The organism is Companilactobacillus versmoldensis DSM 14857 = KCTC 3814, from assembly GCF_001434295.1.
GTDB classification, from domain to species: domain Bacteria; phylum Bacillota; class Bacilli; order Lactobacillales; family Lactobacillaceae; genus Companilactobacillus; species Companilactobacillus versmoldensis.
Genome location: NZ_AZFA01000010.1, coordinates 1 through 57671, shown reverse-complemented (window position 1 = coordinate 57671; position 57671 = coordinate 1). Strand labels below are relative to the sequence as shown.

The 57671-nt window shown below is 38.9% G+C and carries 57 protein-coding genes and 4 pseudogenes; 46 read left to right on the top strand and 15 right to left on the bottom strand.

Annotated features, from left to right (window positions below; translation table 11 throughout):
• Positions 1 to 95 precede the first annotated feature (95 nt).
• The 4 genes from FC27_RS06665 (at position 96) to FC27_RS06650 (ending at position 5325) form a co-directional block, all read left to right on the top strand.
• The gene (locus tag FC27_RS06665) at positions 96 to 1634 is read left to right on the top strand and encodes a multicopper oxidase family protein (protein ID WP_010624588.1); all 1539 of its coding nucleotides are present in this window, start codon (positions 96 to 98) and stop codon (positions 1632 to 1634) included.
• Positions 1635 to 1845: 211 nt separating this feature from the next.
• Positions 1846 to 2772 (top strand): ATP-binding cassette domain-containing protein, encoded by a 927-nt coding sequence (locus FC27_RS06660; RefSeq protein WP_010624587.1) that lies wholly within the window; start codon positions 1846 to 1848, stop codon positions 2770 to 2772.
• 3 nt (positions 2773 to 2775) lie between these two features.
• Positions 2776 to 4302, top strand: a complete 1527-nt coding sequence (locus FC27_RS06655) for an ABC transporter permease/substrate-binding protein (protein ID WP_010624586.1) — start codon at positions 2776 to 2778, stop codon at positions 4300 to 4302.
• Positions 4303 to 4464: 162 nt separating this feature from the next.
• Entirely contained in the window at positions 4465 to 5325 is an 861-nt protein-coding gene (locus tag FC27_RS06650) for an aldo/keto reductase (RefSeq protein ID WP_029508180.1), read from the top strand.
• Positions 5326 to 5357: 32 nt separating this feature from the next.
• Here the strand turns inward: FC27_RS06650 and FC27_RS06645 are convergent, their stop codons facing one another.
• A complete protein-coding gene (locus tag FC27_RS06645; protein WP_010624584.1) occupies positions 5358 to 6248 on the bottom strand; it encodes a LysR family transcriptional regulator in 891 nt (296 codons plus the stop codon).
• Positions 6249 to 6368: 120 nt separating this feature from the next.
• Here FC27_RS06645 and FC27_RS06640 point away from each other — a divergent pair, with 120 nt between their 5' ends.
• From FC27_RS06640 to FC27_RS06630, 3 genes are read left to right on the top strand one after another with little or no spacing between them, the layout of a single operon-like run.
• Positions 6369 to 6905, top strand: coding sequence for a DapH/DapD/GlmU-related protein (locus FC27_RS06640; RefSeq protein ID WP_010624583.1), 537 nt, complete (start codon positions 6369 to 6371; stop codon positions 6903 to 6905).
• Between the two features lie 11 nt (positions 6906 to 6916).
• Positions 6917 to 7666, top strand: a complete 750-nt coding sequence (locus FC27_RS06635; RefSeq protein WP_010624582.1) for an SDR family oxidoreductase — start codon at positions 6917 to 6919, stop codon at positions 7664 to 7666.
• A 55-nt stretch (positions 7667 to 7721) separates the two neighbouring features.
• A complete protein-coding gene (locus FC27_RS06630) occupies positions 7722 to 8588 on the top strand; it encodes an aldo/keto reductase (RefSeq protein ID WP_010624581.1) in 867 nt (288 codons plus the stop codon).
• 579 nt (positions 8589 to 9167) lie between these two features.
• Here FC27_RS06630 and FC27_RS06625 read toward each other — a convergent pair.
• Positions 9168 to 9548, bottom strand: coding sequence for a DUF2255 family protein (locus FC27_RS06625; protein ID WP_010624580.1), 381 nt, complete (start codon positions 9546 to 9548; stop codon positions 9168 to 9170).
• Positions 9549 to 9765: 217 nt separating this feature from the next.
• Between FC27_RS06625 and FC27_RS06620 the strand changes: the two genes are divergently transcribed.
• Positions 9766 to 10929: an MFS transporter gene (locus FC27_RS06620; protein WP_010624579.1), complete on the top strand. Its 1164-nt coding sequence runs from the start codon at positions 9766 to 9768 to the stop codon at positions 10927 to 10929.
• Positions 10930 to 11013: 84 nt separating this feature from the next.
• Positions 11014 to 11766: an alpha/beta hydrolase gene (locus tag FC27_RS06615; RefSeq protein WP_010624578.1), complete on the top strand. Its 753-nt coding sequence runs from the start codon at positions 11014 to 11016 to the stop codon at positions 11764 to 11766.
• 35 nt (positions 11767 to 11801) lie between these two features.
• On the opposite strand, the gene FC27_RS06610 is transcribed toward FC27_RS06615, so the two are convergent.
• Entirely contained in the window at positions 11802 to 12647 is an 846-nt protein-coding gene (locus FC27_RS06610; RefSeq protein ID WP_010624577.1) for an NAD(P)H-binding protein, read from the bottom strand.
• A gap of 124 nt (positions 12648 to 12771) precedes the next feature.
• On the opposite strand from FC27_RS06610, the gene FC27_RS06605 reads away from it, so the two are divergent.
• Positions 12772 to 13347: a TetR/AcrR family transcriptional regulator C-terminal domain-containing protein gene (locus FC27_RS06605; protein WP_235699641.1), complete on the top strand. Its 576-nt coding sequence runs from the start codon at positions 12772 to 12774 to the stop codon at positions 13345 to 13347.
• A gap of 49 nt (positions 13348 to 13396) precedes the next feature.
• Here FC27_RS06605 and FC27_RS06600 read toward each other — a convergent pair whose 3' ends face one another.
• Together FC27_RS06600 and FC27_RS06595 are read right to left on the bottom strand one after the other, a co-directional pair.
• On the bottom strand, positions 13397 to 13945 hold the full coding sequence (locus FC27_RS06600) for a TMEM175 family protein (RefSeq protein ID WP_010624575.1): 549 nt from the start codon (positions 13943 to 13945) through the stop codon (positions 13397 to 13399).
• Between the two features lie 35 nt (positions 13946 to 13980).
• Positions 13981 to 14856, bottom strand: a complete 876-nt coding sequence (locus FC27_RS06595; protein ID WP_010624574.1) for a LysR family transcriptional regulator — start codon at positions 14854 to 14856, stop codon at positions 13981 to 13983.
• A gap of 114 nt (positions 14857 to 14970) precedes the next feature.
• On the opposite strand from FC27_RS06595, the gene FC27_RS06590 reads away from it, so the two are divergent.
• The 12 genes from FC27_RS06590 to FC27_RS06535 all read left to right on the top strand — a co-directional run bounded on the left by FC27_RS06590 (position 14971) and on the right by FC27_RS06535 (position 26958).
• Positions 14971 to 15828: an aldo/keto reductase gene (locus tag FC27_RS06590; RefSeq protein WP_010624573.1), complete on the top strand. Its 858-nt coding sequence runs from the start codon at positions 14971 to 14973 to the stop codon at positions 15826 to 15828.
• Between the two features lie 22 nt (positions 15829 to 15850).
• Positions 15851 to 16498: an NAD(P)H-binding protein gene (locus tag FC27_RS06585; RefSeq protein WP_010624572.1), complete on the top strand. Its 648-nt coding sequence runs from the start codon at positions 15851 to 15853 to the stop codon at positions 16496 to 16498.
• Between the two features lie 37 nt (positions 16499 to 16535).
• Positions 16536 to 17279: an SDR family oxidoreductase gene (locus FC27_RS06580; RefSeq protein WP_010624571.1), complete on the top strand. Its 744-nt coding sequence runs from the start codon at positions 16536 to 16538 to the stop codon at positions 17277 to 17279.
• 147 nt (positions 17280 to 17426) lie between these two features.
• Positions 17427 to 18278, top strand: a complete 852-nt coding sequence (locus FC27_RS06575; RefSeq protein ID WP_010624570.1) for an aldo/keto reductase — start codon at positions 17427 to 17429, stop codon at positions 18276 to 18278.
• Positions 18279 to 18484: 206 nt separating this feature from the next.
• Entirely contained in the window at positions 18485 to 21280 is a 2796-nt protein-coding gene (locus FC27_RS06570) for a cation-translocating P-type ATPase (protein ID WP_050901061.1), read from the top strand.
• 121 nt (positions 21281 to 21401) lie between these two features.
• A complete protein-coding gene (relB, locus tag FC27_RS06565; protein ID WP_029508177.1) occupies positions 21402 to 21629 on the top strand; it encodes a type II toxin-antitoxin system RelB family antitoxin in 228 nt (75 codons plus the stop codon).
• The gene (locus FC27_RS06560) at positions 21610 to 21885 is read left to right on the top strand and encodes a type II toxin-antitoxin system RelE family toxin (RefSeq protein WP_010624567.1); all 276 of its coding nucleotides are present in this window, start codon (positions 21610 to 21612) and stop codon (positions 21883 to 21885) included. The genes relB and FC27_RS06560 overlap by 20 nt, the downstream gene beginning before the upstream one ends.
• Positions 21886 to 22088: 203 nt before the next feature.
• Positions 22089 to 22754 (top strand): flavodoxin family protein, encoded by a 666-nt coding sequence (locus FC27_RS06555; protein WP_010624566.1) that lies wholly within the window; start codon positions 22089 to 22091, stop codon positions 22752 to 22754.
• A 146-nt stretch (positions 22755 to 22900) separates the two neighbouring features.
• Positions 22901 to 23944, top strand: coding sequence for a zinc-dependent alcohol dehydrogenase family protein (locus FC27_RS06550; RefSeq protein ID WP_010624565.1), 1044 nt, complete (start codon positions 22901 to 22903; stop codon positions 23942 to 23944).
• Between the two features lie 125 nt (positions 23945 to 24069).
• Positions 24070 to 25371, top strand: a complete 1302-nt coding sequence (locus FC27_RS06545; RefSeq protein WP_010624564.1) for an MFS transporter — start codon at positions 24070 to 24072, stop codon at positions 25369 to 25371.
• A 49-nt stretch (positions 25372 to 25420) separates the two neighbouring features.
• The gene (locus FC27_RS06540) at positions 25421 to 26275 is read left to right on the top strand and encodes an alpha/beta hydrolase (protein ID WP_010624563.1); all 855 of its coding nucleotides are present in this window, start codon (positions 25421 to 25423) and stop codon (positions 26273 to 26275) included.
• A 176-nt stretch (positions 26276 to 26451) separates the two neighbouring features.
• Entirely contained in the window at positions 26452 to 26958 is a 507-nt protein-coding gene (locus FC27_RS06535) for a DUF2798 domain-containing protein (protein WP_010624562.1), read from the top strand.
• 48 nt (positions 26959 to 27006) lie between these two features.
• Here the strand turns inward: FC27_RS06535 and FC27_RS06530 are convergent, their stop codons facing one another.
• The 4 genes from FC27_RS06530 to FC27_RS06515 all read right to left on the bottom strand — a co-directional run bounded on the left by FC27_RS06530 (position 27007) and on the right by FC27_RS06515 (position 30204).
• A complete protein-coding gene (locus FC27_RS06530) occupies positions 27007 to 27456 on the bottom strand; it encodes a MarR family winged helix-turn-helix transcriptional regulator (RefSeq protein ID WP_010624561.1) in 450 nt (149 codons plus the stop codon).
• Positions 27457 to 27466: 10 nt separating this feature from the next.
• Positions 27467 to 28114, bottom strand: a complete 648-nt coding sequence (locus tag FC27_RS06525) for a nitroreductase (RefSeq protein WP_010624560.1) — start codon at positions 28112 to 28114, stop codon at positions 27467 to 27469.
• A 103-nt stretch (positions 28115 to 28217) separates the two neighbouring features.
• Entirely contained in the window at positions 28218 to 29054 is an 837-nt protein-coding gene (locus tag FC27_RS06520) for a mechanosensitive ion channel family protein (RefSeq protein WP_010624559.1), read from the bottom strand.
• A 127-nt stretch (positions 29055 to 29181) separates the two neighbouring features.
• Positions 29182 to 30204 carry a YeiH family protein gene (locus FC27_RS06515; protein ID WP_010624558.1) on the bottom strand — a complete coding sequence of 341 codons (1023 nt, stop codon included), beginning with the start codon at positions 30202 to 30204 and terminating at the stop codon, positions 29182 to 29184.
• Positions 30205 to 30307: 103 nt separating this feature from the next.
• On the opposite strand from FC27_RS06515, the gene FC27_RS06510 reads away from it, so the two are divergent.
• Positions 30308 to 31174, top strand: a complete 867-nt coding sequence (locus FC27_RS06510; protein ID WP_010624557.1) for a LysR family transcriptional regulator — start codon at positions 30308 to 30310, stop codon at positions 31172 to 31174.
• Here FC27_RS06510 and FC27_RS06505 read toward each other — a convergent pair whose 3' ends face one another.
• Both FC27_RS06505 and FC27_RS06500 read right to left on the bottom strand, forming a co-directional pair.
• Complete coding sequence (locus FC27_RS06505; RefSeq protein WP_010624556.1) at positions 31175 to 31564, bottom strand: tautomerase family protein; 390 nt, start codon at positions 31562 to 31564, stop codon at positions 31175 to 31177. It abuts the gene before it with no gap.
• Between the two features lie 27 nt (positions 31565 to 31591).
• Positions 31592 to 32050: a nitroreductase family protein gene (locus FC27_RS06500; RefSeq protein ID WP_010624555.1), complete on the bottom strand. Its 459-nt coding sequence runs from the start codon at positions 32048 to 32050 to the stop codon at positions 31592 to 31594.
• A 150-nt stretch (positions 32051 to 32200) separates the two neighbouring features.
• Here FC27_RS06500 and FC27_RS06495 point away from each other — a divergent pair, with 150 nt between their 5' ends.
• The 3 genes from FC27_RS06495 (at position 32201) to FC27_RS06485 (ending at position 33803) form a co-directional block, all read left to right on the top strand.
• On the top strand, positions 32201 to 32902 hold the full coding sequence (locus tag FC27_RS06495) for a type 1 glutamine amidotransferase (RefSeq protein WP_010624554.1): 702 nt from the start codon (positions 32201 to 32203) through the stop codon (positions 32900 to 32902).
• 78 nt (positions 32903 to 32980) lie between these two features.
• Entirely contained in the window at positions 32981 to 33466 is a 486-nt protein-coding gene (locus tag FC27_RS06490; protein WP_010624553.1) for a GNAT family N-acetyltransferase, read from the top strand.
• A 100-nt stretch (positions 33467 to 33566) separates the two neighbouring features.
• Positions 33567 to 33803: a cytochrome b5 domain-containing protein gene (locus tag FC27_RS06485; protein WP_010624552.1), complete on the top strand. Its 237-nt coding sequence runs from the start codon at positions 33567 to 33569 to the stop codon at positions 33801 to 33803.
• Between the two features lie 15 nt (positions 33804 to 33818).
• Here FC27_RS06485 and FC27_RS06480 read toward each other — a convergent pair whose 3' ends face one another.
• Entirely contained in the window at positions 33819 to 34472 is a 654-nt protein-coding gene (locus tag FC27_RS06480) for an NUDIX hydrolase (protein WP_010624551.1), read from the bottom strand.
• 121 nt (positions 34473 to 34593) lie between these two features.
• On the opposite strand from FC27_RS06480, the gene FC27_RS06475 reads away from it, so the two are divergent.
• Both FC27_RS06475 and FC27_RS06470 read left to right on the top strand, forming a co-directional pair.
• Positions 34594 to 37125: a M1 family metallopeptidase gene (locus FC27_RS06475; RefSeq protein ID WP_010624550.1), complete on the top strand. Its 2532-nt coding sequence runs from the start codon at positions 34594 to 34596 to the stop codon at positions 37123 to 37125.
• Between the two features lie 140 nt (positions 37126 to 37265).
• Positions 37266 to 38045, top strand: a complete 780-nt coding sequence (locus FC27_RS06470; RefSeq protein ID WP_010624549.1) for a zinc ribbon domain-containing protein — start codon at positions 37266 to 37268, stop codon at positions 38043 to 38045.
• A gap of 65 nt (positions 38046 to 38110) precedes the next feature.
• On the opposite strand, the gene FC27_RS06465 is transcribed toward FC27_RS06470, so the two are convergent.
• Positions 38111 to 39439 carry a hypothetical protein gene (locus tag FC27_RS06465; RefSeq protein WP_010624548.1) on the bottom strand — a complete coding sequence of 443 codons (1329 nt, stop codon included), beginning with the start codon at positions 39437 to 39439 and terminating at the stop codon, positions 38111 to 38113.
• Positions 39440 to 39612: 173 nt separating this feature from the next.
• On the opposite strand from FC27_RS06465, the gene FC27_RS06460 reads away from it, so the two are divergent.
• The 13 genes and pseudogenes from FC27_RS06460 to FC27_RS06400 all read left to right on the top strand — a co-directional run bounded on the left by FC27_RS06460 (position 39613) and on the right by FC27_RS06400 (position 51282).
• Positions 39613 to 40842, top strand: coding sequence for a zinc ribbon domain-containing protein (locus FC27_RS06460; protein WP_010624547.1), 1230 nt, complete (start codon positions 39613 to 39615; stop codon positions 40840 to 40842).
• Between the two features lie 294 nt (positions 40843 to 41136).
• Positions 41137 to 41874 (top strand): annotated as a pseudogene (locus tag FC27_RS06455) (metal ABC transporter ATP-binding protein).
• 3 nt (positions 41875 to 41877) lie between these two features.
• A pseudogene (locus FC27_RS06450) lies at positions 41878 to 42729 on the top strand (metal ABC transporter permease).
• A pseudogene (locus FC27_RS06445) lies at positions 42726 to 43664 on the top strand (metal ABC transporter solute-binding protein, Zn/Mn family). Before FC27_RS06450 ends, FC27_RS06445 begins: the two co-directional pseudogenes overlap by 4 nt.
• Positions 43665 to 43781: 117 nt before the next feature.
• Positions 43782 to 44093 carry a thioredoxin family protein gene (locus FC27_RS06440; protein WP_010624546.1) on the top strand — a complete coding sequence of 104 codons (312 nt, stop codon included), beginning with the start codon at positions 43782 to 43784 and terminating at the stop codon, positions 44091 to 44093.
• A gap of 150 nt (positions 44094 to 44243) precedes the next feature.
• On the top strand, positions 44244 to 44555 hold the full coding sequence (locus FC27_RS06435) for a PTS sugar transporter subunit IIB (protein ID WP_010624545.1): 312 nt from the start codon (positions 44244 to 44246) through the stop codon (positions 44553 to 44555).
• Positions 44555 to 44899, top strand: a complete 345-nt coding sequence (locus FC27_RS06430) for a PTS lactose/cellobiose transporter subunit IIA (protein ID WP_010624544.1) — start codon at positions 44555 to 44557, stop codon at positions 44897 to 44899. Before FC27_RS06435 ends, FC27_RS06430 begins: the two co-directional genes overlap by 1 nt.
• A gap of 22 nt (positions 44900 to 44921) precedes the next feature.
• Positions 44922 to 46148 (top strand): annotated as a pseudogene (locus tag FC27_RS06425) (PTS sugar transporter subunit IIC).
• 1 nt (position 46149) lies between these two features.
• Positions 46150 to 47604, top strand: a complete 1455-nt coding sequence (locus FC27_RS06420; RefSeq protein WP_010624543.1) for a glycoside hydrolase family 1 protein — start codon at positions 46150 to 46152, stop codon at positions 47602 to 47604.
• A 53-nt stretch (positions 47605 to 47657) separates the two neighbouring features.
• Positions 47658 to 48200, top strand: a complete 543-nt coding sequence (locus FC27_RS06415) for a dihydrofolate reductase family protein (RefSeq protein ID WP_010624542.1) — start codon at positions 47658 to 47660, stop codon at positions 48198 to 48200.
• A gap of 190 nt (positions 48201 to 48390) precedes the next feature.
• On the top strand, positions 48391 to 49281 hold the full coding sequence (locus tag FC27_RS06410; protein WP_010624541.1) for a zinc ribbon domain-containing protein: 891 nt from the start codon (positions 48391 to 48393) through the stop codon (positions 49279 to 49281).
• Positions 49282 to 49283: 2 nt separating this feature from the next.
• Positions 49284 to 50072 carry an SGNH/GDSL hydrolase family protein gene (locus FC27_RS06405; RefSeq protein ID WP_029508173.1) on the top strand — a complete coding sequence of 263 codons (789 nt, stop codon included), beginning with the start codon at positions 49284 to 49286 and terminating at the stop codon, positions 50070 to 50072.
• Positions 50073 to 50082: 10 nt separating this feature from the next.
• Positions 50083 to 51282 (top strand): zinc-ribbon domain-containing protein, encoded by a 1200-nt coding sequence (locus FC27_RS06400; RefSeq protein ID WP_010624539.1) that lies wholly within the window; start codon positions 50083 to 50085, stop codon positions 51280 to 51282.
• 64 nt (positions 51283 to 51346) lie between these two features.
• Here FC27_RS06400 and FC27_RS06395 read toward each other — a convergent pair whose 3' ends face one another.
• Entirely contained in the window at positions 51347 to 52045 is a 699-nt protein-coding gene (locus FC27_RS06395; RefSeq protein ID WP_010624538.1) for a Bax inhibitor-1/YccA family protein, read from the bottom strand.
• An 887-nt stretch (positions 52046 to 52932) separates the two neighbouring features.
• Here FC27_RS06395 and FC27_RS06390 point away from each other — a divergent pair.
• The 5 genes from FC27_RS06390 to FC27_RS06370 all read left to right on the top strand — a co-directional run bounded on the left by FC27_RS06390 (position 52933) and on the right by FC27_RS06370 (position 56739).
• Complete coding sequence (locus FC27_RS06390) at positions 52933 to 53907, top strand: zinc-binding dehydrogenase (protein ID WP_010624537.1); 975 nt, start codon at positions 52933 to 52935, stop codon at positions 53905 to 53907.
• 126 nt (positions 53908 to 54033) lie between these two features.
• On the top strand, positions 54034 to 54531 hold the full coding sequence (locus tag FC27_RS06385; protein ID WP_010624536.1) for a hypothetical protein: 498 nt from the start codon (positions 54034 to 54036) through the stop codon (positions 54529 to 54531).
• Between the two features lie 171 nt (positions 54532 to 54702).
• A complete protein-coding gene (locus FC27_RS06380; protein ID WP_010624535.1) occupies positions 54703 to 55422 on the top strand; it encodes a DNA adenine methylase in 720 nt (239 codons plus the stop codon).
• A 12-nt stretch (positions 55423 to 55434) separates the two neighbouring features.
• Positions 55435 to 56415, top strand: a complete 981-nt coding sequence (locus FC27_RS06375) for a type II restriction enzyme (protein WP_010624534.1) — start codon at positions 55435 to 55437, stop codon at positions 56413 to 56415.
• Between the two features lie 9 nt (positions 56416 to 56424).
• The gene (locus FC27_RS06370; RefSeq protein ID WP_010624533.1) at positions 56425 to 56739 is read left to right on the top strand and encodes a DUF7226 domain-containing protein; all 315 of its coding nucleotides are present in this window, start codon (positions 56425 to 56427) and stop codon (positions 56737 to 56739) included.
• 35 nt (positions 56740 to 56774) lie between these two features.
• On the opposite strand, the gene FC27_RS06365 is transcribed toward FC27_RS06370, so the two are convergent.
• A complete protein-coding gene (locus tag FC27_RS06365) occupies positions 56775 to 57533 on the bottom strand; it encodes a DNA-methyltransferase (protein WP_040521240.1) in 759 nt (252 codons plus the stop codon).
• Positions 57534 to 57671 lie beyond the last annotated feature (138 nt).

Genomic DNA, 57671 nt, shown 5'->3' with positions numbered 1-57671 from the left:
ATTTTTTCATAGCAACATTAAACTAAAATGCCATATAAAAAATATTAAAATATTAATGTTAAACTGGACTCAATTGGTGAAGAGGAGGAATCCGAATGACTGAGACAGTTACGACAGATTATTTTTTTGATGAGAAGGCTTTTGACAAGCAAGATGGAGCATATATTCCTTTGCGGGTCGCAGATGCACCCGAAAAACCGTTAAACGTTCCGCCATTGTTGAAACCTGATAAAGAAACAAAGGACGATGTTTATTACACCGTCACAGCCCAAGCAGGCGAGACCCAGATCTTGCCTGGAGCTAAAACAAAGACTTGGGGATACAATAATAGTATCCTCGGGAAAACGATTGTTTATCCGGCAGGCAAGCATATCCACGTTACTCTACAGAACCACCTGCCAGAGCTTACGACCTTTCATTGGCATGGCTTATTAGTTACTGGCCCATACGTTGATGGAGGTTGCCACGCTCCAGTTTATCCTGGAGAAGCAAAGCAGATCGACTTTACTTTAAATCAGCCAGCAGCAACGACTTGGTTGCATGCGCACCCATGTCCTTCGACTGCTGAGCAGGTCTGGCATGGCTTAGCCACCATGGTCTTAGTGACCGATAAACATAGCAGTGAATTAAATATACCAAACAACTATGGCGTCGATGATATCCCAGTAGTTTTACAGGATCGGATATTCCATGAAAACAACCAACTGGATTATCACGCTGATTACAATCCCGATGGAGTCACTGGTCCGACTGCAATGATCAATGGCACTGTTAATCCTTACTTCGATGTTACGACACAAAAATTGCGCTTGAGATTGCTTGATGGAGCCAACCGTCGTGAATGGCGCCTGCATTTGAGCGATGATTTGCAATTCACCCAAATAGCTGGAGACGAAAGCTTATTGCCGCATCCCATCAAAATGACACATTTGATGATCACCTGCGCTGAGCGCCAAGAAATCGTCATCGATTTCGAAGGATACCACGAAGGCGATGAAGTGACATTATTCAGTGATGACACCCCATTGCTGAAATTTAGGATCCACAAATTTGCTAAAGATGATTCAGTCATCCCTGAAGACTTGTTCACAGTGAAAGCACCAACAGTCGACCCACAGACTCCAGTTAGAAAAGTAGTCATGAGTGGTATGGATGAGGGCGTTGAAATTGATGGCAAGAAGTTTCAGATCCAGCGGATCGATGCGACTCAGCCAGTCGGCAAAGCTCAGTACTGGGATATCGTCAACAGCAATGATCCCAAGCAAGGGATGGTCCATCCTTTCCACATGCATGGGACGGAATTTCTAGTCATCAGCCGCAATGGCCATGAACCTTATCCTAACGAGCATGGTTTCAAGGACACGGTCGGGGTCAATCCTGGCGAGACGGTGCGGATCTTAGTCCGTTTCGATCTACCAGGTCTTTATATGTATCACTGCCACATTCTGGAACACGAAGATGGCGGTATGATGGCCCAGATCCAGGCCTACGAACCAGACAAGCCAATGCCAAAATACAAGTTGATGGATATGGAAACTTTGATGAACGCTTTTGCGAAAGAACGGGGCATCAAGCCGGAAGATCTCTGGATGGCCGGCATGGATTCCTATAAGAAATTAGGTATGAAAATGTAGAAATAGATTAAGCCACAAACTGATTGTGGCTTTTTTTGTTGCTAAAAATAATTAATTTATATTTTAATATTTTGATTTAAAATAAGTAAATCAAAACTTGAAAGGGTACACTGGTTATGTAATACGTAATTTAGGAATAAGCAGTTCATTGGCAATTAGGAATAAAGAAATTTATTCTTATAATAAATGTACTTTTTTAGGGGGGAGCATTTTGATCGAATACAAAAACGTTGGTATGCGATTCGAGGACAACGTCGTGCTCAAAGACGTTAATTTGACTATCAACGATAATGAAATATTTGTACTGGTCGGTCCTAGTGGTAGTGGGAAAACCACCTTGCTACGGATGCTGAATCAATTGACCGTTCCAACTGACGGGGATGTTTATTTCGATAATAAGAAGATCAAGGAATACGACATGCAAAAACTACGCTTGAGCATGGGCTATGTTTTACAGGACAGCAGTCTTTTCCCAAATCTGAATGTCGAAGACAACATCGCCATTCAATTAGAGCAACAAGGCGTCAACAAGAAAAAACGTCGTCAACGGGCTGCTGAACTAATGCAGGCAGTTGAGCTTGATCCAAAAAAGTACGCTAAAAGAAAGCCTAGCGAGTTATCTGGTGGTCAACAGCAACGTGTTTCGATCATCCGTGCTTTAGCTACTGAGCCAAAGATCGTTTTGATGGATGAGTCTTTCAGTGCTTTGGATCCGGTCCTGCGGAAAAAATCGCAAGATCTAGTTTTGAAGTTGCAAAAGCAATTCAAGACGACGATCGTCTTTGTGACTCATGATATGCAAGAGGCCCTTAAAATGGGGCAACAAATAGCTGTTTTGAATCACGGGACAGTTCAGCAGGTGGGTACACCGCACGAGATCATGCATCAGCCAGCTAATAAATTTGTCAAAAGTTTCTTTGGCGCTGGTACTCCGCATTGGTGGGATCTCGACTTTTTCATCGAGTCTGACAATATTAAGAGTATTCCTTATCGCGACGACCTTGAACCGATCGATAAGTTTGGTCAGGTCGTCGAAAAGCTCCAGACTGAGCCTATTTTGAAATTTCAGTATCACGACAAAGGTTATTCGACGACTAACCGGCAATTGCTGAAATATTTTGAAATCGAGGGGGAGTAGCTGATGAACACGTTAATGCAAACTATCTCGGCCCAACATGGAGAGATATTGAACTCGTTATATGAACATATTGGTATTTCGTTTATTTCTATCATTATCGCCATCGTGATCGCTGTTCCATTGGCGATCCTATTGAGAAACCACCGTCGCTGGGGTGAGGCGATGCTACAAGTGACTGGTATCATTCAGACCATTCCAAGTTTAGCCTTACTGGGTCTGTTGATCCCACTTGTTGGTATCGGGACGGTTCCAGCAGTTATTACTTTGACCCTTTACGGGATCATGCCGCTTTATCAAAATACTTACTCGGGATTGACCAACATCGATCCCAACCTTGAAGAAGCTGCAGAGGCCTTTGGTCTGTCGCGTTGGAAGCAGCTGCAAAGATTGGAATTTCCGTTGGCCTTGCCGATGATCATCTCCGGTATTCGGATTGCTTTAGTCATGATCATTGGTACCGCCACTTTAGCTGCCTTTATCGGTGCTGGTGGTCTAGGTAATTACATCATGTTAGGTATTCAACAGAACAACAATTCCTACTTAGTCATTGGTGGTGTCTTGTCAGCTGTTCTAGCCTTCTTGTTTAGTGCCTTATTGAAATATATCGGTGGTACTTCCAAACGGATCTATGTCAGTGGGATCATCGTTTTATTGATCATGCTAGGATTCGGTGGCACCAAAGCCTATCAAGCTATGCAACCGGAAAAAGTTTCTTTGACGATTGCCGGGAAACTTGGTAGTGAACCAGAAATTTTGATGAACATGTATAAAGACCTGATCCAAGAGGATAATCCGCAAACGGATGTCACATTAAAGCCTAACTTTGGTGGGACGACTTTCTTATTCAAGGCTTTGCAGCGTAACCAGATCGATATCTACCCTGAATTTACTGGGACGATCTTGGAATCGTTAGTTAAGTACAAGGGCAATACCCCCAAAGATCCGAATAAGATCTATCAAGTCGCCAGTGAACAGATTCAAGAACAGCATCAGATGAAGTTCTTGAAACCAATGGAATATGAAAATGGCTACGACTTGGCTGTCACCAAAGAATTCTCCAAGAAGTATGGCGTAACCAAGTTGAGTGACCTTGAACGGGTCAATGATAAAGTTCACGCAGCGTTTGATCCCGACTTCTCTAATTTAGCTGACGGATACGTCGGTCTGAAAAAGAAGTACAACCTCGATTTCGCCAAGGTTTCTACCATGGAGCCAACACTGAGATATAAAGCTATCGCTGACCGCAGAGTCAACTTAGTCGATGGCTACACGACTGATCCGCAAGTACGCCAGTATCATTTAGTCGTGTTAAAAGATGACAAGCACTTCTTCCCACCATATCAAGGTGCGCCAATGATGAAACAAAGCTTTGCCAAGAAGCATCCTCAGATTGTCAAAAGCTTGAACAAGCTTTCAGGCAAGATCTCGACCGAGGATATGCAGAAGATGAATTATCAAGTTACGGTCAAGCATAAGAAAGCTAGCGTCGTAGCTCATAATTATCTGAAATCACATAATTTGATTGAATAAATAGAAACGACCGCAGATAAATGCGGTCGTTTTTTGCTATGCATGAAACGTATACTGCTATAACTAATAAGTAATTTTTTATTTTTATATTCCGACTATAATGAACTTGTTACATTATGGAACTCTAAAAAAAGAGGGAGATTTAATACATGGCAAATACAGATATTACAAACTTTAAAATTAAATGATGGTACTGAGATTCCTTCATTCGGATTCGGTACTTTCCAAATCCCTGCAGATGGCTCAACTTATAAGGCTGTTACTGAAGCCTTGAAATTAGGCTATCGTCACATCGATACAGCTGTTGCTTACTTCAATGAACAAGAAGTCGGCAAGGCTATCAAAGACAGTGGCATTCCTCGTGACCAAATTTGGGTCACATCAAAATTATGGCTGCAAGATTTTGCTTATGAAGATGCTAAAAAAGCTATCGACCTTTCACTTGAAAAATTAGGTTTGGATTACATGGACCTTTACTTGATCCACCAACCATACGGTAAAGTCGATGAAGCTTGGAAAGCCATGGAAGAAGCTCAAAAAGATGGTAAGATCCGTTCGATTGGTGTATCAAATATGACACCTAAGATCTGGAACAAATTCGTGCCTAACTTTGACGTCATGCCAAGTGTCAACCAAATGCAATTCGACCCATATTTTCAACAAAAAGAATTGCGTAAGATCTTGGCAGAAAATCATGTTGCTCTTGAAGCATGGGGTCCACTTGGCCAAGGTGACAAAGACCTGTTTAACGAACCAGTTCTTAAAAACATTGCTGAAAAATATGGCAAGGATGTCGGTCAAGTTATCTTGAGATTCGAACATCAAGAAGGCATCATCGTCTTCCCTAAGTCAGTTCATGAAGCACGTATCAAGTCAAACAAAGAGATCTTCGATTTCGAATTGACTTCCGATGAAATGGATTCAATCCGTGCCTTGGACCGCAATGGTGAAGGCAGACATGATCCAGATGCACCCGGTATCAAAGATCAATTGCTTAACGCATTTGACGTTCACGCAGAATAATCAAAAAGGACAAATCCATTAATGGATTTGTCCTATTTTTTTGTTTTTTCATATTTTAAAATCTTTTGTAATTCATCTAAAAAGATTTGGTTGGCCTTTGGCAAGTTTCGGCCTTTGCTCCAGATCAAAGTATTGGTCCCAGTCAAATCTGGCGTTAATGGCTTAAAAGTCAATTCACTTTCTGAAGAAACGTCAGCCAGACCTCCAAACGTTAAGGCAATGCAGGCGCCAGTTTTGACTAATAAACTGGCATTGTAAAACAGATTGTATGTCCCGATGAAGTCGAATTGGGCACTTAGTCCATCGCTCCAATCATCAAAGAATTGTTTGGTCGCCTGTCGTGAGGATAAAATTGGCCGCCCTAATAGGTCACTAGGAGAAATTGAATCTTTTTGAGCTAGTGGTTCGTCTTTTCTCATCAAGACTCCCCAGTGATTTTTAGTTGGTAACTCAAGTTGATTATAGTTGCTCAAATTAAAATCACCCATGATAACGGAGAACTCCAATACACCGCTGTCTAGTTCCGAGAACGTTAACGATGAATCACCACTGTGGAAGTTGACATGGATCTCGGGATATTTATGGATGGTGTTTTTTACAGCCTGCATGACTGGTCCGAGTTGATCACTTTCACCAGCACCGATATCGAGTGTGCCACTGATGGTATCTTGTTTTTGTAGTGTATGGGTGGTTTTGTCGACTAGACCAATGATCTCCTGGGCTCGCTCTAGCAAATAATAACCTTCAGGTGTGATCTGAATTTTGCGATGGCTCCGAGTTAAAAGCTTGGTTCCCAGTTCAGTCTCAAGATCGGCTATCTGTCGCGACAGTGCTGGCTGACTGATGTGGAGCAAGTTAGCAGCCTTAGTCATATTTTGTTCTTGCGCGACGGATACGAAATATTTCAATACGCGAATATCCATAATTTCTCCTTTTTATCCATAAGCAAATGTAATAGATAGCCATGATTAATAAGTATTTAACATTATACTAATCGGTTCGTATAATTAAATCAATCAAGGGAACAGAAATGAGGTGTGAGATTGAAATCAAAAATGGATTTAGGTACGAAGGCTTACGAACAAGTTGATCAAATCGTCCAAACCAACTTGAAACTAGTCGAAGAACTTAACAATGGCTTTCACGACCAAGACGAGATCAAGTCAGTCGTCAGTCAGATCACTAATGAAAAGGTCGATTCTTCAACTGAGATCCGCTTGCCGTTTTGGACTGATTTTGGGCGGAACCTTCATATAGGAAAAAACGTCTTCATTAATGGCGGTTCGATGTTTACTGACATGGGTGGCATCTATTTAGGTGACCGAGTTTTGATCGGTCCTAACGTAACTATCGCTTCGGTCAATCACAACATCGATCCAAAAACTCGCAGGAACCTGCAGCTGAAGTCAGTTTATATCCACGATAACGCTTGGTTAGGAGCAAATGTGACTGTTACACCTGGTGTCGTCATCGGTGAGAATGCCATTGTCGGTGCCGGTGCAGTGGTAACGAAAGATGTTCCTTCTAACACTATCGTTGGCGGGGTTCCAGCACGGTTTATCAAGACTATTAAAGAGTAGGAGAAAATTTTATGAGTTTAAAAGATAAAGTAGTAATCATCATGGGAGCTTCAAGTGGTATCGGAGAAGCTACCGCCAACTTACTAGCAAGTGAGGGGGCAAAATTGACTATTGCCGCCCGTCGGCTGAGTCGTCTACAAGAGATCAAAGACAATAATGCTTCTGCTACTATTTTGCCTGTCGAAGCTGATGTTACCGACAAAGATCAAGTTCAAAACGTTATCGACAAAACAGTTGCTGAATATGGCAAGATCGATGTCTTGTTCAATAATGCTGGTATCATGCCAGTTAACAATTTGGACCAAGTTGCTCGTGACGAATGGGACAATATGCTCGACATCAATGTTAAAGGCGTTCTGAACGGTATCGCTTCAGCTCTTCCTATTATGAAGAAACAAAAGAGCGGTCATGTCATCACGACTTCTTCAGTTCTGGGATATGAGGTATTGCCTGGTTATGCAACTTATTCAGGCACTAAATATGCCGTCCGTGCAATCATGGAAGGTCTTCGTCAAGAAGAACATGCTAACAATATTAAGACGACGGTGATTGCTCCAGGAACTGTTAAAACTGAATTATTCAATTCGATCAATAATCAAGAGATCAAAAAAGGTCTCGAAGAGGCAACTAGTCAACCAGGCTCTGAAATGTCCGCAATGCAACCGGAAGAAATTGCTCAAGCAGTTGCTTTCGTGATTGATACTCCAGCAAATATGTCGGTCAACGAAATGGTTATCCGTCCGACGGGACAAGAAGTTTAATAAATAAAATAATGATTTATAATAAATGTGAATGACACATTTAAGGAGGAATTTTATGTCAATTTTTGATGAAACAATTACTTTGAATAATGGTGTTAAAATCCCTAGATTGGCTTTGGGTGTATGGGAGATCGATGACGACAAAGTCGCTGATGCTGTAAAGAGTGCGGTCGATATTGGTTATCGTCACGTTGATACTGCTCAAGCTTATGGAAATGAACGAGGAGTAGGTGAAGCTGTTAGAAATGCTAGTGTTCCCCGTGACCAGATCTTTGTTAATTCAAAAGTCGCTGCTGAACACAAGACTTATGACAGTGCTAAAGATTCAATTGATGAAACTTTGAACAAGATGGGCTTGGATTATCTTGATATGATGATCATCCACAATCCACAACCTTGGAAAGAAGTTAACCAATCTAATGACCGTCACTTTGAGGGTAATTTGGAAGCTTGGCGTGCTATGGAAGATGCCGTTAAAGCTGGTAAGTTGAAGACTATTGGTGTATCTAGTTTTGAAAAGGAAGACTTGGACAACTTGATCAAGAACAGTGATACTAAGCCTGCTGTTAATCAGGTCCAAGTTCACATTGGTGATACTCCTTTGGATATTATTAAATATTCTCAAGACAACGATATTGCGGTTGAGGCTTTCTCTCCGGTTGCTCATGGTGCTGCTTTGAAGAATGACAAGATTGTTGAGGTTGCTAAGAAGTATAATGTTTCGGTTCCTCAACTTTGCATTCGTTACGATTGGCAATTGAATACTATTGTTTTGCCTAAGTCGGCTAACCCTGATCATATGAAGTCTAACGCTGACATTGATTTTGTGATTTCTGACGATGATATGAAGGTTTTGGCTTCGATTGGTAATATGGATTATGGCGATGCAAGCTCTTATCCTGTGTTTGGTGGTAAGCTCTAAGGATGCCGGCTCCAGGGAAAATAAGATTTTGGGCTGGAACGTGGTGGGCACGACTTGGAGCCTCCCTTTGGGAGTCTTCAAGCTCGGCCTTGTTCTAAGCTCACTTCGTTCACTAAGAACAATTTCACCACTGAGCCCAAATCTTATTTTCCCTTCCGCCTAGTTTTGTGGTGTACTTTGGTTTGATACCTATCTGTTTTTTTGTGGGTCCGCTGCAGCTTTGTGGAAGGATTATTTTGGCTGGAACGTGGTGGACGCCACTTGGAGCCCGCCTTTGGCGGTCTTCAAGCTGGGTCTTGTTCTAAGCTCACTTCGTTCACTAAGAACAATTTCACCACTGAGCCCAAACCTTATTTTCCCTTCCACCTAGTTTTGTGGTTTACTGCAGTTTGATATCTATCTGTTTTAATATGTCGGTAAAAGAAACTAATATATCTATTCATATCTTTGGGCTGTTCGTGGCTTTCGCCACTTAGCCCTTTGCTATGTTTAGAGATAAAATCAATGATCAAAAGAAGAGGATTTCTGAATTTGTTCAGAAATCCTCTTCTTTTTTGCTTATTTATTCATTTACTTCACTTATTTTGGGCTTACTTCTACTGTGGCACTTTGTGGTCCTTCGGCTAGCATTGGTGGAAGATAAGGGCTGTCTTTGTATTTGTCTTTGTATCCTTGGTCGATTTTTTCTGTCATGCTGGTATCTTCTAGCTTTTTGAAGGTTACTTCATGATTTTCTCCTGCTAGAAAGATTCTTCCGGCTTTTTGGGTGATGGCTGAATTGTACCAGCGTGAGTTTTGACCGTTATATGCTCTGATGAATAGGTTTCCGTCTACCACTACTGACCAGATCCAAGTTGGTGTTCCGTATGTTTTGCCATCATCGTAAAATGGTGAGACTTTGAAATCATCTGCTTTGGAAAAATCCTTTAATTGTTCCTCTGTCCATGTTTTTTCTGCCATCTTAATTTCCTCCTTGATACTAGAAATCCTTAACAATTCCATGCTATCACTTTTTTTTATTAATTATAATTTTTATGAGTTTCATGTCTTGACTCTGGTTTTCCTATGGTGATATATTAGTGCTCGTTTGCTTGGTGACTGATATCTAAATATTTTGTCATTAAGTGATTTATACAATTAAATAGGGGACTTTGTTTCTCGGAAAGAGGGCGTATTTATGCGTAACTACAAAGCACAAACTATCATTCTGGTTTTGTTATCTTTTATCTTAGGTAACAACGAATTCTTAGTTATGGGGATTCTTTCAAATATCTCTGCGACTTACCATGTTTCGATTGCTAATGTTGGTCTACTAGTAACTGCCTACGGGATTATTTATGCTATTAGTACGCCGATCATTACTTCTTTGATTGGTAATTTCAATCGTTACTATTCATTGATCGTTTTGACGATTATTTTCCTTTTCGGGAACACTTTAAGTGGATTTGCTACTAGCTACACGATGCTGATCGTTTCACGGGTAATTTCGGCTTCGGTGGCTGGTGCTATTATTTCTTTGTCGATGACTTTCTCCAGTGTCATTGCACCGAGATCTAAGCAGGGGTTCGTGGTTTCTTGGATCTTTTCTGGTTTTAGTATTGCTTCTGTTATTGGTGTACCTTTGAGTACTGCCATCAGTTCATTCTTTGACTGGAGGATCACTTTCTTTATTATTTCTGCCATGGGACTTATCACTTTGGTTTTGTTGATGATGTCTTTGCCAAAAGATTTCAAGGGTAAGACTAGTCCTTTGAGCAGTCAATTCGAACTTTTGAAGGATTCACGGATTTCCTTTGGTATCTTGTTGCCATTCTTGGCTATGTCAGCTATTTATGTTACTTATACCTACTTGCAACCAATGTATGGCACGCTTGGTTTTCCAGCTCAAAGTTTGAGTCTGTTCCTCGTCATCTTTGGGGTAACGTCACTTATCAGTAATCAATTGTCAGGACGGATCTCTGATCATGGTGGCTTGAAGACGATGCCGAAAGTTTATCTGTTCGAAATTTTAGTTTTCTTAGTTTTGCCATTATTTACGCAAAACAAATATTTAGGGATCGCCAACTTGTTGATGGTCGGAGTCATCATGTATCTGATCAATTCGCCGATTCAGATCCATTTTTTGAATACAGCTAAGGATTCTTATCCACAAGCAATCACTTTAGCATCTTCACTGAATCCAGTTTTCTCAAATCTTGGTATTTCACTGGGTTCAGCTGTTGGTTCATTAGTTGTCGGTAACTTTGGCTTATCGATGATCGGTATCGGCAGTTCGATCTTTGCAGTCGGAGCACTTTTGATCAACTTACAATTGAATAAAATTATTGCAGCAAAAGCTTAATGGCAAACTTGGTTTGCCATTTTTTATTGTCCAAATTTGTATTAGAATAATCTACGACTTTTACTTTTTTGGGAGGTTACTTTTATGGATGTGCAAATTTTGCGTGATGGTCTGACTTTACGAGGGACTTTCAATAAGCCGGATACTTCTGAATTTGATCTAGTCGTTTTGATGCATGGTTTTACGTCTGATCGAGGGGTCAATCCCGACCAGTTGCTGTATCAATTGGCTGAACGATTCGAGAAAAGAGGTCTAGCAACTTTACGATTTGACTTTAATGGTCATGGCACAAGTGACGGGGATTTTAAAAATATGACCGTCTTGAACGAAATCAGCGATGGCAAGGCTATCCTGGATTATGCTTGCAGCCTTAAAGTCGTTCGCAAGCTTTATTTGTTTGGCCATTCTCAAGGTGGTGTCGTGGCTAGCATGATTGCTGGCTATTACCATGAAAAAATCGATAAGCTAGTTTTGATGGCACCAGCTGCTACTTTAAAAGATGATGCCTTGAAAGGGAACACCCAAGGATTTACCTATGATCCAGAAAATATTCCTGATGAACTTCCGATCAAAAAAGGACTTACTCTAGGTGGATTTTATCTCCGGACCGCTCAAACTATGCCCATCTATGAAGTGGCTCGTCAGTACCAAGGACCAGTTTGCTTAGTTCACGGATTGGATGATCAAGTAGTTGATAACATCGCCTCCAAACGTTACGACGACGTTTATCAAAATGATAAATTGAACCTTTTGCCACATGCAGATCACGGTTTTACCGAAGGCGATTCGCGCCAAGAAGCCTTGGATATCGCAACCGATTTTCTACTCAATAATTAAAAATAGCCAACGATTATATCGTTGGCTTTTTACGTCTAATTTAAAATATCTTTGATCGCATCGGATAATTTAGTGATCGGATGACCCAAAGCTTTCTCGAAATCGGCAGTCGTAGCAGATTCCTGGCCATTATTACCGTTTTTCGTATACTTTTGATAAGTGTCAGCAATCGTCGCCCAGGTGCTTGAAATACCTGCGCTGGCTAAATCTTTATTGAAGTCAGACTCAGAAGTTTCCTCGATATCGATTGATTTTCCTAAAGCTTCTTGAGTAGCTAGTCCAAGTTCGCGATAAGTCAGGGGCTGACTGCTGAGGTTGAGCACGGGGCCAAACTTGCCGCTTGCTACGGCACGAGCCCCAGCTTCGGCGTAATCTTTCTTGTAAGTCAGAGCGATTTTGCCGTTGCCTGCAAAGTAAGGGAACTTGCCAGTTTTCTGAGCGTATTCAAACATTGCTTGATTGACTTCCAAATACCAGCTGTTGCGCAAGAAAGTATAAGGGATGCCGGAATCCTTGATCCATTGCTCAGTTTCGGAGTGATTTTGTTCAAGTCCGAATTGAGAGTACTCAGGTGCGAAGATGCTGGTGTAGGCGATGAACTTGACGTTGTCTTCCTTGGCGGCATCGACGACGTTCTTTTGAATGCCTGGCGTTGGCACTGAAACGAACAATAATCGGTCGATGTCTTTTAGGGCTTCGACCATCGAAGTTTTGTCTGAGAAATCACCAAGGCGGACGGTTACCCCGTCTTGTTTGATCGATTGGGCTTTTTCTTTGCTTCTTGCTAAAGCAAATAAATTATCATTTGGAGCAAATTTTTTGAGATATGCAAGGGCATGACTGCCATAATCTCCGGTAGCACCGGTGACTAATATATTCATAAATATCTCTCCTTTGTTATCTTTAGCTTCAATATAAAGCATAATCTGAGCAGATTCATTTGATGAAATATTAATTATGTATAAAATTTGGATGAATAAACAATTTTATATAAATAGAGGAACGATGATGACATTAAAAAATCAAACTAAATTATTATTTGCCAATCAACTAGAACAGATGTTGATCAATACCCCGATGGATAAGATTCGGGTGGTCGATCTATGCAAACGTTGCGGAACCATCCCCCAAACTTTTTATTACCATTTTCATGATAAATATGAATTAGTTGCTTGGGCATTTTTAAAAGATTTTTCGAGCATCTATATTGATCAAGATAACAATTATTCAGTCGAGAGCATCACAGAAAATCTTGTTCAAATGAAACGACATCAAAAGTTTTACCAACAGACTTACACGCAGCGTTCACAAAATTCGATCAGAGATTATATTCAGAAGTTCAATCAACAGACGGCAATTGAGGCTGTGGAAAGTTTTTCTGGAAAAGAAATAACATCGAAACAAATGCTACAGGTCAAATATCATTCCTATGGGATGATGGGGTTGTTTGAAGAATGGATCTCGGGAAAATTGAGCTTGTCTGAAAAAGAATTGGCCACTTTTCAATATGAACAAACGCCGGATTTTTTGAGAGAAGCTTATCAACATTATGATTTTAGAAAATCGATTGCTTTTAACTAGTAAAAAAGAGGATTCATCTCCAATAGGATGAATCCTCTCTTTTTATATTTTAACCTAGGAAACTTAATACGATTACGTTGATGAATACAGCAATCATAACTGCTGGTGGAAAAATTGTCATTGATAGTATGATGCCGATGACTTTGATTGAGAGGTCGATGGCAACCGCACGGCTATCAATATCGAAGAGAGCTTTAAATTGTTGCTTGTTGACTTTGTTCAAGGAATTAGAAAGAGCAATATTTGATAAACTGACTAAAATAATGATTACTCCATAAAATACTTGAGCAAATGAATTGTTGAAGTTCCCAGCAACGATGCTTGTTGTGTAAGGGAACAACGATGCAAAAAATAGCATCACCAAAGTCCAGACAATAGTTGAATTGCTTACCTTTTCAATTTTTTCAAAGGCATTGTGATGATTGAGCCACATAAAACCCAGCCAAAAGAATGACAATGCATAGGCGAAAAAGTTAGTCCTTAAATCCCAGAGACCGTTCCAATTTAGTTCTTTAGGCTTTTCCAATTCCAAAACTAGAATGGTCATGATGATTGCTAAGACGGCATCGGTGAAGGCCGCCAAACGTTCTTTATTCATGATGAAATCCCCCTATAGTAATGAAACAGTTCAAATTATTTTAAATAATTATCCCAGGCAGTAGTAATTTGCTTAATAGTTGGTTCGATAATTTTCTTTTGGGTCTTCAAATAAGTCGCAAAGAAATCCATCGTACTAGATTCGTCACTGATTGGAATGCGCACTCGATCATCGTTATCACGATTCTGGTGCCAATCAAGAGTTGAGATGGTCGTATTGAAATATGGAAAGTTTGAGTATCGAGTTATTTCTGAGAACGAATCAGGCTGTTCCTGATACATGAATTTAGCGTCAGGAATATTGTCTTGGATGACTTTTCTCCAAGTTCCAATATTGTTTAAAACGATGAAACTAAGTCCCTTTAAATCGGCAAATTTGACTGATTTTTTATTTGCTAAATAGGTGAATTTATCGAGATTAACCTCTAATTTCTCTTTGCCGATGAAAATTGACTCGACATCGTCGGTTTGAATTTCATTGTCACTAATCATCAACGTGTAATTGTTAGTGCGAAGATTTTTTAGGATTTGTCCGTCTGAGATCATATCAGGATCTAATTCAGTATTTTCAGAAAAATCATTTTTTATATGATTCAATAAGATGAGTGGACCCGGTGCGACTGAACCGATTCGGATGATTTGATGACTTCGTTCAAATTTGCGAACGGTCTGAATCAAATTCTTATTTAGATTTAAGACTTTTTTAGCTTCGACTACAGCAATTTTACCAGTGTCCGTCAAAGTTATACTGTTAGGCTGACGATTGAAAATTTTGACTTTTAATTCATCCTCTAATTTCTGCATACCCCTAGTTACTGTCGGCTGTGTCACCACTAAATGCTCGGCGGTAGCCGCCAGTGTGCCATATTTTGAAAAAGTAACTAATTCTTCTAATAGGTAGTTATCGATCATTCTCTCATCTCCTCAGTATACGTCAACTGCATAGTAGCATTACTTTATAGTAATTTTCAACCGTAGTTTATGGCACTACAATGAACTTATAAATTAATGAGAGAGGTAAATATTATGCAAACAGTTAAATTAAATGATGGTAACGAAATGCCACAATTGGGATTTGGTGTTTTCCAAGTTCCAGATTTAGATCAATGTGAACAAGCAGTCACAGAGGCTTTACAAGTTGGTTACCGTTTGATCGATACTGCTGCAGCTTATCAAAATGAAGAAGCTGTTGGTAGAGCTATCAAAAAGAGCGGCATTGATAGAAAAGATTTATTCATTACATCTAAGCTTTGGGTATCAGACGAGAACTACGACAGAGCTAAAAAGGCCATCGACACTTCGCTTGAAAAATTAGGCTTGGATTATATGGATCTATACTTATTGCATCAACCATATGGCGATGTTATTGGCGCTTGGAAAGCTCTTGAAGAAGCTCAAAAGGAAGGCAAGATCCGTTCGATCGGTGTTTCTAACTTCTATCCTGACCAATTGAAGAATTTGGAACTATCAACTGACATCAAGCCAGTCATCAACCAAATCGAGACAAGTCCTTGGATGCAAGAAAAAGCTGAAGTTGAATTTGCTCAAGGTGAGGATATTCACGTAGAATCTTGGGCACCATTTGCTGAAGGCAAACATGACATCTTCACTAATGAAACGATTGCTGATATTGGTAAGAAATACGACAAGTCAAATGGTCAAGTGATTTTAAGATGGTTGTTGCAACGTGGTATTGTTGCTATTCCTAAGTCAGTTCACAAGAACCGGATGGAAGAAAACTTTGATGTCTTTGATTTCGAATTAACAGATGACGATATGAAGACAATGGCAACATTGGACAAGAAAGAAAGTCAATTCTTTGACCACCGCGATCCAAGTACTATTGAACAAATCTTTGCTTCAAGTTTGGCTCAATTAAAATAATTTTTTTGGAGATAACTATATTATGACAAAAGTATTAATTCTCGGCGCTAATGGACAAGTAGCAAGAATCGTTGAAGAACGTATCTTGAAAGAACAACCAGATGTTGAATTGACATTGTTCTTACGTAACAGTGGACGTCTTGATTCTTTGAAGGATCAAAAGAACGTTACTATCGTTGACGGTGATATTGCCAACTATGACGATGTAAACAATGCCGCAAAAGATCAAGATATCATTTATGTATCCACAGTTGATCACACTTCTGACAATGTGATCACAAAAAATGTTGTCAAAGCTGCTAAGGAAAATAACGTACCACGTATCATTGAAACTAGCTTGCTAGGTATTTATAACGAAGTTCCTGGTGAATATGGCGAATGGAATTATAACCAAGTTAAGAGTGGTCTGCCTGCAGCAATCAATGCAGACAAGCTTTTGTCAGAATCAGGAATCTCATATACGACTCTTCGTTTCCCATGGTTGAACGACCGTGACGAAGTTAAGTATGACATTACTCATAAAAATGAAGAATACGTTGGTGTCTCAGGATCACGTCAAAGTATGGCCGATGTCATCGTCAAGATTATCGCTGATCCAACATACTTAGCAAATGATTCAGTTGGTATTGCTGACGCAGCAACAAAGAACGAAACAAGACCAGTATATTAATTTAAAAATTAATCATAAAAATCAGAGGGAGAATTATATGGCTGACGAAAAAGTAGTTGTAATCACTGGAGCATCAAGTGGTATTGGTGAAGCTAGTGCTGAATTATTGGCAAAGGACGGTGCCAAATTAGTTTTGGGTGCTCGTCGTGAAAATTTGCTAAAAGAGATATCTGAAAAAGTTGAAAAATTAGGTGGACAAGCAGTCTATCAATCTACTGATGTCACTGATGATGATCAAGTTGAGTCATTGGCAAAATTAGCAATCGATAAATTCGGTCGCATTGACGTATGGATCAATAATGCCGGAATCATGCCACAATCAATTTTGTCTGAAAAAAAGATTCAAGATTGGAACAACATGATCGACATTAATATTAAAGGAACTTTGTATGGTATCGGTGCAGCTATCCCTTACATGGATAAGCAGAAATCAGGACATATCATCAACGTTTCATCAGTTGCCGGACATCAAGCACATCAGGGAAGTGCTGTATATTCCGCAACTAAGTACGCCGTTCGTGCAATCAGCGAATCATTAAGACAAGAAATGGTCGATGCCAAGAACAATGTCCGTGTAACAGTGGTCTCACCAGGTGCTATCAACACTGGATTATTGTCATCAGTTACTGACCCACAAGTTAAAGCTGGCATGGAAAAATTCTATGAAGCATATAGCATCCCAGTCGAACGTGTTGCTTTAACTATCAAACAAGCAATCGATTTACCCGCTGATGCAGCCTGGAACGAAGTCGTCATTCGTCCAACTAATCAATTGGGATAATTTTCTATCCTTGTTAATTGAAGAAATCAGCATATGCGCTTACTATTAAGCTGGTTGGGAGCCAGATTTAAATCGGTCGTTAACTTGAGAAAGTTTGACGTCTTTGGCTCCAGCCTCGCACAATTAAAATAAAAAAGAGTAAGTATCATGGCTGAAGAAATTTTTAAATTAAATAATGATATTGCTATTCCAAAAATTGGTCTCGGAACTAATGCGATGGCGCCAGAAGCTGCCGAACAAGAAGTCTTTGAAGCTTTGAATGCTGATTATCGTCTAATCGATACAGCTAACATTTATTTGAACGAACGAGGCGTCGGTCGGGGCATCGAATGCTCCGGAGTTCCTCGAGATGAGATCTTTTTAAGCTTGAAGTTATGGCCAACTGAATATGGCGACCCAGATGCAATCGATAAGACTTTAGATCGTCTGGGCACTGATCATTTGGATATAATGTTCCTTCATCAACCAGTTGGTGACTATCTAACTGGCTATCATCAATTAGAGGAAGCTTATCGAGCTGGCAAACTGAGAGCTATCGGGATCTCTAATTTCAAGGGCGATAGCCTGAAAAAATTATTAGCTGGTTCGGAACTGAAACCACAAGTTATCCAGTTAGAGACTCATCCTTATTTCACAGAAAAGACCGTTCGAGAGATTTTAAAGCCAATTGGCACTCGCCTGATGTCGTGGTTCCCACTGGGACACGGTAATAGCGGTCTTTTGGCTGAACCAATTTTTGCTAAGCTGGCTGAAAAATATAGTAAGTCGAGCGTGCAAATTATTTTACGTTGGCACACTCAAATGGGGTTCATCGTGATCCCTGGTTCGACTAATCCTGACCATATCAAGGATAATCGTAATATTTTCGATTTTGAATTGACGGAGTCTGAGATGGCCGAGATTGCCATGCTTGATCGAGGCAAAAGCTTTTATCATCCCACTGCTTCTGATCGTGACAGATACGTTAATCAACCTGTTGATTTTGAAGCTCAAAAATAAATTTAAGCGACTAACGAAAAATGTTAGTCGCTTTTTTAGGTTACATAACACTGCTATAGTGGGATTTATAATCATTTTATCTATTTTATATTTCTATAATATGATTTTATTCCTTGAAACTAATATTATATATATGATAAAATTTATACATAGAGGGATATAAAATAAATTGTTTGCAAGTTTTTCTGATGATTCTGTCTACTAGAATGAATGTTTTTAAGGCTTGTTTTCAAAATGAAAGGATTGATTTTCTGACCAAATTTTATCAACTAACAACTTCGGATGTTTTAGACAAGCTATTAGTCGATTCAAAACGCGGCCTAACGAACGAACAAGTCCTCGATAATCGAAAACTATATGGCACAAATGAATTAACGGAGAAAAAAGAAGATCCGTTATGGAAAGTTTTCCTCAAAGGCTTTAAGGAACCAATCGTCATCGTGCTGCTCGGTGCAGTGCTGTTGTCATTGCTGAGTTCCTTATATGCTTTCAATTTTCAAAATAATTCCCAGCATGGTAAAGAGGCCCTCTATGAAGCCATCGCCATTGGGATATTAGTGCTCATCAACGCGACTATTGTCTTTTTCCAGGAAATGAGTACCAAAAAAAGTCTGGATGCGTTGAAAGAAATGAACGACCGGACCAGCGTCGTCTTACGGGACTTCGAATGGCAAACGGTGCCGACAGCTGAATTAGTTGTTGGTGACATCATCAAGGTGAAGATGGGGGACTTTGTTGAAGCTGACGTACGTTGGCTCGAGAGTTCAGAATTACAGGTAATTGAGTCTCATCTGACCGGTGAAGCCGATGCAATCCAAAAAGATATCGATGCGATTTCCGACGATGTTCAACTGACTGACCGTAACAACATGGGTTATTCTGGTTCGACGGTCGCTAATGGACAAGGTGTCGGGATCATCGTGGGTATCGGTCAAAACACCGAATTAGGTAACATCGCCACGATGTTGAACAATACCGACAAGAAACCGTCGCCTCTGCAAACTACTATCAAAAAATTAACTGGTAGTTTAATGAAGGCTTCCGGTGCAATCGTCTTAATGACTTTCGTCATTGGGATAATTAAAGCCGGTGGTTTCAGTATCGATTCAATCAGTTCTGTGCTATCGACTTCGATCTCGTTAGCAGTTGCTTCGATTCCTGATGCAATGCCGATTGTTCTGTCGATCGTGTTAACTATCGGTGCAACTAAGACAGCTTTGAACAACGGTCTGATCAAGTCACTTAATAGTGTTGAAACTCTGGGTAGTACTTCATATATTGCTTCTGATAAAACTGGTACTTTGACTCAGAACCAGATGACGGTGACTGAATATTACGACGGAACTAATTTATATAAGGTTGATGGACTAGGTTACGAAACCACTGGAGATATCAAAGCTGACGCAAATAAGTCAGTTATCAGCGATTCTGCTTTTCTAGCGGGAGCTGTCCTTTGTAACGAATCAGCGGTTAAGGAAGTCGACGGCGAAATGAAGCCGTTCGGTAATCCGACTGAGATTGCTTTGAACGTTTTAGGGCAAAAAGCTGGCGTTACTAAGGAAGGCTTATTGAAAGACCGTGAATTGACGCGGACTTTACCGTTTACTAGTGCTCGAAAAATGATGAGCGTGATCGTTAAATCGGGCTCAGGATACCGGCTTTACACTAAGGGAGCGCCAGACGTGCTCTTGAAAAATAGTCAAAATATATTATTAGACGGCGAAATGGTCTCCAGCAAAAATGCTGACAGATTCAACGAGATCTTCGATGGATATGCGAAAAAAGCTTTACGGACATTGGCAGTCGCCTATCGCGATATTTCTCAAAAAGAAGCGGAAACTGCTAGTGTTGAAGAATTGGAACAAAACTTAACTATCGTTGGTATCGCAGGGATCATCGATCCTCCGCGACCAGAAGTTAAGCAATCAGTTAAGACTTTGAATGATGCTAAAATCGAAGTGGTCATGATCACTGGTGACCACGCACAGACTGCTCGAGCAATTGCATATGACCTGGGGATAGTTAAATCCAGGGATGCTCGCGTGGTCGAAGGTACGGAAATTGAAAATATGACTGACGATGAATTATTCAAGTTGGTTTTAGAAACTAATATCTATGCTCGGGTGACGCCTGAGCACAAGCAACGGATCATCAAACAGCTGCAAAGACAGAAACAAATTGTGGCGATGACTGGTGATGGCGTTAACGATGCTCCAGCTTTGAAGGCTGCTGACATCGGGATCGCGATGGGTATCACCGGGACTGAAGTTACGAAAGATTCAGCTGACTTGATACTGTTAGATGATAAATTTACGACCATCGAAAAATCAGTTCGAAGCGGTCGGATGATCTACGCTAATATCAAGAACTTCATGCGTCACGAGTTAACGACTAACGTGGCCGAAGTGTCAGCTTTACTGTTTGGTCTATTCTTGACGACATCGTTTGGCCAAGTCGGAGCAGGGACGGCGACATTGAGTGCTTTGATGGTCTTATGGGTCAATATGATCAGTGACTCGATCCCATCGTTTGCTTTAGGATACGACGTTGCCGAATCAGATATTATGAAAGAAAAACCGCGTGACGTGAATGAATCAGTTTTAGCAAATCACACTTGGTCAAGAGTCTTGATCCGTGGTTTGGTGATGGGTGGCATGGTCTACCTAGCCTTCGTTTGGGCAGCTAAGAATGGCGCAACTGCTCAACAAGCTCAGACGGTAGCTTTCTTGACCTTGGTATTCGGTCAGTTATGGCACGTGTTCGACGCCAGAAGTTCGAAGTCTATCTTCAGAAGAAATCCATTTGAAAATAAACATTTGTTAGCTGCGGTGGCATTCGCCAGTGTCAGCTCGATCTTGGTGACAGCGATCCCATTCTTCAATATGGTGATGGGAACGGCTCAATTGCCAATGGTCGTCTACATCATGCTCGTGTTCATCCCCGCATTGCCAACGTTGATCTTGTCAGGTATCAAAGAGATATTTGGAATAAAAATATGGTAGGAAAACACCTCAGTGGAGGTGTTTTTTTTGATGTTAAGCGTAATTTCTTTGTGTTAAGTAATAAGATTGAGAATCACAATGTTTTGTATTACAATGTTTTACAAAAAGGACTGGTGATAATATGGCTATGATTACACTTAGAGTTTCAGATGATGAAAAAGAATGGCTCCAGTATATGGCTGATTTTTACGGCATTCCTTTATCAGAACTGATCAAAAAGTATTCGATGGAGCAATTGGAAGATGCCTACGATTTACAGGTTGCGGAGGTTGCCCATAAGGCTTATCTAGAAAGTAATAAGGAAACAACTTCTATGAAGGAAGTGCTGGATGAATTCGGGAAAATATAAACTAGTTTTCAGTGAGAAAGCCATCAAACAACTTAGAAAAATGGATCGTCATCAAGCTGTACTAATAACTAGATGGCTCTATTTAAATATTGATGGTGCAAATGATCCCAGAGCTCATGGAAAAATATTGAAATCCAATCTGGCAGGATTTTGGCGTTACCGAATTGGTAATTATCGAATAATTGTTGAAATCGAAGATTCTCAACTAGTTGTATTAGCAATTAATATTGGACATAGAAGAACAATCTACAAGTAGAGAAAACACCTCAAATGAGGTGTTTTTTTGCTATTTTTACTATACGTATTGCGAATACTACCATGTTTATTTAGTAATTTTTTTCTTGCTCATGGGGTTCTATACTGAATTCAACAATTAAAGGAAGAAAGCAAATACCGAACTGTGAAAAAGTGAATGCTTAGTAGGTTACTTTTATCCCGATAATGGGAGGTTTGTTAAATATGAATTTTTCAAAAAAATCAAATGGCAGTGATGGCACGATCGATGGGCAATCGATTACTGCTAATCAACTGACTAGATCGAATATCGAATGGCGCAATGGTTATGGTACGCCATCAGATGGCAATGATACCAATAGCCAAAATACTCCAACCAGAAAATTGACCAAGGATGCTAAGAGCATCATCATTTACTTTTCTCGTTCTGGAAGTACGGAATTGTTGGCCAGTAAAGTTGCTGAGCAAACTGATTCCGATATCTTAGAGATAGTCGTCAAAGATTCTTATTCAGGCAATTATCAAAAAACATTATCGCGGGCTAATTCTGAACGCGAGAACGAGGACTATCCAGAACTAAACATGGCTGTTCCTGATTTGAGTCAATATCAGACGGTCTATCTTGGTTATCCGATCTGGGCGATGACATTGTCGCATCCGATGACTTCATTTGTAACCACATATGGCAGTCGTCTGAGTGGTAAAAAAATTGCCCCCTTTATGTCTGAAGGTGGCTATGGACAAGGCGATAGCGTCTCAAGGATTGAAGACATTTTAGCTGCAGAAGGATCAAAAGATAATACCTTTACAAGGGCTTTAGTAGTCGATGGCAACAAAGTCGATAAATCTGATAGCAATGTCAAACATTGGGTGGAGCAAGTAAAAAAATAACTATCACTCTATTCACCAGTATACGATTTATGTATAGCAGTATGTTTAAGAGGTAATTTTCAAAACGTGGTTATCGAACTACACTTTGTTTGCCAATGAAGGAAAATCAGTATTAATAAAAAATTATTTTGAAGGAGATATTATAAATGAGAGCAGCAACATTTATCGAACCAGGAAAAATGGAAGTCAGAGACTATGACATGCCAAAAATTCAAAAGCCAACCGATGCGATCATAAAGATCGTTCGTGCTTGCGTTTGTGGATCAGATCTTTGGTGGTACCGTGGTATTTCAAAACGTGAGAAGGGTTCAACTGTTGGACATGAAGCAATCGGGATTGTTCAAGAAGTTGGATCAGAAGTCAAAGATGTAAAAGTTGGAGACTTCGTAATTGCTCCATTCACACACGGCTGTGGTCACTGTGCCGCTTGTTTAGCAGGATTTGACGGAGATTGTATGAATAAAGAAGCCGGCGGCAACGGTGGTTACCAAGGCGAATACTTGAGATTCATCAATGCTAACTGGGCTTTAGTAAAAATACCTGGTCAACCTGAAGATTATTCGGATGAGATGCTCAATAGTTTCTTAGCATTGGCTGATGTTATGGCAACAGGCTATCACGCAGCTGCTAGTGCTGAAGTAAAAGAAGGCGATACTGTCGTTGTTTTAGGTGATGGTGGTGTTGGACTTTCAGGTGTGATCTCAGCTAAGTTGCGTGGTGCCAAACGTATCATTGCAATGAGTCGTCATGAAGATAGACAAAAATTAGCCAAAGAATTTGGCGCAACAGATATTATCGCTGAGCGTGGCGACGAGGCTGTCGAAAAAGTCATGGGATTGACTGATGGCAACGGCGCTGATGCAGTTCTTGAATGTGTTGGAACTGAACAATCTGTTGATACAGCTGTTAAAGTTGGGCGCCCAGGCGCAATCGTTGGACGTGTCGGTGTTCCTCAAAAAGCCGAAATGAATACTAACAATTTGTTCTGGAAGAACATCGGACTTCGTGGAGGAGTTGCATCCGTTACGACAGATGACAAAAATGTTCTTTTAGATGCTGTATTGAAGGGCAAAATCAATCCTGGCAAAATCTTCACTAAGAGATTTACTCTTGATCAAATTCAAGATGCTTATGAAGCTATGGATAAACGTACTGCAATTAAATCATTGATTATTGTCAGTGATAAATAATTAAAATTTTTGATAGCAGCTTAAAAACTTTGACGAAAGTTGAAGTTTTTATTTTTTTTGCAAAAATTCAAAATTTGACTTAGAAAGAAGGAGTAACAATCAAAAAAGAAAAATTTGGGATAGCATTGCCGATCATCCTTTTAACGTATTTTATGATTATTTTGGATAATTCGATTATTTTTACTAGTACGGCAAAAATTGCTAATGATTTATCTCTTAACAACCAAGCATTGTCTTGGATAACAAATGCTTATGCCTTAACGTTCGGTGGTTTACTGTTATTCTCAGGTAAAGCAGGGGATGTTTTCGGTAGGAAAAAAGTATACTTAATAGGTTTATTGATCTTCAGTATCAGTTCTTTGTTCGTTGGATTAGCAACGAATGCTACGATGATCATCTCAATGCGGGCCGTTCAGGGAATCGGTTCATCGATTTTGGCTCCTAGCACGTTAGCATTGTTGATGGATAATTATTCCGGAACGATGCGGACTAAAGCTATCGGATATTACGGAGCTACAGCTGGTCTTGGCTCCAGTTTCGGTTTAGTTATCGGAGGGATAATTGCCAGTTATTGGTCTTGGCGAGTTGGATTCTTCCTAAATTTCCCAATTGGTATCGCGATGCTATTACTATCTCTGAAGTACCTCAAATCAGGAAAAACCTATGCTGAAAAAATCGATATTCTAGGAACTATTTTTTCAGTCGTCGGAGTTTCAGCTTTGGTATACAGTATTGATGGGAGTGATTATCGACTTTTATCTTTGATCGTGGCGATAATTAGTTTGGCGTTCTTCGTCTTTCAAGAAAAAAGAACTGCGGAGCCAATCATGCCATTATCATTGTTCAGGAATAGTGAACGTAGTTTTGCCTATGCGGCAAGATTTACCTATTTAGGATTTGCAATCACCTACTTCTTCTTGACTCCTTTAGCGATGCAGCGTGTCTATGGCTTCAGTCCTTTGATGTCAGCGATTGGTTTCTTGCCGGAAACTATTCCGCAATTCGTATTTGCAGCGGTTGAAACAAGAATGTCGGCTAAGGTACGTAATTCGAGATTATTGGTCACTGGAATGATCATTACTTTCGTTGGTGTTGCAGCGACCGCAATAATTGGTATCAAGGCTGGTTATTGGGTCGGGATTGCTATTCCAATGGTCTTAGTCGGTATTGGACAGGCATTTTCTCTTAGTCCAATAACTGTGTCTGGTGTTGCCAATACGACACCAGAAATGACTGGATCAGCTTCAGGTATCGTCAACACTGTCCATCAAATTGGTGGATCAGTCGGCTTGTCAGTAGTGGTAGCCTTGGTAAGTCAGTATCAAGCTCCAGATCTTTCATTTGATCATGCGATGATCTGGATAACTGTGATAGTTGGGATTTCCTTGCTCTGTTCATTAGGGATCCTCAAAGTCAGCAAAAATTGATATGCTCAAACATGAATATATTTTCGTCATATTGTTAGGAGTGATTTTGATGTCAGCTTTGATTTTTAGAAGTAACGAGTCTGATAAGGACCGTGATTCGCAATCAGAAAAAGATGATCAAGGAACGACTGAGACCATCAGCTATCAAACGAGTTATCAGCATAAAGAATACTCAAAGAAAGCTTTGGTATATCTACCAAAAAATTACGATGACAAAAAGGAACATGACATCGTATATTTAATGCATGGCTCGTCTGAAGCAGTTGACGATTTTTACCAAGATGGCAATTTCCAACAAATTCTGGATGGCTTGGATCGTAATGCCGATTTGAAAAACACCATCGTCGTTTTTCCAACCTACTATCCAAGCAGAAAATTCGTCAGTTCTGATTATTATCCAGATAGACCTTTAAACAAAGCTTTTGCTGAAAAAGAATTAACTGAAGATCTGATGCCTGCAGTTGAACAAAAGTATCATACCTTTGCCAAAACCGCTGATAGCAATGGCTTTAAGCAATCACGTGCACATCGAGCTTTTGGAGGATTTTCCATGGGTGCTATCACCACATGGTACGTTTTCGAAAATGATTTAAATTACTTCAGTAGTTTCTTGCCAATGGCAGGGGATAGCTGGACGATCACTGAAGATGGCGGGATCGTTGCTACTAAAAGAACGGCTGATAAATTGGCTGAACAAGTGGAACCCAATTTGCCATTTAAAATAATGGCAGCTGTTGGTGTAAATGACAGCACCAGTATTTCGATGACTCCCCAAATAGAAGCAATGTGGAAATTACCTGAATTCAATCATGATAATCTCCAATACTATAAGCAAAAAAGTGGTAGTCATTCGCCACAGTCAAGTGGTAAACAGTTTGAACATTATGCTAAGAAAATATTTTAAGAGAAAAAAAGTGATGCCAAAATTAATGGCATCATTTTTTTAGGTTATTGAACTTAAAGTCACGCCCGGTTTTTCAATGCAAGCGCTATTATAAAATTGTAATCAAAATGTAACTTATGAAGAAATTTTTAACGTGCTATATTTAAACTCTGTCACTAAACATAGGAGGGCGAAATATGCCACGTAATTTAAAAGAAGAGATTGTTTTTACTGCCATCATGGCTGGATTGATGGTGCTGGTAATGACTGGATATAATGTTGCTATGGCACAGGGGATCAGTGCTGATTTACCGCTAGCAATTCTAAAAGGTTATCCACTAGGTCTATTTGTTGCCATTATTTTGGATCTATTGATCGTTGGACCAATTGCAAAAGGATTGGCTTTCAAATATATCATCAATGAATATATGAAGAAAAAGACCGTTTTGATCGGTATCACTATTTCAGTATTGATGGTTTTAGGTATGGTTACCTTGATGTCATTTTTCGGTATCGCCGTTGAAGGTGAATTGACTAATGGACATGTCTTAGCTACTTATGGTCATACTTGGATTTTCAACTTGATTGTTGCTTTGCCATTGCAGCTATTGATTGTTGGACCAATTGCTCGTGAAGTATTGGGAAGAATGCAAAAAGCTGCCAGCAAGAAAGCTGAAGCCGAAACAATCGAAGAAGAAGTTTAAGAGAGATATCAAAATAGCACTGAACTCATCCGAGTTCAGTGCTATTTTTTATTCGTCTTCGACAATGTCTAGGACTTGAAGTTGTTCTTTAAGTAATTTGAAATAAGTATAAATGTCGACGATTCCCTCGCCTTCAACGCAAGGACTGATCAAGCGGGTCAAGTCGCTCGATATTTCGGTTACCTTTTTCATCACGATATCGCCATCAGCAGTCAAGCTGACTTGGACATCAGGTTGGTCGACTAAATTCGTCACCTTGACCACTAAAGACCGCTTTTCGAGTTGATCGACCATATGCGAAATTGACACAGGTTGAAAATTGATTGCTTCAGCGATTTCTCCCTCAGAAATATTAGGGTTGTCAGCAATCTGGCGAAGCAGTTTCGACATTGGCAAATCTAGATCGATTTTTTGCAGGCGAGCTGCTAAGTAGGTAGTTTGCATTTCTGCCACGATGGCCAATTGGTCAGTTATTTTTTTCGGAAATTGATATTTCAATATATTCCTCCTAATTGTTGAATTTTAAGACGTCGTCCAAAGTCGCACGTCCTGTCGAGTGCGTGTTAGGCGTGGCATCCTTGGCGTATCCCAACGAGATTCCCACGACTAAAGTCTCACTGTCAGGAATGCCCAATTGATGACGAACGATTTTAGGAAAACGAACGCTATTGTAATTCGGCAACGTGTCTAGACCCATGTCCTTAGCCGTCAACATGATAGTCTGGCCAAACGAGCCAGCATCAAAGACCGACCAGAGCGAAGAATTTTTTGGGATAGTCAAATATAAAATGACCGGCGCATTGTACAATGATAGCCCCGCCTCATTTTGCGTATCGTCAAAGTCAGACAGATGATGAACGATATCGTGACGCCACTTCTCCATATTTGCCTTCGTCCGGACATTCCATTCATTGCGATCCATCACGGGAAAATCAGGCTCAGCAGGTTTTTTGGCCCGATTGTTCTTCGAGCATTCAGTTTTGATGTTTTCGAGTAATTTGTCCATCGCTACATAAACTTTCCAAGGTTGCGAATTGAACCAAGAAGGCGATTGTTGTGCGATTTCGATTATCTCACAAATAGTTTGTTTGCTCACGGCTTGGTCGGTAAAATTTCTGACAGAGTGTCTTGATTTAACAACTTTTTCAAATTCCATAGTTGCTTCCTCCTTGTTGTGAGTTACTAAACTCATCATAATACAAATATTTATTTTAAAAAGCAAAAGATGGCTAATTCTTTTTATCGAATTTGCCATCTTTCTACTTAGGTAAGTCTATTTTGGCTGCTTTGAGAGCCGTTAAATATTGTTTTAATAAGTCATTTCTAACTTGAAATTGGGCGCCTGGCTTAGTGTAGGCTGCCACTTGTAAAACTAAGGTGCCATCGTTTTGGTTGGAAAAGCCAACGATGTAAGGGCGTTTAGTGATCTGCAGGGCTTGAATGTCCAGCCCTTGATTGATATCGGTCACGATGTCGGTGATCTTGTCGATCGGACCGCTGGTATAAATTGGGATCTCCATCATTGCCTGCATATCGTTGCGGGATTTGTTGCTGACGCTAGTGATATTTCGATTGGGGATGAAGTTGAGTGTTCCGTCGATACTTCTGACTTGAGTCGTTCTAATCCCGACATAAGTGACCTGGCCTTCGATATTGTTGGTCTTGATCATATCGCCGACGCTGATCTGTTGCTCGATCAAAATGAAGAAACCATTGACCATATCAGAGACGAAACCTTGGGCTCCAAGACCTATCGCCAAACTGAAGATCCCAGCCCCGGCTATCAAGGTGCCAACAGGGATGCCTAGAGCCGACAAGACGGCATAGATCCAAAAGAAGAACAGAACATATTTAAAGACGTTCAAAACTAAGGTATAAATGGTGTTCAGTTTCTTTGGCGGGATCTTAGCTGTCGGGCGCCAGTTGTTATTGAAGATATGTCGAATGACTTTCTTGCCGATCCAATTGATCAATAACAAGACGATTGTTAAGAAAATTAGTTGCAAAACAACGGTCGTGACGTGTTCAGCTAAAGCTTCCCAGTCGATCTTAGAAAACATTTTTTGAACGATTTTAAAAATATTGAATGACTTCAACGGCAGTAGTCTCCTCCTAAAATCTTTTACATTATCGTATCACAGCACAGGCTTGAAACCAGTCTAATTACGTTTTTACTCAAAAAAAGTCCCCAATGACGCTACTTTGACGTCATTGAGTAAATAATTAAAAGAAAATTTTGCTGACGATGATCATGAAGACTAATAAGATCACCGAGGCTGAAAAGGCTGCGACAACAGCATTTTTACCGGAACTCAAGAAAGCCTTGAAATTCACAGTCATACCTAGGGCGGCCATTGCCATACCGAGTACTAAGTAAGCCAGCTTAACTAATAAGTCGGGCACTCCTTGTGACATCGGAACGAAAGTCCCAATGATGCTGGCCAAGATGAATCCAGCCATGAACCAAGGGATAGGTAGCTTTTGCTTGGCACCATTGTTATTTTTCTTTTCGGAATGTTGATACCAGATACCAATGATCAAAGCTGCTGGGGCTAACAACAAGACCCGCGATAGCTTAGTGATGATAGCTGTATCAAGGCTGACTGGACCACCAGCCCCACCAGTTGCGATTGCATGGGCGATCTCGTGCAATGAGCCTCCAGCCATGATACCGAATTGAGAAGGTGACATGTGCAATAAAGGCTTCAGACCAATCTCGATTAAGGTAAAGACGGTCCCTAAAATAGCCACGATGGCCACGGCCAAAACTTCGTCGTTGTGCTTAGCCTTCTCGTCCTTCTTGTCGACCTTGATCTGTGGCGAGATACCCATGACGGCGGCGGCACCACATATTCCCGTACCACTAGCGGTCAAAATTGCCAGTTGCTTACTGACGCCGAATTTGCGGGCCAAGTTATAAGTTAAAATGATCACGCCAGTCACCACGACCACTGCTACTAGGATCGTTTTGACACCAGCATTTGCTAGGTCGATCAAGTTCAACTTGAAACCAAGCAAGATGATTCCTAAACGTAAAAATTTATTGGAGATAAAGCCAATGCCAACTTCCGCTTTATCGATAGCTGGGCGGTAAAATTGAAACAGCATGCCCAGTATCAATGATATCACCAGTGCGCCAATGATCGAGAGGTAGGGCAGACCTCCTAAAACTGTCCCTAGTAGCGAACAGACTAGGGTCATCGCTAGCGCATAGTAAAATCCCCGTTCAAATAATTTTAAATACATATTGTCCCTCCTTGCGTAATTAAAATAGTATTATAAAATTACCATAAGTAAAAATTAGAATTTGTTATTTTAACATAAGCAAAACTTATATAAGGAGGAAACTATGCTCGATAAACGCTTTTTAACTCTAGCGATGCTTTCGCAAACTGGGTCGTATACGGAAACGGCTAATCGTTTATTCATCACGCAACCTGCTGTTTCACAACAAATAAATTCCTTAGAGAGCGAACTGGATTTAGTCTTGGTCGATAAGTCGAAACGTAAAATCAGGCTGACTGCCAGCGGTCAAAAATTGGCTAAATTCGTCAATCAATTAGATATCGAAAGTCAAAAATTTCTCGATAATCTGCAGCAAGACGATGAACAAAGTCACCTGAAAATGGGCTGCACCTTGTCATTGAGTTCGACTTTATTGCCGAGATTCATTCATCAATTGTCAGGCAGGTCCAAGATCGTTACTTCAGAGATCAACAATACTGACCAGATTTTAAAAAAGCTCCGTCAAGGTAAGATCGATTTTGGCTTAGTCGAGGGTAATTTTGATAAAAAGGAATTCGACTCGATCTTCCTTCAAAATGAAGACTTCATTTGTGTTGCCAATAACCAAGTGGAGTTCGAGCATCCAACTATCGATCAATTGTTCCAAGAGAATATCTTTGTTCGTGAACCAGGTTCTGGTAGTCGGGAGATCTTTGAACATTGGCTCGGTACCCAGAATTATCGGATCAATGACTTTGAGCATATCGTTGAGATCGCCAGTCCAACTGTTATCGTGCAGTTGCTGGAAGAAAACCGTGGCATCAGTTTTATTTATCGTTCCTTAGTGGAAGAGAAGTTAAGGCAAGGCAAACTAAAAAGACTAGATCTTCAAGGATTTCAAATCTTACATCCTATTAACCTAGTCTTTTTGAAAAATAGTTATTTTGCTGCAACGTATGAAAATATTGTTAAAGATGTTTTTGAACGTTGATTAAAGCTTACCATTCAAAAATTGTGCTTCGCCATTACCGAAACTCCAATCTTCCTTGGTGTTTGGGGTAATATTGATCATGACGTCTTCAGGCGATATGCCAGTCTGGTCGTGTAGCTCGGCCACTAAATTCTTGTAGAAATTCTCTTTTTCTTCACGTGTCCGTGGGCTGGAAGTTAAGCTGAACATCAAGAAGTCTTGGCTGCGATTGAATCCAAGTCCTACGTCGTCGATGACCATTTCTTCGGGATCATGTTGCGTGACGATTTGATAGCGGTCATGGGGCAGTAAGTGGAATTCTTTGGTCGAAACTTGATAAGCGATATCTAAGATCTGCTTGATCTGTTCTTTATTGCGTCCTTTGTACATGTCGATTTTCATCATTGGCATAATTATTTGCTCTTTCCTAGTAAAAATTTACTTGACGATATTGGATTCGATACGGTGGGGAGCGATGTTTCTCGAAGTGAACTGTTGATCGGTTTGACCGACCGTCAAGGCGAATACGCCAGTGAATCCACTTGGCAAAGCATCGCTTGGGATCGATTTAACACTGGCCATGTTGTAATTTGCTCCGAGTCCGAGGTCCTCGGCTGCTAATTCCATATTGTGGACGATAGCTCCGATCGAAATATATTCCATTGGGCCAGGGTCTTTAGCTGAAACGACGATGACGGTTGGGGCTTCGTAAATGCCATTTAACTTTTGAAGAATTTCTGGATCTTGAATAGCTGTCAAACGGTAATTCTTGTATTCACCCATGCCAACGGGACCTTCGTTGCCGGCCGTCAAAATTTGTTTGAGTTGGTCGTCGTCGATTTGACCGCTGTATTGACGGACCGCCTTACGTGCATTTAACATTTTCAAAGTTTCCATAAAATACCTCCTAAAATTACGTGCTAACTTCATTATAAAACTAAAAATAATTTTTAATTGGTATAAAAAAATGAAAGTTTTATAATAGGGATATTATTGGCAATTGCAGGCGTAGCCAAAATCAAGACTGCCGTTGATAGAAAGGGTATTATGAGGATAAATGTTTTACAGCACACACCAAATGAAGGACCAGGCTCGATTCAAGATTGGTCAAATAAGCACGGTCATCAGATGTATGTCTACCATCCATATCAATTTGGAATTTTGCCCACCGCAGAAGAGACTGATATGTTAGTCGTTCTGGGCGGTCCCATGAGTCCTAACGACAATCTCGGCTGGATCAAGCAGGAACGTGTCCTGATCAGCCAGCTTTTGAATTATCACAAACCAATCTTTGGAGCCTGTTTCGGCGCCCAACAAATCGCAAAGACACTCGGTTATTCAGTCAAAAAGGCCCAAGCCAAAGAAGTCGGCTGGGCACCGGTTTACTTGAAGAGTCAACAGATCCCTGATTTACCACCAAAAATGATCGCATTACACTGGCATGAAGAAATGTGCGAAATTCCCAATCAGGCGGAATTATTATTCAGTTCCGATTTAGTTCGGAATCAAGGCTTCATATTGGGAGGAAACGTGCTTGGTTTGCAATTCCACTTTGAACCGAAAGCTGATAATGTTCGTGAGATGGTCGTAAATGACTGGAAGTATGCCTTGCATCAAAATGACTGGAAGTATGCCTTGCATCAAAATGACTTGAAGCAGACGCCGACTGATATTTTGGCACAACCAGTCCCAGCTGAAAATAAAACTGTCATGTATAAATTGTTAGATTATATAGTAGAAGATAAGTGATTTAAAAATTAGCAAAAGCCCGATTAATTCGGGCTTTTTTGATATGATGAGATTAGTACACAGATAGGAGGGCGACTTATGAAAATCACGCAAGTTATTTTAAAAGATCTGCCAGAAATTTTGCGGGTCGAGCAAATGGGGTTCAATCAAGCAGAAGCAGGAACGGAGACCCAGTACCGTCAACGGATCGATAAATTAGCGGAGACTTTCTTGGTCGCCCGCAGTGACGGCCAGGTGGCCGGTTTCGTGGTTGGACCGGCGGTCAAAGAACAATTCGTTGAAGATTGGATGTATCAAGATACGCCCACTAATTTAGTTACTGGTGGCAATCAGATCATCTTTACGATTGCCGTCGATCCGAAATTTCAAGGTCAGCACGTGGGGACTCAATTATTACAGGCGATTGAAAGCAAGGCACAAACTAGCCAACGAAAAATTATTGCGTTGACTAGTTTGGAAAAGAATCTGCCATTCTACCTCAAAAACGATTTTGTCAATCAAGGTGCGGCTGAATCGACTCATGCAGGAGAAACTTGGTTTAATTTGGTCAAAAAATTGTATTAATTATCATCATTTATCAAAAGATAAATAAAATCATTGATTTATTTATAGGTAAGATGCAATAATGAAATTAGATTTAATATTAACCACTTAGGAGGATATTATGTCAGAAAAAAATCTTACACTTGATGAATTGAAAAAATACAATGGTCAAGATGGCAATCCTGCTTACGTTGCCGTTGATGGCGTCATCTATGATGTGACTAACGTTGAGCCTTGGGCTGGCGGCAAGCACCACGGCCACACTGCCGGTGGCGATATGTCAGAAGAGATCACCCATGCACCTCATAAAAAGACCGTCTTGCCAAAGCTTCCAGTCGTTGGGAAATTAGTAAAATAATGAAAAAAAGGCATCTTATTCCGGAGAATAAGGTGCTTTTGTTTGGTCAAAATAAGTTTCCCAATTATCAGAGTGGTGACATTTGAAAGCTCGCTCGATATCGTCAGGCATATTGCGACCCAGCGATAAATCAAGTTTCAAAGCTTCGTCGAGAGTGAAATATTCTGCATCCGAGGTTTCCACGCCACCGTGCAAGTCGTCTTCAGTCGGCTGGCATTCAAAAAGTATTTTATAGATATAGCTAAAATTCTTTTTAGGATAATTATTTTTCTGCATGTCTTTAATAGCAATCAACTTCTTAGGCTTGACCTGAATTCCAGCTTCCTCGTAGGTCTCTTTGACCGCGATTTCCGCTGGCGAAAAACCAATATCGGCCCATCCACCAGGGATCGACCAGACTGAGCCACGTTTTTCTTTGACTAGCAGGATTTTATCGTCTTTAAAAGTGCAGTCGCGAACGTCGACTTTTGGTGTGACATAGCCGACATCGGAATCAAAGAACAAAGTGAGATTTTTCCGATCGGCATTATCGACTAGTTGGGAGGTCAGCTTCTTGGAGATTTGTTCCAATTCTTCATAACGTTCGCGGTCAAAAACGTCTTTTCCATAGTGCTTGCCTGATTGGGCAATTGCTTGGAGCTTTTGAATCAAAAAATCTATCTCTTCCATTTGTCATTCCTCCATTAGATAAATTATATCATCTTGATTTTCGAATTGGCCATTCGCAAGTTTTTATCCATTTGACGTATAATAAGAAACGAAGTACTTATCAAAAATTATGGAGGCGTTTATGGCAACTATTACACGTTTTTTAGAAACTTTTGAACCATCACATTACGATGTGTATATCGATATTAATCGCGGTAACAAAGAGATCAACGGTAAATCGACGATTACTGGTGTTGCCCATACGAAGCCAGTCTATATTCACCAAAAGAATATGGAAATTTCTGCTGTGACAGCCAATGATCAAGATGTACCGTTTTCAGTTGACAATAAAACTGAATCAATCAAGATCGAAGTGCCTGAAATGGGCGAGACTACTTTAGCTATCACTTATAAGGCACCTTTGACTGACTCAATGATGGGAATCTATCCTTCATATTATGAAGTCAACGGCGAGCAAAAACAGCTCGTTGGGACACAATTTGAAACGACTTTTGCTCGTCAGGCCTTCCCATGTGTCGACGAACCAGCTGCCAAAGCTAAATTCGATTTGGCTATCAAATTCGATGAAAAACCAGGCGAGACTATTTTAGCCAATATGCCTGAAAAAGAAGAAAAAGACGGCGTTCACTATTTTGACACGACCGTGAGAATGTCGACATATTTGATTGCTTTTGCCTTCGGTGACTTGCAAGGTAAGAAGACTAAGACCAAGAGTGGCGTTGAAGTTGGCGTTTTCTCAACTAAAGCCCACGATCCTAAGGAATTGGATTTTGCCTTAGACATCGCTAAACGCTCGATCGAATTTTACGAAGACTTTTATCAAACACCTTATCCATTGCCACATTCATGGCAATTGGCTTTACCAGATTTCTCAGCTGGAGCTATGGAGAATTGGGGCTTGGTAACTTATCGTGAAGCATACTTATTGCTTGATCCTGATAACACCGCTCTAGACACTAAGCAATTAGTTGCCACCGTTATCTCTCACGAATTGGCTCACCAATGGTTCGGTGACTTGGTCACAATGAACTGGTGGGATGATCTCTGGTTGAATGAAAGTTTCGCAAATATGATGGAATATGTTGCTATCGATGCAATTGAACCTGACTGGAACGTTTGGGAACTCTTCCAAACAACTGATGTACCCGCAGCTTTGCAACGTGATGCGACTGACGGAGTTCAATCAGTTCACGTCAATGTTGAAAATCCAGCTGAGATCGATGCCTTGTTCGATTCAGCCATCGTTTATGCTAAGGGTGCCAGAATGCTAGTTATGATGAGAGCCTTAGTCGGTGACGATGCTCTAAGAAAGGGCTTGAAGAATTACTTTGCTGCCCACAAGTACAACAACGCTAAGGGTGCTGATCTTTGGAACGCTGTTGGTGACGCTGCCGGAATGGATGTTGCCTCGATTATGAATACTTGGTTGGAACAACCAGGTTATCCAGTCGTAACTGCTTCAGTCGTTGATGGCAAGCTTACATTGTCGCAACAACAATTCTTTATTGGCGAAGGCAAAGATGTCGACCGTCAATGGAAGATTCCTTTGAACAGTAATTATGATTCAGTACCTAAGATCATGTCAGATAAGACCATCGAATTAGGTGACTACGACAAATTACGGAGCGACAATGGCCAGCCATTCCGTCTCAATGTCGGGAACAACTCACACTTTGTCGTCAAATACGACCAAACTTTGTTGGATGACATCTTGAAAAACATCGATACTGTGGACTCGATTTCTCAAATGGGAATTTTGCAAGACTTCAGATTGTTCTCTGAGGCTCGCCAGGTTTCATATGCTGATGTTGTGCCGTTATTGCAAGGATTCGCTGACAATCAATCGACTGTCGTCAATTCTGCGTTGTATCGGATTGCTTACAACTTGCGGAAATTTGCCACTCCTAACACTGATGAGGAGAAGGCTTTGAAGAGTTTCTATGGTAAATTGAGTGCTGACCAATATCAACGTTTGGGCTGGTTAGCTAAGGACGGCGACTCGATCGATGATCAATTGACTCGTCCGACTATTTTGAATGCGGCTTTGTACTCGGAGAATTCGGGTGCCATTGCTACTGCTCACAAGTTGTTCGACGAGAACAAGAACAACTTGGTTGCTTTGCCAGCTGACATTCGGATCTTCGTTTTGAGAAACGAGATCAAGAATTACGGCAGTGAAGAATTGTTCAATAAGTTATTGGACGAATACGTTCAATCAACTGACCCAAGCTTCAAATCTGACTTGAGTGTGGCAATCACAAGTACAAAGGATTCAAGAATGATTGCTAAATTGATTGAAAAATTCGAAGATTCAGCAACAATCAAGCCACAAGACTTGCGTGCTTGGTATCGTGGCGTGCTGGACAACAGTGCCGGCGAACAAGCTGCTTGGGACTGGATCAGAAACGACTGGCAATGGCTTGAAGACACGGTCGGTGGTGACATGGAATTTGCTACATTTATCACTGTTACAGCAGCAGCCTTTAGAACCCCAGAACGTTTGCAAGAGTTCAAAGACTTCTTCGAACCAAAGATCAATACACCAGGCTTAACACGTGAAATCACAATGGATATCAGTATCATTGAGACACGCGTTAGCTTGATCGAAGATGAAAAAGCTGAAGTTAATGCAGCTGTTAAGAAAGCAACTTAAATTATTTGAGTAAATGAAAACCGCCGAATTTTCGGCGGTTTTTTTTATTGAAAAATTAATTAGCTTTTTGAATTGATACTTGGTACAATTTCTCTATTGTAGTTAAAGTTAACTTAAATTATATTATGGAGAGATATTATATGAATATGTGTAGTAGTTGTTCAGCACCCAGAGATGAAACTGATACATTTTGCAAAAAATGTGGTGTGAATTTTCAAGCATTAAATAACTATCAAGCTGGTTCCGTACGAAAGGGATTCCAGATTGATCAATATTTTAAATGGTTTTTTTCAACAATCAGAAAACCAGATGAATTAGTTTCAGTGGATAAATCTTTTGGCTTTATTTCAATGGGTATACAAGCTTTACTGATGAGTTTGGTTGTATTTGCTTTAGGAGATGAATTTTTAAAAAGTTTCATTTACATCTTTAATTCATTCTTTAACCAAAATGAATCATATTTTGATATTCATGGTGGATTTTCGTTATTTTCTGGTTTATTAGTGATAAGTATAATTTATTTTGGAATATATATGATTACTGGTTGGTTATGTAAAAAATTATTTGTAAATCAGGAAATAACAATTGATAGTTACGTTAATCAATTAGCAAGTTATAGCAATGTTGCAATTGTGATTGAAATTGCTTTAATCATTTTGATCATGGCATCAAGACCAGTTGTCCATGGTGATACGTTATCCTATAAAGCTGTTTTTAAATTTTTCAAAAATTTAGTCTTTTTTGTCATTTTACTAAGTAACTATTGGAATATTGCCTTTATCGCATCAATCGTCATTGAAAAAGGAAAATCCATTAGAGATAGAATGTATGGGGCTATCATTGGTGTCATGGTTAGCGGGTCAGCCGTGTATTTATTGATGAAGATTGTTTTAAATATGACAAAAAAATCATTGGATTAACAATTTAAAATGAAAAGGGACGAAAACCAAGTTTTCGTCCCTTTTTGAGTACTATTTCCTATTAGTTAACTAGCCTGACTCAAATCATAAACTGCTCCAGCAAGTTTTGAAGTTGCTTCTTTTTTGGAGACTGAGTCGGAATTATCATTGAAAAATTCATCAACAAAGTCATCACCATCGTCATCGCCAGGACCATCTTCTGAATTATAGATTTTTCCATTTCTTAAGATGCCATCAGCTGTTAATTGGTAATACTTATTGTGATCAGTGTCCTGATAAATGAATTGGATTGGGTTGATATTCTCTGTGTCATCATTACTGGACAATGAATCATCGCTTAGTTCACTATCACTATGACCGGGATCAGTTGGATCAGTATATGCTTCGCGGTCAGTCATGGTTGCACTAACTAATTTCCAAGTTCCATGGGTAACTTTTGCTCCACGTTTGGCAATTGCAGCGCTAACTTTATCAAAATTCTTAATTGGTTTGCTAGGATTCTTTAATCCACTAACTTTGAAAGTAACATTTTTATTATTACGACCAACGAAATTATATTCTTCACTGTTATCAGTTAGATATTTAGCTAATTTCTTTTCTGAGATACTGATTTTATCTCCGTTTGAGTATGTCTTATCATCTTCAGCTGAATCAGATTCGGCATTAAAAGTTTTGAATAGGTCGTTTAAGCTATAGTCAAAACCGTTTCCCATTAATCCTGGCAATGAATCATCTGGTGAATAGTCTTTATCAAGGATTACGGATACAGCACCATGTTTATTGGTTCCCACGGAATTCAATTTCATATATTTTTTGAATGAATTAACGTGGACAGTCTTGTTGGTTTTCAAGCCCTTAACAGTGACTATACGACCTTTTTCCTTGATATATGGTTCAGGACTTTTATCAACAATGGATACTTTTATCTTATCGCCATTTTTCAAATCACTAGATTTATTGAAGTATATGGCTGTTGAATCATAGTGTTTTACATAGTTGCTCAGATTAGCTGATTTAGAAGAGCTCTGTGATGAATCATCAGAAGTGTTTGATGAATAATTTGTAGCTGAACTAATATTTGTAAGATCTTCAGGACTTTGAGCATTATCAATGATTGATCTCATTGTTTTTGGCTTAACTTTAGCTTTCTGTCCCTCAATTTGTGCAATCTGTTTGAAGGTCTTCATACGTGATTCGGAATCGATTGAAAGAGATCCATGAGCATTGTATCCAGTGAAATCAAATTTAACTGTATCCAATGCTCCCTTTGCACTGGTCCCCGTTGGTTGTAGTGATCGTCTAAATAACAAAGCAACCAAGATCAAAACAACTACAATCGCAATTGCAATCACTTTCTTATTTTTGAAAATATTTTTACTATTGTTGGTGTTCAATTCATAATCCCCCCAGAAAAATTTAAAAAAATGCTTTAAACATTGTATCATAGTTATAATTATTTTAATAAAAAGGATTAAGAAATTTTATCGAGACACTACCATTTTTATCGAATTATTGATACCCTTTTATATAGCGCTTTTTTTAAAATATTAATCGGGGGATTATTTATATGAAATGTAAAAACTGTGGTGCAGAATTAGACCCAGGAACTAAATTCTGTACAAAATGTGGAGCTAAGGTTGAATCAGCTAGTGATGCTAGTACGCAAGGTAATGATCAACCTGTAAGTTCAACAAGTAACAACCAAGCTGGACAACCACAAAAGTCAGTTCAAAATAGCCAACCGAACCAAACGCAACAACCTAATCAAGCAATGGGGAATAATAATCAATCGGGTCAAAATCAATTTGCCCAGACAAATCAAAATGGTCAACAAGGATTTAACCAAAATCAAGCTAGCCAACAAAATATGAGTGGTCAGCAAAGCTATAACCAAAATCCAGTTGGTCCACAAAATATGAATGACCAACAGAATTACAATCAGAATCAATTTGCACAACAAAATATGAATGGCCAACAAAATTTTAATCAGACTCAAGCTGGTCAATTAAATTCAAATGGCCAACCAAACTTCAATCAGAATCAAAATGAACCGATGCAAAATAATCAGACATTTGAAAACTTTAAGAAACATTCAAGTAACTATTTTGCCTGGTTCGTAAATTCATTGAAGAGGCCATCACAAGTCGATCAAAAGAATAAATTCTTTGGTTTGATTTCATTTGCTATTAATTCAGTATTGATGGCTTGGATTTTATACTTATTAGTATCAAGAGTATTCCAGATCGTTACAGATATGATACAAACATTGTCTGAACAATTTGGTTCGTCATCATCATATTATGACAGCAGTGATACAATCTCAGGCGGTTCCATCTTTTTGATTATGTTGATAACCGTCATCATATGTTTCGCAGTCTTCTTGGGAGTAGGATTCTTGTGTAAGAAATTCTTGGCACACGATGAACCATCAATGCTCACATATGCAAATACTTTAGGAAGCTACAGTAATTCAATGATCGCCGTTGAAGTTGTAACTGTCTTGTTCTTATTGATTGCATTACCACGTGATCTTTCAATTTCAAATATTGATTCAATCGCAAAAATGGCTGGGGTGGCACTATTGCTGATTGGTTTGATTATGATCATCTTTTCAATCGCCTTTATTGCTTCACTAGTAAATGAGAACGGTCGGACATCAATCGATGGTATTTATGTCGCTCTAATTGGTTACTTTGCCAGTAATGTAGTCATGGCAATAGTTTTCCGAATCGTCTTCAATGGGATCTTTTCAGATAGCGAATCAATGGGTATGATCGTGACACACTTATTCGGATAAAATTTTATAAATATTCTTAATGATCAACTGCCTTGAGCAGTTGGTCTTTTTTTATGGAAAATTATTGCTGGGGTAATTTTATTTGCTCCATCGTGGGACTAATATTTGTTTGAAATGTGAAAAGCTTTTGGTCGTTGGCTCCGATAAACTAGTAGATATCCGAGTGGAACATTTCAAATTAATTGTAGTGAATTTACAATTTATGTATACCTAACTTAATTGTTGTGTGACGTTTTTGAATATGTTAACCTTGGTTATCAGATGCAGGAAACTGCAATGAAATGGAGGCTCTTTATGCTAAATGTTAAGAACCTCACTGTCGCTTACGATGACACACCAGTGTTTTCTGATGTTGCCGTTCAATTCAACGCAGGAAAAATAACCGGAATCATTGGGCCGAATGGTGCAGGGAAATCCACTTTGATCAAGGGGATACTTGATTTGATCAAGGTGAAAAAGGGAACCGTTGACTACGATGGTAAGTCAATGAAATCAGTTCAGAAACAGATTGCTTATGTTGAGCAGAGAAAAGATCTCGACTTAACTTTCCCAATCGATGTTTTTGATCTCGTACTAACAGGAACATACGGTAAACTAGGATTATTCAAGAATCCCGGCAAGGCCGAAAAACAAGCTAGTCGTGATGCTTTGGAACAAGTGTCACTCACAGAATTTTCGAAACGTCAGATCAGTAATCTCTCAGGTGGGCAGTTGCAGCGTGTCTTCGTAGCTCGTGCAATCGTTCAACAAGCTGATATTATTATTTTGGATGAGCCTTTTGTGGGTATCGATCTTCAAAGCGAAACTGCTATTATGAAGATCTTGAAGCAATGACGTGATGAGAACAAAACCATCATCGTAATCCACCACGATTTAAACAAAGTTAACCAGTATTTCGATGACTTAGTCATCTTGAACCATGGGATCGTCGACTTCGGTAAGACAGAAGAAGTCTACAATCCTAAAAATATGGAAAAAGCCTTTAGTGCCGACTTGTCTGCCGTGCTTTTCGACGAACTGGAAGGTGCTTAATTTATGGGCGCATTGATTGAATTTTTTAACGCTTTAGGTAAATATGACTTCTTACAAAGTGCATTATTGACCGCTATCATGGTCGGTATCATGTCCGGGATCATCGGTAGTTTTATTATCTTACGAGGAATGTCGCTAATGGGAGATGCCATTTCCCACGCGGTCTTGCCTGGTGTCGCCGTAGCTTATATGCTCGGAATAAATATTTTGATTGGGGCATCGATCTTTGGTGTCTTGGCTGCACTTTTGATTGGTTTCGTTGCTTCAAAAAGTAAGATCAAGACCGATACTTCTATCGGGGTGGTCTTCAGTGCTTTCTATGCTTTGGGTTTCATTTTGATCTCAATGGCAGAAAGCTAAACTAACTTGCACCATATCTTATTCGGTAACATTTTGGCTGTTAGTGATTCAGATATCATGACAACAGCTGTCGTACTTGGCTTAGTTATCTTGTTCGTAGTTGTTTTCTACAAAGAACTTTTGGTTACATCTTTTGATGCTACTTATGCCAAGACTTACGGTTTGAACGTTCAAGTAGTTCATTACGCTTTGATGTTGGTACTTACTTTAGTTACAGTTTCTGCATTACAAACTGTTGGTATCATTTTGGTGGTTGCGATGTTGATCACACCAGCTGCAACAGCTTTCTTGTGGACAGATAAGTTGGCAACAATGTTGATCTTGTCAGCAGCTGTAGGTGTTGTTTCATCTATGACTGGTTTATTCTTCAGTTACACTTTCAACTGGGCTTCTGGTCCAGCTATCGTTATCGTAGCTGCTGGATTGTTCGCATTGTCATTTATTTTCTCTCCAAAACAAAACTTCTTTAAGTTACAAAGGAGTGTTGCTCAATGAAAAGAATAATTATTACTTTTGCGGCCGTGGTTGCCATGGTCAGTGGCGTGTATCTATTTTTGAATCATCGCGACAACAGTACTGCTGATAAAGTTGCCGATGGACAAAAACTTAAAATCGTTACGACTAATTCTATTCTTGAAGATATGGTCGAAAATGTCGGTAAGGACCGGATCGAACTATACAGTATCGTAAAACGTGGTACTGATCCCCATGAGTACGAACCTCAACCGAGTGACGTCTCTTCTGCATCCGACGCAGATATCCTTTTCCACAATGGTTTGAACTTAGAAACTGGTGGAAATGGTTGGTTCAGTAAATTGGTTGAAACTGCTCACAAGAAATTCGACCGTGATGTTTTCTCTGCCAGTGCAGACGTGAAGGCTAAGCATTTGACGACTAACGTTAATGAAGAAGACCCTCACGCTTGGTTGGACTTGGAAAACGGTATTAAATACGTTAAAACTATTACTAAAATCATGAAGCAAAAAGATCCGAAGAATGCTAAGTAATATCAAGCAAACTCGGATGAATACGTTGCTAAATTAGAAAAACTTCATAAGGAAGCTACTTCTAAGTTCTTGGATATTCCTGAGAACCAAAGATTGTTGGTTACTTCTGAAGGTGCCTTCAAGTATTTCTCTGAAGCTTATCATGTAACACCAGCTTATATTTGGGAGATCAATACTGAAGCTCAAGGAACACCTGAACAAATGAAGGCTGTCTTAGCTAAGATCGGCAAGACAGATGTTAAGCATTTGTTCGTTGAATCATCAGTTTCACCTAAGTCGATGAACAAGGTTTCTAAAGAAACTGGCTTAGAGATTTCTTCGAAGATCTTTACTGATTCATTAGCGAAAAAAGGTACCCCTGGCGATACTTATTATTCAATGATGAAGTGGAATATCGATCATATTTATGACGGATTGAAGTAAACAAAAACCGCGCAGACCAAACAGTCTGGGCGGTTTTTTCTATGCGGACGATTGGCAAAACCTGCAACAGTGTTACACTAAGGAAAAATAATTATTGACCAGAAATGGATGATGAACGTGCTTAAAAATCTAACGACAGAAAATTTTTCCCAAAAGAATGAAACTGGCATCAATTTATTGAGTTTCAGTAAAGATTGGTGTGCCCAATGCTATACGCAGCAACCGATTTTGGAGCAGGCCGCAGAAAAGTATCGCGAGCGGATCCACTTTTATCAGATCAACGCTGACGATAATGTGGATTTGATCAAGAAATACAATGTCTTGTCGGCGCCTTCTTTAGTAGTAGAAAAAGATGGTCGGGCAGTTTACGATGTGGCTGGCTTTCTTGATCAGGAGCAGTTGGAGAGTATTATTGCTTATTATCTATAATCTTTAAAGGTAGTTTTATTCACAATTATTAAAGACAGTTCCCTTATGGAACTGTCTTTTTTTATATTCACAATAATTTATGGTAACCATTAGTTAAACCCGATAGTATGTTAATAAATGTTTTAAATTAACCTATGAGGAGAAACAGGTATGACAAAAACAATTTTACTAACTTGTGGAGCGGGAGCATCTTCAGGATTTATGGCAGCTGCAGGCAGAAAAGCTGTAAAAAAAATGAATCTGGATATTAATGTTCTTGCCAAAAGTGAAGCAGAAGTTGCGGAAAACCTTGGAAGTGTGGACTTATTGTTGATTGCTCCACATTTAAAATACATGTTAGACGACATGAAAAAAATTTCGTCAGAGCAAAGTGTTAAATGTGCGGTAATACCACAATTGACATATGGAACATTAGATGGAGATTCCTTAATCAAATTTGCTATGAAGGAATTGGAAGAATAATGGAAATCAATCACGATAAATCGGTAGATGTTGAGAAATTAGCAACTATTTCCATGCAAGTCATCCTTCACGCAGGGAATGCTCGTGCTAGTCTCTTTAAGGCAATTGATAGTGCTTCAAATTATGATTTTAAAATTGCAGATGAATTGCTAGAAACAGCTAACGATGATCTTACTGAAGCACACCGTGTGCAAACGGAGACGATGCAACTTGAAGCTGAAGGGATTCAGGTTCCATACTCGGTCTTATTTAGCCATGCTCAAGATACTTTAATGACTGTTAAATCTGAGCAAAATTTAATAAAAGAGATGATTAAATTATATAAACGAATTGGGGAGAAATAACGTGCAAGTATTTATTAATTGGATGACCGAGAGCTTTGCTCCAAAGGTTAACAAGATTGCCAGAAATCCTTGGGTGGATTCGATTCAACAAGCAATTCTTTCAGGGATGCCACTTATTCTAATTGGATCTTTTGCAACAATTTTGGGATTGGTAAAAGATTATGTTCCAGCAATGCCTGATTTTTCAGTGTTAAATACATTTTCTTTGGGACTTTTTTCTTTATTTTTGGCATATCTAATTCCTGAGACATTAATGAAACAAAAAAAACATTCGGATGTATCTAAACAGGCTGGTCTTGCTGGTCTTGCATTTTTCCTAATGTTAATTTTCCCAAAGATCAATGGTAATTCAGGAAAGATAACTTTTGATTTAAATTCATTAGGCACAGCAGGGATGATAGCTGCTTTGGTTTCTGGCTTATTTGTTGGTTTCGTTATGAATTTATTTACGAATTTAAAACTAGTAAAAGAAGATTCTGCTTTACCAGATTTTGTAGCAGTATGGTTCAATACGATTTTCCCAATGATTGCAATTTTATTAGTTGGATGGCTGTTCACATTTCAGCTTAAAATCAATTTATCTGAAATAATTACCCTGATGTTCAGTCCGCTAGTCGCACTTGGGCAAAGTTTTTAGGGATTATTGATTTTGACGTTCTTATCATTTGGGTTCTTATATTCATTTGGTATCTCAACATGGGTCTTAACACCAATCATGTACGCAATAGAACTACCAGCAATGGCTCAAAATCAAGCAGCAGTTGCTGCTGGTCATGCAGCAACTAATGTTTTTACTGTTGAGGCTGTTGCTTTAACTCTTATTGGTGGAGGTGGAGTTACATTGTCGTTATGTCTGATGATGGCTTTTATGGCTAAATCAGAACGTTTACGGATCATTGGCAAGGCATCATTAATACCATCAATCTTTAATATCAATGAGCCTTTGGTTTTTGGAGCACCAGTAGCTTTTAATCCTATCTTGATGATTCCTTTATGGATAAATACATTAGTGGCACCAATTTTACTTTGGTTATCGATGAAAGCTAATTTTGTTCCAACGCCGCATGCACCTTTTCAATTATGGTATACGCCGAGTCCTATTATGGGTTGGGTAGTAACTAAATCAGTGATGGGATTATTATTTGTATTGGTGTTGTTTGAGATTTCTTGGGTAATTTATTATCCATTCTTTAGAATTTATGATAAGCAAGCGGTAGAACAAGATGTCCAAGCTACAAAGGATGAATAATATGAAAGATAATCAATTTCCATATTTTCCAACGGATTTTTTTTGGGCAAGTGCTCAAGCTGCAAGTCAGGCCGATGGAGCTTTTACGATCGATGGGAAAGGGCTCAATTCATCTGATGTACAACCATATCATCAAGGACTTTCAAACGATGAAATTCAGCAACTTGAACAGCAAGGAATGACGCTTGAAGAAATACGGAAAAATATTACTGATAAAGATCATTATTTTCCTAAACGTTTTGCCATAGACTTTTACAACACGTACGAAACTGATTTGGAACTCTTAAAGGAAGCAGGTTTAAAAGCCTTTCGAACTTCATTAGATTGGTCAAGAATTTTTCCAAACGGTGATGATGAAAAACCTAATGAAGCTGCTCTTGAACATTACGAACGTATGATCGATAAAATGCTCGAGCTCGAAATTGAACCGATAATAACTATGTTGCATTACGAAATGCCTATTAATTTGACATTGAAGTATGGCGGCTGGGTAAACAGAGATGTTATTGATCTATTTGTAAAGTATGGAAAAGTTTTGTTAGATAGGTTCAGTGGCAAAGTAAAATATTGGTTACTAATCAATCAAATAAATATGATCCAAGTGGAGCCATATTTATCTTTAGAAATTGCCAGTGATCAATATGAAAATACCGAAGAAGCACAGTATCAAGCTGTTCATAATCAGATGGTAGCTTGCGCCAAGATACAACAATATGCGAAGACTTTAAAAGATTCCAAATTGAAAATAGGAATCATGGTTGCAGATGGTACAGCCTATCCGAAAAGCTGTAAACCTGATGATGTTGTTTTAGCAATGTGGCATAATCGAATGCAATATTTATTTACTGATGTTGCATTCAAAGGTTATTATCCAAAGTTTGCATTGAATTATTTTTCAGAACGAGAACTGCATATTAAGATTACTGAGGATGATAAATCACTTTTATCTGAAAACACTTTGGATTATATGGCAATTTCGTATTATTTTTCGCAGATGGTGGATTCAGATGTAAATAAAAAAATTCCTTATTCAGTAACGGATAATCCTAATTTATCTGCTACTCCATGGGGATGGAATATAGATCCACAGGGATTGTACAATAGTTTATCTCAATATTGGGATCGTTATGAGAAACCAATACTAGTAGCTGAAAATGGTTTTGGAAATTATGATGATTTGATTAATGACCAAGTACATGATGACTACCGTTCAGCTTACTTGGGCGCTCATATTGAGCAAATAGGTCGTGCTATTTACGATGGAGCTAATATTTTTGGGTACTGCATGTGGGGAGCAATTGATATCGTTAGTTGTTCATCGCAACAAATGTCCAAGAGATATGGGATGATTTATGTAGACATCGACGATGATGGAAATGGTACTCGCCAGAGGTTCAAAAAAGATAGTTTTTACTGGTATCAAAACCTTATTCAATCAAATGGCAAATTGATATAAAGATAGTTTGATGTGCTATGCTGTGATTAACGGGACAAATGGGAGGTAATGGTATGGCTCGCCAAGTGATTCTTTTTGTTGCTCAGTCTTTGGATGGATATATTGCCAAATTAAATGGGAGTGTTGATTTTCTGAATCAACAAACGGCTCATGGTGTCGATATTGATCGCGAATATGATAAATTGACTGAGCATGTTGATACGGTTGTGATGGGTCGCAAGACTTATAGTCAAGTGGTCAATCAGCTTTCCCCAGAAATTTATCCTTATGTAGATTTTCAAAATTATATTATGACTTCTAAGCCAGCACCAAGTACCGAAAATCTTCATTTTGTCAGTGGTTCAGTTGACCAATTAGTTGAAAAGCTGAAGAAGCAAACTGGCAAAGATATTTGGATCATCGGCGGTAGCAGTATCATTACACCATTAGTTAATGCTAATTTGATAGATGTTTACCAAATTGGCGTTGTTCCTGAAATTCTTGGCGAAGGGATACCGTTATTTCCACATGAAGTGAAGACTCATCATTTGGAATTGATTTCAGCGGAAAAAATTAATCAAGTAGCCTACTTAACTTATCATCGTTTGCATGAATAAAAACGTAATCCAATAAATTTGAATTGATTCATCAATAAAGCATTCATACTTGAATGCTTTATTTTTTTATATGTAGGAAATATTATTTTTAAAGGTGTAAGCGTAATACTTATCCAATTCATAAGAATATATTGATAGAATTTGAATGTACTATCTGTTTTTTAAATCAAATATATTTGGGGGATTTATTGTGGAAAATTGTACTAGTTGCGGTGCCAAGCTACAACCAGGGGTTAAATTTTGTACTAAGTGTGGTAGTCGAGTACAAATGGCTACACAACCAATGAACATGAATACTTCATCAGCTTCAACGGCCGCGATGCCAAAGATGGCTAATGAGAAAATGGATCAGTTGAAGAAACAATCAATGAATTATTTTGGTTGGTATCTAGAAACTATCAAGCATCCATCAAAAGTAGTTAACGAGAGTAAATATTTTGGATTGGTTTCATTTTTATTGCACACGATTGTCTTTTCCTACGCTTTTTATGCATTTTTAAATAGTATGTTTACACCTTTTGCAAAATATCTGGCTGCAGAAAAATCTACGTTTGGTTTTATGTCTGCAGCTGTACCAACAGGAATGGATCTATATTTCAAAATATTCCCATTAGTTTTAGCAGGTTTTGTAATGTTTATCGCAGTTGGATTCGTCTGCAAGAAATTTATGGTTGATCCGCAAACTGATATGTTCAGTTATACAAATCAATTGGCAACTTATTCAAACTCACTTTTAATTGCGGAATTATTGATTGCACTGTTCATAGCTGTATCCATGCCCGGAAGCCTTACAGCCCAAGGTCCTAATGAACTTATCAGGAATGTTGAGATGTTAAGCTTATTGTTCTTTATCGTCCCAGGCTTTTTCGCGATTGCCTATACGGCTTCGATTATCGTCGATAGGGCTCAAGTAAAAATTGACAAAATATATGTTGTTCTCATTGCGGTAATGTCCAATACTGTTGTCTTCTTTATTATTATGAATATTGTTCGTGGACAAGCGCAAGGTAAATATATGGAAACTATTGGAAAGAACTTCGGCAAAACAATAGCTTCGATGCTCGGTATTGATGCGGGCTAAATATGAGAAAACTAACTCTTCTAGCAAGTTTCGTATTGCTTTTATGTGTCACGTTTTTAAGTTTCAATCATCACAAGACTAAAGAAACGCACCATTCAGAATCCGCACGAGTGACTAAGGTCAAGCCTTCGGCTGAGGCTAAAACAATGCCGACGATTTTGAGCGAGCTAAAAAAATCTCCCAAGAAAACTTTGAAGTATCACGCACTGGGAGACTCGCTATCAGTCGGCTTGTTTTCTAATGACCAGACGACTCGCTTTACAACCTTGTTCACGAAGGATTTAACAAAATTAACAGGTAGGCAAGTTACCGAAGCCAATACTTCTATGGTTGGCAAGACGGCGACTAATTTTGGAATATCTCACGTTCAGGACGTTATCAATGATCAACCAGATTTAGTTACGATTGAATTTGGTACCAATGATGCCGCTTATGGGATCGATGAGACCAACGTTAATAACTTCGTTAAAAATTTGGACAGCATCGTTCAACAAGTCCAATCGCAAACTAAGGCAAAAATAATTTTAGTAACGACCTGGTCGCCCAGCAACGGCAAATATCTTGCCAATGATCAGATTTATGACCAAAAAATCAAAGCCATCGCTAAAAAGTATCACGTTCCCGTGGCCGATCTTTCCACGATTTGGAAAAACAATCCCGACGTGACGAAAAACAGCCTAGGCTACGATAAAAATTATGCAATTTTGCGAGACCAGTTCCACCCCAATCAACAAGGACACGACCAAATCGCAAAATTGCTCGAAAAAGTAATTCAGCAACCAGAAAACTAGGGGGATTTAAATGGATAAACCAGAGTACTGCCCCAACTGCGGAAATAAGTTAGGGGAGCAAGACTATTTCTGTCCAGAATGCGGTCGTAGGTTGGAAACTGATATGGCAGTCACAACTGCACCAGTCATCGATGAACATCCACAAGCAACTGTCGAGATGAGCAATGATAATCAATCAGAGGATCAATCGACTCAAGCAACTCAAACTGATGCATTCAGCGACCAACCGACTCCAAAGAAGAAAAAACATCGCAAAGGTCCGATCATCACCATTATTCTTTTACTAGTCTTAGTCGCAGGAGGATACTTTGCGGGGAACTTTTACTATGGTAAAGAACGTCAAGTTCAAGCTCTAAAAGATGAAGCAACCAGTGGCAATACTTCCAAGATGAAAACTGTTTTAGTGGATGCCAACAAAAAAAGGTTATCTGATGAGAATATTGAAGATTTGAAGAGACTATATTTAGACGATGGATCAGACGTTAAAAATATTAATCAGCAGATCTCCGGTAAGCAAAATAACGGAATGTATTCGGTCGTTAAAGACGGCAAATATTTTTATATCTTCGACAAGTATAAGATCTCTGAAAAAGATAAGACTTTGGATATCTCAACTAATATCGAGGATCCGGCCTTTTATCTCGACTGGAAACAAATTGCCGCTACTCGTGATGGTTCTCAATATAAGATTTCACACTTGAAACCGGGCGTTTACGATTTGAAAATTAAAGGTTCCAAGAAATCCAAAGAGCAACAAGTCAAGGTTACGACCGATAAAAAGGATAATATCGCCAAATTGACGGTTGCTAAGGAAAAGAAGAAGCACAAGAAAAAAGCTAAGAAAGACATTGAAACAGAAACTTCTCCTAATCAAGTCAGTCATGATTCTGATGAACAAAGACACGATGAAGCAGAAAGTAAACCAACCCCAACTGAATCAACAGATTCTGATGATGACTCGGATTCAGATTCCAGCGATAGTAACAATTCGTTAGTCGGCCACTACTCCGGTAGCCCAGACTTAGAATTAAACGCTGATGGCACATACACTCTCGGGGGCAAGTCTGGCTCATACAAAGTCTTGCAAAACAGCGACGGACAAGTCCAATTGCAATTCAATCAATCAGGCGGTGGTTCGATCGTTGAATCCTATGATTTCGATGGTAACGAACTTTATTCCGAAAAGTATAGCCAGGGATGGATTAAATAAGCAAAAAAATAAAGTGCCTTTAACTATTGATTTCCAATAGTCAAAGACACTTTTTTAATACTGATTAATTGTTGTCGCCAAAGATTTGTAGGATACTCAATAACACGTTAATGAAATCAAGTACTAAATTGATCGAAGCAATCAAGGCGATAGCACCGAGATTTTCAGATCCTTGAGCTTGTGCATAGATCCGTTTGATATTTTGCGAATCAAAAGCAATATAGAATAAGAAAACGACGATGATAGCAATATTGATACCTAACATCAATAATGAACTCTTAAAGATCAAAAGGTTGATAACTGAAACAGCGATAATGGAGATCAAGCCGATCATCAAGGTTCTGCTCCAAGTCGTCAAATCCTTCTTAGTAAAGAATCCGATCCCCGCCGAAACAACGAAGATAACTGATGTAACCGTTAAAGCTTGAATGATGCTTTTAGCTGAGTAAATGTAGAAAATCGGAATCCCGAAGACAGCGAACGAAGTTAGGAACAAGACGTAGCTGATAAACGTCATCAGGTATGACTTGGTTGCCGCAACGTTGGCTAAGGAAATGAATCCGAAGGAAACGGCGATGACGACGATCGAGAAAATCAGTGGATGGGCACTCATCATGCCTAAAACTGAATTCGAAATTGCTGTATTACGAGCCATTGCGTTGGCTGCTATCGTCCAGAATGCCACACCTAAACCAGTGTAAAGGTAGACAAGAGACGTGAAGCGAGCCAGTCCAGTGGCTTTTGCTTTATCTATAGTTTGCATAAAGTCCTCCTTCTTACTAATTACATTATAGCAAGTTTACAATAGAAAATCTTTTCATGATAATAATCAGCACAATAGTTTACCGAAATATAAAAATAATTCCCGTCACCTATTAGAAAAATCAATCAATTTGGAAATGTTTAACAGAAATCATTTTCATAAAATGTTCGTTAAATCGGACAAGTATAAGTTGCGTAAATCGAGCTATCAAAAGGATAAAAAACTGCTACTATACACTTGAGTCCAAGAACTGAAGACTTTAAAAGCTGTTGAACTAATTTGAGGAAATTCAAAAAATTAAATCAGTTTATATTTTTTAGCTTTGACTGGCGGTCACTTAACTGAAAACCGGACCACATTGCAAAACAGCAAGATCGTTTTGCTTGGTAGATTCCTGAGAAACTAAGAAATTCTAGAAATTCATGAAACGTCAATGCCAACGAATTTTGGTCGGGTAGAATCACTTCAACTTTGAGTATCGTATAGAAATTACGTACGAAAGAAACTTTTTCCTCAAACTGACTCAAGAGAATTGCTGCAGAAATTTTTTACTTGATCAAATTGGCATCCACGTGAATTAAAGGAGACTGAGGTTTCAAAAGTCGGGAGCCCAATCGGCGAGTTTGGCATCATCAACAAGAAGAGAAACTACGTGGAAGACTTTGAATCCTCAATTGATTAGCAACTCTGACGGGTGATAGTCAATAAGACCGATTTGAGAATATCAAATGACGAAATTTAAATATGTAATCAAACGACCCTTATGATGTAAGTCATAAGGGCTTTTTGTGTGGTAAATTTGAGCTTAGCAAAAACTAGCCTTTCACATTTCAAAAATGATTTTTATAATTAACTATATAGATTCATAGAAAAAGGGTGGTCGAGAAATGAAAGCTTTAGTTGTTCCCAACAAAGATATACACACAATCAAAGAAGTCGAATGGCAGGAACGTCCCAAACCGGAGTTAAAAGCAGATGAAGTTTTGATCAAAACGATGGCCGTCGGTTTGAATCCCGTTGATTACAAGGTGTTCACAAGTTCTCATCCTAATTGGCAGTATCCCCACACATTGGGACTCGATGTAGCGGGAATAGTTGAAGCAGTCGGGGCAGATGTGACCGATTTTCATCCGAATCAGCGGGTATGTGGCCATAACAATTTAGCCAGCGATGGAGCCTTTGCCGAATACGTCAGCTATCCCGCTGCTGCAGTGGCTTTGATCCCAGATTCAGTCAGCTTTGAAAAAGCGGCAGCCAGTCTTTGCGCTGGTTTGACAGCTTACCAAGCAATTTATCGTAAATCAAATCTGAACGATGTAAAAACAGTCTTGATCCACGCCGGAGCCGGCGGCGTCGGTAGCATGGCAATTCAACTCGCCAAAAATGCTGGCAAGACAGTGTATACTACCGTTTCAAAAGGTAAACAGGATTTTGTGGCTAAGTTAGCGCCTGATTCTCAAATAGATTATCGCAACGAAGATGTCAGCAGTCGTATCGACCAGTTGACAGCTGGATTAGGAGTCGACCTAATTGTGAACACGATCGGTCATCCTGAAGCTGATTTACCAAGGTTAGCTTACAATGGTCAACTAGTTTGCGTTCTAGACACGCCCAAGGATTTTCCAAACGAAAAAGCTTTGACGATCAGCGATTTAGATCTAGGTGGCGCACACCGGAGTGGCAATCCAGAAAAAGTCGCCGATCTTGGTCGGATGGCCAAAGAATTGCTAGCATTGATTGCTGATAACAAAGTTGATCCATTGATCAGCAAAGTTTTGAAGAGAGAAGATTTAGCTGACGGCTTGGATGAAATTCAAAGCGATCAGGTCGTTGGTAAATTAGTCGCCACTTTTCAAGAATAGTTAATTTTCAGGATGAATCTGTTCAACCTTGACCTAATTGATGAAGGTAAACTAGTTTGCATCGTAATGAGTCAAAAAATGTATTAAAATCGTAATTACAATAACGAACAAATGAGGCAATCAATTATGGATAATTCAAATGATGACGCTCATCTACATGTGACTCATAATCCCGAACGTTCAGAGCTTGCTAAAGTCGTTAACAATACGGTTAATTTTTTCGAAGAATATTTGGACTTTGATACTTTTTCAATGACCCAAGAACATACCTTGCCAGTTATCTACGTCATAAAAAGCAAAGTGGCTCGTTTGGAACCTGATACTAGCTATCAGTTGGATCCAGCAGATGATGAAAAAGATATTGTTATCTCCGATTATTTTTTGTCATTGCGTGATTTTGGTGATTTCTGTTTGGTAACAAATGGCCATCACTTCTATCTGGTCAATGATCAAGACGTTGAAGAAGACGGGCTGCCAAAAATCTTTACGAACACTACAGGGACAGAGTTAATAGAATTAACATCGTTAACACCGCTGCAAGAAGGTGACGCCGGCTTTGGCCAAGATAAGTACATTCAATATTTCTACCTGGCAGAAAATGACGTTAATAATAGTAAAAACTGATCAAATCCCGTTGAAACTTTCGACGGGATTTTTTGTTTTGTTATAGAAATATTGGTTAGAAGAATGATTTAATGGGAAACCTTCTTCAAAATCCAACATCTAGAGTTGTAGCTTATTGTCTACACGTTATATAATGTTTTTATTTGAAACATTGATTGTCGAGGGAAAATAATGAGTAATTCAAATGTGAAGCCATTTTTAAAATGGGCTGGTGGTAAGAGACAATTATTGCCTGAGATTCAAAAATATTATCCAACTAATTTTAATAAGTACTATGAACCATTTGTCGGTGGTGGTGCTGTTGCTTTTGATTTGCAGCCATCACAAATAGTAATTAATGATTTTAACGAAGAGTTGACTAACGTATATCAAGTTATAAAAAATGATTCCGATGAATTGATTTATTTGAATAAAACTTGTTTCAATGGTCTATTTAGAGTCAATTCAAAAAATCAGTTTAATGTACCGTATGCTAGCAATAAAAACCCAAATATTGTTAATGAAGATGTAATTAGAGCAGATTCTAAATACTTTAACGACACAGATATTAAAATCGAAACCGGAGATTTCACTAAAGTTACAGAGGATGCAAAAAACGGGGATTTTATTTATTTTGATCCTCCATATGCGCCTGTTTCAGAAAGCGCTAGTTTTGTAAGTTACACATCAGGCGGATTTGGTGTTGAAGAACAAACAAAACTACGTGATTTATTCGTCGACTTAGATAGAAGAGGATGCTATGTAATGTTGTCGAACAGTTCAGTTGATTTAATACATGAATTATATAAGGATTATGAAAAGACTACCCATATAATAAAAGCAAATAGGGCTATTAATAGTAATGGGAAAAAACGCGGTAAAGTGGATGAAGTTCTCATTATGAATTATTAGAATGGTGATTGTATGACAAAGTCAAAAACTGAATTAGCTTGGGAAAAGTTATTTCAAGAGTTAAATATTGATTCGGATGTTGAAAAAAATGGAGTTTTTCATCTAACCGCTGATCAAATCAAGGAGATTGGTGGAAGAGAGCCTCGTCTGATGACAAAATTTGATAACAGACGACAACTACCAAAGATATTGCAGGAGAAAAATCTAGCAATTTTGCCTGATACTAGAGGAACATACTTGGTGGGAAAATTTAAAGCATATCAGGACTACGATCACGATGAAATTCAACCAATTGTTAAACAGTTGCCCGATTATATCAAAAGTATAAATATTAAAGAAATTACTAGTGAACCAGTTGCTTTGAATATGGCCAAAGCTTCAGGAATGATTGATGATGTTATGAATTTTGATTCAATTAATTCTGAAAATAATGGGGAAAGTTATCTAACTTTGTCTGGCCGAATGGGTTCCGGTTATTTTGACTATGATATTGAGATAGGACAAGGTAATAATCAAAAAATCACTGTGAGAAACAGTCAAATTGAGGTTGATTCCACATATGAAAATATGAATAGGATTGCTATTTTTGAAGCTAAAACACTGATGCCAAAGAATTTTATGGTAAGGCAGTTGTATTATCCGTATCGTACTTATCAAGGCTTAGGAATAAAGAAACCAATTATTCCCGTGTTTTTTACTTATGTGGATGAAACTTTTTCTTTTAATATTTATGAGTTCGAAAATGATAATGTATACAGTTCTATCAGGAAAGTAAAACAGATGGATTTTGTTTTGGACGAAGAAAGAGAAATCACGCTTGCTGAAATAAAAAATATTTTGTTATCCTCAAAAATAAAATTTGAGGAAGTTCCATTTCCACAGGCAAATTCTTTTTCGCGATTGCTTGATATTTTACATAAGTTAAAAGATCCAATGACCAAAGATGAAATTTCTGAGGCTTATGGTTTTGATATAAGGCAATCGGATTACTAGGGTGAGGCCTTGCACTATCTGGGATATGCTGAAAGGGTTGACGGCAAGTATCAACGAACACAGCGTGGAAAATCTATTGCTAACGAACATAATACTAGCTCTAGAAATATACAAATAATCAAGGATATTATTGAACATCCTACGTTCAAATATGCATTGGATTTATACATAAAATCTGATTATAAATTTACCGCAGAAACACGGATGATGATTATAAAAAATATATTTGATAATGCATATAATGTTGGTTCAATGGTCACTGCTGAAAGAAGATATAGTACCGTTAAACAATGGATTAAATGGATTTATTCACTTATTAAATAAAACGAAGAGCCATTAAGTAAAAACTTAATGGCTCTTTACTTTATGGTTCCAAATTTTGATTTTTTAATGTTAATGATTCTGGTTTTGGTAATATTCAAATATTCGCGAGAATTATCTATACCGATGACTTTTCTATTCAGTATTTTTCCCGCAACGGCAGTAGTACCAGATCCAACAAATGGATCAAGAATCAGTGATGATTCGTCAGTAGAAGCTTGGATGATTCTTGTTATGACTGATAAAGGCTTTTGAGTAGGATGTCTACCGAAAGCTTTCTCATAACTTCCTATCGTTGGGGTCGTCCAAACGTCCTTCATTTGTTTATCATTATTTAGGTGTTTCATAAATTGATAATTATATAATTGATGACCAACTTTCTTTTTAGCCCAGATGATAGTCTCTGTGGAATGGGTAAACATTCTTTTAGAAAGGTTTGGAGCAGGATTAGATTTTTGCCAAGTTATGTTGTTTAAAATTTTAAAATCTTTTTTCAATAAATATCCAATTGTATAAATATTATGCATTGTTCCAAAGATCCAAATTGTTCCGTTATCCTTTAAACAGCGTTTTGATAAATGAATAAAGTTTTTGTAGAATATTTCTGCATCTTCTGAACTTTTTTTATCCCAATCGTCTTTATTAACACTTACTTGTTTTCCTCCACTGTTTGAAAAGCCGCCATTGATTAAAAAATATGGGGGATCTGCAATAATAGTATCGATTGATTTTTCGGGCAATTTTTCTAAAAATTCAAATGAATCAGCAAGAATTAGTTTGACGTTTGTATCTTTCATAATTTGTTTCAATTTGTTTTCTCCTTAGAAATGCAAAAAAGTATTATATCAACAAATTACGTAATTGATTGTCAAATTCATTTTTAAATTATATCCAAAAAAGACTTCCAGATATTTTTTTGGGTCTAAACTTTCTGG

Excerpts from the sequence above, each read along its gene's own strand:
- FC27_RS06665 (WP_010624588.1), top strand. The coding sequence starts at position 96 with ATGACTGAGACAGTTACGACAGATTATTTTTTTGATGAGAAGGCTTTT.
- FC27_RS06655 (WP_010624586.1), top strand. The coding sequence starts at position 2,776 with ATGAACACGTTAATGCAAACTATCTCGGCCCAACATGGAGAGATATTG.
- FC27_RS06645 (WP_010624584.1), bottom strand. The coding sequence starts at position 6,248 with ATGGATATTCGCGTATTGAAATATTTCGTATCCGTCGCGCAAGAACAA.
- FC27_RS06635 (WP_010624582.1), top strand. The coding sequence starts at position 6,917 with ATGAGTTTAAAAGATAAAGTAGTAATCATCATGGGAGCTTCAAGTGGT.
- FC27_RS06630 (WP_010624581.1), top strand. The coding sequence starts at position 7,722 with ATGTCAATTTTTGATGAAACAATTACTTTGAATAATGGTGTTAAAATC.
- FC27_RS06625 (WP_010624580.1), bottom strand. The coding sequence starts at position 9,548 with ATGGCAGAAAAAACATGGACAGAGGAACAATTAAAGGATTTTTCCAAA.
- FC27_RS06620 (WP_010624579.1), top strand. The coding sequence starts at position 9,766 with ATGCGTAACTACAAAGCACAAACTATCATTCTGGTTTTGTTATCTTTT.
- FC27_RS06615 (WP_010624578.1), top strand. The coding sequence starts at position 11,014 with ATGGATGTGCAAATTTTGCGTGATGGTCTGACTTTACGAGGGACTTTC.
- FC27_RS06610 (WP_010624577.1), bottom strand. The coding sequence starts at position 12,647 with ATGAATATATTAGTCACCGGTGCTACCGGAGATTATGGCAGTCATGCC.
- FC27_RS06605 (WP_235699641.1), top strand. The coding sequence starts at position 12,772 with ATGATGACATTAAAAAATCAAACTAAATTATTATTTGCCAATCAACTA.
- FC27_RS06600 (WP_010624575.1), bottom strand. The coding sequence starts at position 13,945 with ATGAATAAAGAACGTTTGGCGGCCTTCACCGATGCCGTCTTAGCAATC.
- FC27_RS06595 (WP_010624574.1), bottom strand. The coding sequence starts at position 14,856 with ATGATCGATAACTACCTATTAGAAGAATTAGTTACTTTTTCAAAATAT.
- FC27_RS06590 (WP_010624573.1), top strand. The coding sequence starts at position 14,971 with ATGCAAACAGTTAAATTAAATGATGGTAACGAAATGCCACAATTGGGA.
- FC27_RS06585 (WP_010624572.1), top strand. The coding sequence starts at position 15,851 with ATGACAAAAGTATTAATTCTCGGCGCTAATGGACAAGTAGCAAGAATC.
- FC27_RS06580 (WP_010624571.1), top strand. The coding sequence starts at position 16,536 with ATGGCTGACGAAAAAGTAGTTGTAATCACTGGAGCATCAAGTGGTATT.
- FC27_RS06575 (WP_010624570.1), top strand. The coding sequence starts at position 17,427 with ATGGCTGAAGAAATTTTTAAATTAAATAATGATATTGCTATTCCAAAA.
- FC27_RS06570 (WP_050901061.1), top strand. The coding sequence starts at position 18,485 with ATGAATGTTTTTAAGGCTTGTTTTCAAAATGAAAGGATTGATTTTCTG.
- relB (WP_029508177.1), top strand. The coding sequence starts at position 21,402 with ATGGCTATGATTACACTTAGAGTTTCAGATGATGAAAAAGAATGGCTC.
- FC27_RS06560 (WP_010624567.1), top strand. The coding sequence starts at position 21,610 with ATGAATTCGGGAAAATATAAACTAGTTTTCAGTGAGAAAGCCATCAAA.
- FC27_RS06555 (WP_010624566.1), top strand. The coding sequence starts at position 22,089 with ATGAATTTTTCAAAAAAATCAAATGGCAGTGATGGCACGATCGATGGG.
- FC27_RS06550 (WP_010624565.1), top strand. The coding sequence starts at position 22,901 with ATGAGAGCAGCAACATTTATCGAACCAGGAAAAATGGAAGTCAGAGAC.
- FC27_RS06540 (WP_010624563.1), top strand. The coding sequence starts at position 25,421 with ATGTCAGCTTTGATTTTTAGAAGTAACGAGTCTGATAAGGACCGTGAT.
- FC27_RS06535 (WP_010624562.1), top strand. The coding sequence starts at position 26,452 with ATGCCACGTAATTTAAAAGAAGAGATTGTTTTTACTGCCATCATGGCT.
- FC27_RS06525 (WP_010624560.1), bottom strand. The coding sequence starts at position 28,114 with ATGGAATTTGAAAAAGTTGTTAAATCAAGACACTCTGTCAGAAATTTT.
- FC27_RS06515 (WP_010624558.1), bottom strand. The coding sequence starts at position 30,204 with ATGTATTTAAAATTATTTGAACGGGGATTTTACTATGCGCTAGCGATG.
- FC27_RS06510 (WP_010624557.1), top strand. The coding sequence starts at position 30,308 with ATGCTCGATAAACGCTTTTTAACTCTAGCGATGCTTTCGCAAACTGGG.
- FC27_RS06505 (WP_010624556.1), bottom strand. The coding sequence starts at position 31,564 with ATGCCAATGATGAAAATCGACATGTACAAAGGACGCAATAAAGAACAG.
- FC27_RS06500 (WP_010624555.1), bottom strand. The coding sequence starts at position 32,050 with ATGGAAACTTTGAAAATGTTAAATGCACGTAAGGCGGTCCGTCAATAC.
- FC27_RS06495 (WP_010624554.1), top strand. The coding sequence starts at position 32,201 with ATGAGGATAAATGTTTTACAGCACACACCAAATGAAGGACCAGGCTCG.
- FC27_RS06490 (WP_010624553.1), top strand. The coding sequence starts at position 32,981 with ATGAAAATCACGCAAGTTATTTTAAAAGATCTGCCAGAAATTTTGCGG.
- FC27_RS06485 (WP_010624552.1), top strand. The coding sequence starts at position 33,567 with ATGTCAGAAAAAAATCTTACACTTGATGAATTGAAAAAATACAATGGT.
- FC27_RS06480 (WP_010624551.1), bottom strand. The coding sequence starts at position 34,472 with ATGGAAGAGATAGATTTTTTGATTCAAAAGCTCCAAGCAATTGCCCAA.
- FC27_RS06475 (WP_010624550.1), top strand. The coding sequence starts at position 34,594 with ATGGCAACTATTACACGTTTTTTAGAAACTTTTGAACCATCACATTAC.
- FC27_RS06470 (WP_010624549.1), top strand. The coding sequence starts at position 37,266 with ATGAATATGTGTAGTAGTTGTTCAGCACCCAGAGATGAAACTGATACA.
- FC27_RS06460 (WP_010624547.1), top strand. The coding sequence starts at position 39,613 with ATGAAATGTAAAAACTGTGGTGCAGAATTAGACCCAGGAACTAAATTC.
- FC27_RS06435 (WP_010624545.1), top strand. The coding sequence starts at position 44,244 with ATGACAAAAACAATTTTACTAACTTGTGGAGCGGGAGCATCTTCAGGA.
- FC27_RS06430 (WP_010624544.1), top strand. The coding sequence starts at position 44,555 with ATGGAAATCAATCACGATAAATCGGTAGATGTTGAGAAATTAGCAACT.
- FC27_RS06420 (WP_010624543.1), top strand. The coding sequence starts at position 46,150 with ATGAAAGATAATCAATTTCCATATTTTCCAACGGATTTTTTTTGGGCA.
- FC27_RS06415 (WP_010624542.1), top strand. The coding sequence starts at position 47,658 with ATGGCTCGCCAAGTGATTCTTTTTGTTGCTCAGTCTTTGGATGGATAT.
- FC27_RS06405 (WP_029508173.1), top strand. The coding sequence starts at position 49,284 with ATGAGAAAACTAACTCTTCTAGCAAGTTTCGTATTGCTTTTATGTGTC.
- FC27_RS06400 (WP_010624539.1), top strand. The coding sequence starts at position 50,083 with ATGGATAAACCAGAGTACTGCCCCAACTGCGGAAATAAGTTAGGGGAG.
- FC27_RS06395 (WP_010624538.1), bottom strand. The coding sequence starts at position 52,045 with ATGCAAACTATAGATAAAGCAAAAGCCACTGGACTGGCTCGCTTCACG.
- FC27_RS06390 (WP_010624537.1), top strand. The coding sequence starts at position 52,933 with ATGAAAGCTTTAGTTGTTCCCAACAAAGATATACACACAATCAAAGAA.
- FC27_RS06385 (WP_010624536.1), top strand. The coding sequence starts at position 54,034 with ATGGATAATTCAAATGATGACGCTCATCTACATGTGACTCATAATCCC.
- FC27_RS06380 (WP_010624535.1), top strand. The coding sequence starts at position 54,703 with ATGAGTAATTCAAATGTGAAGCCATTTTTAAAATGGGCTGGTGGTAAG.
- FC27_RS06375 (WP_010624534.1), top strand. The coding sequence starts at position 55,435 with ATGACAAAGTCAAAAACTGAATTAGCTTGGGAAAAGTTATTTCAAGAG.
- FC27_RS06365 (WP_040521240.1), bottom strand. The coding sequence starts at position 57,533 with ATGAAAGATACAAACGTCAAACTAATTCTTGCTGATTCATTTGAATTT.